The organism is Desulfobulbus elongatus DSM 2908 (genome assembly GCF_000621145.1).
Classification (GTDB): Bacteria; Desulfobacterota; Desulfobulbia; order Desulfobulbales; family Desulfobulbaceae; genus Desulfobulbus; species Desulfobulbus elongatus.
In genome coordinates, this window is sequence record NZ_JHZB01000008.1 from 57,672 (window position 1) to 114,101 (window position 56,430).

Annotated in this window: 56 protein-coding genes (2 of these 56 running past the window's edge); 35 read left to right on the forward strand and 21 right to left on the reverse strand. The window is 62.8% G+C overall.

Annotated features, from left to right (window positions below; translation table 11 throughout):
* Positions 1-640: the 3' portion of a flagellar hook-associated protein FlgL gene (gene flgL / locus Q362_RS0106180; RefSeq protein ID WP_157469923.1), read on the forward strand. The gene continues 239 nt to the left of window position 1, outside the view; only the last 640 of its 879 coding nucleotides appear in the window; its start codon lies beyond the left edge, outside the window; the stop codon is at positions 638-640.
* A gap of 176 nt (positions 641-816) precedes the next feature.
* Here flgL and Q362_RS0106185 read toward each other — a convergent pair whose 3' ends face one another.
* Genes Q362_RS0106185 through purD form a run of 3 tightly spaced genes read right to left on the reverse strand, consistent with a single transcriptional unit; the run spans position 817 to position 3,568 of the window.
* Complete coding sequence (locus Q362_RS0106185) at positions 817-1,143, reverse strand: Hpt domain-containing protein (protein WP_028317981.1); 327 nt, start codon at positions 1,141-1,143, stop codon at positions 817-819.
* Between the two features lie 20 nt (positions 1,144-1,163).
* On the reverse strand, positions 1,164-1,799 hold the full coding sequence (locus Q362_RS0106190) for an L-threonylcarbamoyladenylate synthase (protein WP_028317982.1): 636 nt from the start codon (positions 1,797-1,799) through the stop codon (positions 1,164-1,166).
* Positions 1,796-3,568: a phosphoribosylamine--glycine ligase gene (gene purD / locus Q362_RS0106195; protein WP_028317983.1), complete on the reverse strand. Its 1,773-nt coding sequence runs from the start codon at positions 3,566-3,568 to the stop codon at positions 1,796-1,798. Before purD ends, Q362_RS0106190 begins: the two co-directional genes overlap by 4 nt.
* 219 nt (positions 3,569-3,787) lie before the next feature.
* On the opposite strand from purD, the gene Q362_RS0106200 reads away from it, so the two are divergent.
* The gene (locus Q362_RS0106200; protein ID WP_028317984.1) at positions 3,788-4,378 is read left to right on the forward strand and encodes a TetR/AcrR family transcriptional regulator; all 591 of its coding nucleotides are present in this window, start codon (positions 3,788-3,790) and stop codon (positions 4,376-4,378) included.
* Positions 4,379-4,442: 64 nt separating this feature from the next.
* Here Q362_RS0106200 and greA read toward each other — a convergent pair whose 3' ends face one another.
* The 3 genes from greA to Q362_RS0106215 all read right to left on the reverse strand — a co-directional run bounded on the left by greA (position 4,443) and on the right by Q362_RS0106215 (position 7,317).
* Positions 4,443-4,928: a transcription elongation factor GreA gene (greA, locus tag Q362_RS0106205; RefSeq protein WP_028317985.1), complete on the reverse strand. Its 486-nt coding sequence runs from the start codon at positions 4,926-4,928 to the stop codon at positions 4,443-4,445.
* A gap of 155 nt (positions 4,929-5,083) precedes the next feature.
* A complete protein-coding gene (locus tag Q362_RS0106210) occupies positions 5,084-6,271 on the reverse strand; it encodes a DegT/DnrJ/EryC1/StrS family aminotransferase (RefSeq protein WP_028317986.1) in 1,188 nt (395 codons plus the stop codon).
* A 53-nt stretch (positions 6,272-6,324) separates the two neighbouring features.
* A complete protein-coding gene (locus Q362_RS0106215) occupies positions 6,325-7,317 on the reverse strand; it encodes a sigma-70 family RNA polymerase sigma factor (RefSeq protein WP_028317987.1) in 993 nt (330 codons plus the stop codon).
* A 207-nt stretch (positions 7,318-7,524) separates the two neighbouring features.
* Here Q362_RS0106215 and lepA point away from each other — a divergent pair, with 207 nt between their 5' ends.
* The gene (lepA, locus tag Q362_RS0106220; RefSeq protein ID WP_028317988.1) at positions 7,525-9,318 is read left to right on the forward strand and encodes a translation elongation factor 4; all 1,794 of its coding nucleotides are present in this window, start codon (positions 7,525-7,527) and stop codon (positions 9,316-9,318) included.
* Here the strand turns inward: lepA and yihA are convergent.
* From yihA to hisI, 3 genes are read right to left on the reverse strand one after another with little or no spacing between them, the layout of a single operon-like run.
* Positions 9,302-9,937, reverse strand: coding sequence for a ribosome biogenesis GTP-binding protein YihA/YsxC (gene yihA / locus Q362_RS19395; protein ID WP_051553759.1), 636 nt, complete (start codon positions 9,935-9,937; stop codon positions 9,302-9,304). The genes lepA and yihA overlap by 17 nt on opposite strands.
* A gap of 35 nt (positions 9,938-9,972) precedes the next feature.
* Positions 9,973-10,845 carry an ATP phosphoribosyltransferase gene (gene hisG / locus Q362_RS0106230; RefSeq protein ID WP_028317989.1) on the reverse strand — a complete coding sequence of 291 codons (873 nt, stop codon included), beginning with the start codon at positions 10,843-10,845 and terminating at the stop codon, positions 9,973-9,975.
* Between the two features lie 39 nt (positions 10,846-10,884).
* The gene (hisI, locus tag Q362_RS0106235) at positions 10,885-11,424 is read right to left on the reverse strand and encodes a phosphoribosyl-AMP cyclohydrolase (protein WP_342670228.1); all 540 of its coding nucleotides are present in this window, start codon (positions 11,422-11,424) and stop codon (positions 10,885-10,887) included.
* A gap of 121 nt (positions 11,425-11,545) precedes the next feature.
* On the opposite strand from hisI, the gene Q362_RS0106240 reads away from it, so the two are divergent.
* From Q362_RS0106240 to dusB, 16 genes are all read left to right on the forward strand, one after another.
* Complete coding sequence (locus Q362_RS0106240; protein WP_028317991.1) at positions 11,546-11,986, forward strand: FKBP-type peptidyl-prolyl cis-trans isomerase; 441 nt, start codon at positions 11,546-11,548, stop codon at positions 11,984-11,986.
* 299 nt (positions 11,987-12,285) lie between these two features.
* Positions 12,286-15,174: a hybrid sensor histidine kinase/response regulator gene (locus Q362_RS0106245; RefSeq protein ID WP_028317992.1), complete on the forward strand. Its 2,889-nt coding sequence runs from the start codon at positions 12,286-12,288 to the stop codon at positions 15,172-15,174.
* 41 nt (positions 15,175-15,215) lie between these two features.
* Positions 15,216-16,934, forward strand: coding sequence for a methyl-accepting chemotaxis protein (locus Q362_RS0106250; RefSeq protein ID WP_028317993.1), 1,719 nt, complete (start codon positions 15,216-15,218; stop codon positions 16,932-16,934).
* A gap of 60 nt (positions 16,935-16,994) precedes the next feature.
* Positions 16,995-17,477 carry a chemotaxis protein CheW gene (locus Q362_RS0106255; RefSeq protein WP_028317994.1) on the forward strand — a complete coding sequence of 161 codons (483 nt, stop codon included), beginning with the start codon at positions 16,995-16,997 and terminating at the stop codon, positions 17,475-17,477.
* Positions 17,478-17,524: 47 nt separating this feature from the next.
* Entirely contained in the window at positions 17,525-18,658 is a 1,134-nt protein-coding gene (locus tag Q362_RS0106260) for a protein-glutamate methylesterase/protein-glutamine glutaminase (RefSeq protein WP_028317995.1), read from the forward strand.
* A 25-nt stretch (positions 18,659-18,683) separates the two neighbouring features.
* The gene (locus Q362_RS0106265; protein WP_028317996.1) at positions 18,684-19,520 is read left to right on the forward strand and encodes a CheR family methyltransferase; all 837 of its coding nucleotides are present in this window, start codon (positions 18,684-18,686) and stop codon (positions 19,518-19,520) included.
* A 38-nt stretch (positions 19,521-19,558) separates the two neighbouring features.
* A complete protein-coding gene (locus Q362_RS0106270) occupies positions 19,559-20,128 on the forward strand; it encodes a response regulator (RefSeq protein WP_028317997.1) in 570 nt (189 codons plus the stop codon).
* 5 nt (positions 20,129-20,133) lie between these two features.
* The gene (locus Q362_RS0106275; RefSeq protein WP_028317998.1) at positions 20,134-20,553 is read left to right on the forward strand and encodes a MazG nucleotide pyrophosphohydrolase domain-containing protein; all 420 of its coding nucleotides are present in this window, start codon (positions 20,134-20,136) and stop codon (positions 20,551-20,553) included.
* Between the two features lie 121 nt (positions 20,554-20,674).
* The gene (rpsF, locus tag Q362_RS19400; protein WP_035215808.1) at positions 20,675-21,100 is read left to right on the forward strand and encodes a 30S ribosomal protein S6; all 426 of its coding nucleotides are present in this window, start codon (positions 20,675-20,677) and stop codon (positions 21,098-21,100) included.
* A gap of 42 nt (positions 21,101-21,142) precedes the next feature.
* On the forward strand, positions 21,143-21,382 hold the full coding sequence (rpsR, locus tag Q362_RS0106285; RefSeq protein ID WP_028317999.1) for a 30S ribosomal protein S18: 240 nt from the start codon (positions 21,143-21,145) through the stop codon (positions 21,380-21,382).
* Between the two features lie 15 nt (positions 21,383-21,397).
* The gene (locus Q362_RS0106290; RefSeq protein WP_028318000.1) at positions 21,398-22,360 is read left to right on the forward strand and encodes a DUF2232 domain-containing protein; all 963 of its coding nucleotides are present in this window, start codon (positions 21,398-21,400) and stop codon (positions 22,358-22,360) included.
* An 83-nt stretch (positions 22,361-22,443) separates the two neighbouring features.
* Positions 22,444-22,905: a 50S ribosomal protein L9 gene (gene rplI, locus Q362_RS0106295; RefSeq protein ID WP_028318001.1), complete on the forward strand. Its 462-nt coding sequence runs from the start codon at positions 22,444-22,446 to the stop codon at positions 22,903-22,905.
* Positions 22,906-23,171: 266 nt separating this feature from the next.
* Positions 23,172-24,539 (forward strand): replicative DNA helicase, encoded by a 1,368-nt coding sequence (gene dnaB / locus Q362_RS19405; RefSeq protein WP_245590172.1) that lies wholly within the window; start codon positions 23,172-23,174, stop codon positions 24,537-24,539.
* Positions 24,540-24,554: 15 nt separating this feature from the next.
* Positions 24,555-27,038, forward strand: coding sequence for a leucine--tRNA ligase (gene leuS, locus Q362_RS0106305; protein WP_028318002.1), 2,484 nt, complete (start codon positions 24,555-24,557; stop codon positions 27,036-27,038).
* 56 nt (positions 27,039-27,094) lie between these two features.
* Positions 27,095-27,643 (forward strand): LPS assembly lipoprotein LptE, encoded by a 549-nt coding sequence (gene lptE / locus Q362_RS0106310; protein ID WP_028318003.1) that lies wholly within the window; start codon positions 27,095-27,097, stop codon positions 27,641-27,643.
* A 59-nt stretch (positions 27,644-27,702) separates the two neighbouring features.
* On the forward strand, positions 27,703-28,677 hold the full coding sequence (gene dusB / locus Q362_RS0106315) for a tRNA dihydrouridine synthase DusB (RefSeq protein WP_028318004.1): 975 nt from the start codon (positions 27,703-27,705) through the stop codon (positions 28,675-28,677).
* A gap of 7 nt (positions 28,678-28,684) precedes the next feature.
* Here the strand turns inward: dusB and Q362_RS22090 are convergent, their stop codons facing one another.
* The 3 genes from Q362_RS22090 to Q362_RS0106330 all read right to left on the reverse strand — a co-directional run bounded on the left by Q362_RS22090 (position 28,685) and on the right by Q362_RS0106330 (position 32,723).
* Positions 28,685-29,506 carry a tetratricopeptide repeat protein gene (locus Q362_RS22090; RefSeq protein WP_051553760.1) on the reverse strand — a complete coding sequence of 274 codons (822 nt, stop codon included), beginning with the start codon at positions 29,504-29,506 and terminating at the stop codon, positions 28,685-28,687.
* Between the two features lie 145 nt (positions 29,507-29,651).
* On the reverse strand, positions 29,652-31,904 hold the full coding sequence (locus Q362_RS0106325) for a VWA domain-containing protein (RefSeq protein WP_028318005.1): 2,253 nt from the start codon (positions 31,902-31,904) through the stop codon (positions 29,652-29,654).
* Between the two features lie 6 nt (positions 31,905-31,910).
* Positions 31,911-32,723, reverse strand: a complete 813-nt coding sequence (locus Q362_RS0106330) for a CbbQ/NirQ/NorQ/GpvN family protein (protein WP_028318006.1) — start codon at positions 32,721-32,723, stop codon at positions 31,911-31,913.
* A gap of 182 nt (positions 32,724-32,905) precedes the next feature.
* Between Q362_RS0106330 and Q362_RS24215 the strand changes: the two genes are divergently transcribed.
* Positions 32,906-33,757, forward strand: coding sequence for a PHP domain-containing protein (locus Q362_RS24215; RefSeq protein WP_051553761.1), 852 nt, complete (start codon positions 32,906-32,908; stop codon positions 33,755-33,757).
* 22 nt (positions 33,758-33,779) lie between these two features.
* Positions 33,780-35,168 (forward strand): sigma-54-dependent transcriptional regulator, encoded by a 1,389-nt coding sequence (locus tag Q362_RS0106340; RefSeq protein WP_028318007.1) that lies wholly within the window; start codon positions 33,780-33,782, stop codon positions 35,166-35,168.
* Between the two features lie 60 nt (positions 35,169-35,228).
* Here the strand turns inward: Q362_RS0106340 and Q362_RS0106345 are convergent, their stop codons facing one another.
* The 4 genes from Q362_RS0106345 to lpxK all read right to left on the reverse strand — a co-directional run bounded on the left by Q362_RS0106345 (position 35,229) and on the right by lpxK (position 39,430).
* On the reverse strand, positions 35,229-36,095 hold the full coding sequence (locus tag Q362_RS0106345) for an NAD(+)/NADH kinase (protein WP_028318008.1): 867 nt from the start codon (positions 36,093-36,095) through the stop codon (positions 35,229-35,231).
* Entirely contained in the window at positions 36,092-36,907 is an 816-nt protein-coding gene (gene proC, locus Q362_RS0106350; RefSeq protein ID WP_028318009.1) for a pyrroline-5-carboxylate reductase, read from the reverse strand. The genes Q362_RS0106345 and proC overlap by 4 nt, the downstream gene beginning before the upstream one ends.
* Positions 36,908-37,095: 188 nt before the next feature.
* Positions 37,096-38,094 carry a UDP-3-O-acyl-N-acetylglucosamine deacetylase gene (lpxC, locus tag Q362_RS0106355; protein WP_028318010.1) on the reverse strand — a complete coding sequence of 333 codons (999 nt, stop codon included), beginning with the start codon at positions 38,092-38,094 and terminating at the stop codon, positions 37,096-37,098.
* Between the two features lie 262 nt (positions 38,095-38,356).
* Entirely contained in the window at positions 38,357-39,430 is a 1,074-nt protein-coding gene (gene lpxK, locus Q362_RS0106360; protein WP_028318011.1) for a tetraacyldisaccharide 4'-kinase, read from the reverse strand.
* 149 nt (positions 39,431-39,579) lie between these two features.
* Here lpxK and Q362_RS0106365 point away from each other — a divergent pair, with 149 nt between their 5' ends.
* The 8 genes from Q362_RS0106365 (at position 39,580) to Q362_RS0106400 (ending at position 46,976) form a co-directional block, all read left to right on the forward strand.
* Positions 39,580-40,704, forward strand: a complete 1,125-nt coding sequence (locus Q362_RS0106365) for a branched-chain amino acid ABC transporter substrate-binding protein (protein ID WP_035215811.1) — start codon at positions 39,580-39,582, stop codon at positions 40,702-40,704.
* Between the two features lie 87 nt (positions 40,705-40,791).
* A complete protein-coding gene (locus Q362_RS0106370) occupies positions 40,792-41,694 on the forward strand; it encodes a branched-chain amino acid ABC transporter permease (protein WP_028318013.1) in 903 nt (300 codons plus the stop codon).
* A gap of 23 nt (positions 41,695-41,717) precedes the next feature.
* The gene (locus Q362_RS0106375) at positions 41,718-42,923 is read left to right on the forward strand and encodes an ABC transporter permease subunit (RefSeq protein ID WP_028318014.1); all 1,206 of its coding nucleotides are present in this window, start codon (positions 41,718-41,720) and stop codon (positions 42,921-42,923) included.
* Between the two features lie 23 nt (positions 42,924-42,946).
* Complete coding sequence (locus Q362_RS0106380) at positions 42,947-43,735, forward strand: ABC transporter ATP-binding protein (RefSeq protein ID WP_028318015.1); 789 nt, start codon at positions 42,947-42,949, stop codon at positions 43,733-43,735.
* Complete coding sequence (locus Q362_RS0106385) at positions 43,728-44,435, forward strand: ABC transporter ATP-binding protein (protein WP_028318016.1); 708 nt, start codon at positions 43,728-43,730, stop codon at positions 44,433-44,435. The genes Q362_RS0106380 and Q362_RS0106385 overlap by 8 nt, the downstream gene beginning before the upstream one ends.
* Before the next feature lie 47 nt (positions 44,436-44,482).
* Positions 44,483-45,490 (forward strand): Gfo/Idh/MocA family protein, encoded by a 1,008-nt coding sequence (locus Q362_RS19420; protein WP_035215812.1) that lies wholly within the window; start codon positions 44,483-44,485, stop codon positions 45,488-45,490.
* Between the two features lie 6 nt (positions 45,491-45,496).
* Complete coding sequence (gene lpxB, locus Q362_RS0106395; protein WP_051553763.1) at positions 45,497-46,684, forward strand: lipid-A-disaccharide synthase; 1,188 nt, start codon at positions 45,497-45,499, stop codon at positions 46,682-46,684.
* A complete protein-coding gene (locus Q362_RS0106400; RefSeq protein WP_028318018.1) occupies positions 46,677-46,976 on the forward strand; it encodes a Smr/MutS family protein in 300 nt (99 codons plus the stop codon). Before lpxB ends, Q362_RS0106400 begins: the two co-directional genes overlap by 8 nt.
* On the opposite strand, the gene Q362_RS19425 is transcribed toward Q362_RS0106400, so the two are convergent.
* Positions 46,936-47,448: a hypothetical protein gene (locus tag Q362_RS19425; RefSeq protein WP_035215813.1), complete on the reverse strand. Its 513-nt coding sequence runs from the start codon at positions 47,446-47,448 to the stop codon at positions 46,936-46,938. The two genes, Q362_RS0106400 and Q362_RS19425, sit on opposite strands and share 41 nt — an antisense overlap.
* Complete coding sequence (locus Q362_RS0106410; RefSeq protein ID WP_028318019.1) at positions 47,445-47,711, reverse strand: HP0495 family protein; 267 nt, start codon at positions 47,709-47,711, stop codon at positions 47,445-47,447. Before Q362_RS0106410 ends, Q362_RS19425 begins: the two co-directional genes overlap by 4 nt.
* Positions 47,712-47,842: 131 nt before the next feature.
* On the opposite strand from Q362_RS0106410, the gene Q362_RS22095 reads away from it, so the two are divergent.
* Positions 47,843-48,757, forward strand: coding sequence for a GGDEF domain-containing protein (locus Q362_RS22095; RefSeq protein WP_051553765.1), 915 nt, complete (start codon positions 47,843-47,845; stop codon positions 48,755-48,757).
* A gap of 58 nt (positions 48,758-48,815) precedes the next feature.
* Here the strand turns inward: Q362_RS22095 and Q362_RS0106420 are convergent, their stop codons facing one another.
* Positions 48,816-49,229 carry a TM2 domain-containing protein gene (locus tag Q362_RS0106420; protein WP_028318020.1) on the reverse strand — a complete coding sequence of 138 codons (414 nt, stop codon included), beginning with the start codon at positions 49,227-49,229 and terminating at the stop codon, positions 48,816-48,818.
* A gap of 5 nt (positions 49,230-49,234) precedes the next feature.
* Positions 49,235-50,263: a beta-N-acetylhexosaminidase gene (nagZ, locus tag Q362_RS19435; RefSeq protein ID WP_051553767.1), complete on the reverse strand. Its 1,029-nt coding sequence runs from the start codon at positions 50,261-50,263 to the stop codon at positions 49,235-49,237.
* 278 nt (positions 50,264-50,541) lie between these two features.
* Here nagZ and Q362_RS0106430 point away from each other — a divergent pair, with 278 nt between their 5' ends.
* Positions 50,542-51,546 carry a GGDEF domain-containing protein gene (locus Q362_RS0106430; RefSeq protein ID WP_028318021.1) on the forward strand — a complete coding sequence of 335 codons (1,005 nt, stop codon included), beginning with the start codon at positions 50,542-50,544 and terminating at the stop codon, positions 51,544-51,546.
* A 42-nt stretch (positions 51,547-51,588) separates the two neighbouring features.
* Here Q362_RS0106430 and Q362_RS0106435 read toward each other — a convergent pair whose 3' ends face one another.
* Positions 51,589-51,987 (reverse strand): pancreas/duodenum homeobox protein 1, encoded by a 399-nt coding sequence (locus tag Q362_RS0106435; RefSeq protein WP_245590173.1) that lies wholly within the window; start codon positions 51,985-51,987, stop codon positions 51,589-51,591.
* Positions 51,988-52,231: 244 nt separating this feature from the next.
* On the opposite strand from Q362_RS0106435, the gene Q362_RS0106440 reads away from it, so the two are divergent.
* The 4 genes from Q362_RS0106440 to Q362_RS0106455 all read left to right on the forward strand — a co-directional run.
* On the forward strand, positions 52,232-54,388 hold the full coding sequence (locus tag Q362_RS0106440) for an ATP-dependent helicase (RefSeq protein ID WP_245590174.1): 2,157 nt from the start codon (positions 52,232-52,234) through the stop codon (positions 54,386-54,388).
* 13 nt (positions 54,389-54,401) lie between these two features.
* A complete protein-coding gene (locus Q362_RS0106445; RefSeq protein ID WP_035215816.1) occupies positions 54,402-55,706 on the forward strand; it encodes a bifunctional folylpolyglutamate synthase/dihydrofolate synthase in 1,305 nt (434 codons plus the stop codon).
* Positions 55,703-56,014: an HNH endonuclease gene (locus Q362_RS0106450; protein WP_028318025.1), complete on the forward strand. Its 312-nt coding sequence runs from the start codon at positions 55,703-55,705 to the stop codon at positions 56,012-56,014. Before Q362_RS0106445 ends, Q362_RS0106450 begins: the two co-directional genes overlap by 4 nt.
* Before the next feature lie 200 nt (positions 56,015-56,214).
* A protein-coding gene (locus tag Q362_RS0106455) for a FapA family protein (RefSeq protein ID WP_028318026.1) crosses the window boundary here: on the forward strand, positions 56,215-56,430 show its start. The gene runs 1,752 nt beyond the window's last position; 216 of the gene's 1,968 nt are visible here — the first part of the coding sequence; its start codon is at positions 56,215-56,217; the stop codon falls past the right edge of the window.

A 56,430-nucleotide genomic window follows, 5' to 3' on the forward strand; every position in this document is an offset into this window, starting at 1 on the left:
TATGGACTCCATCGAACGACTGCTGACCAGGGCGAAGGAAATCGCCATCAACGGCGCCAACGACAGCCTCTCCGAGGCGGACAGGGCCACCCTGGCCGACGAGGTGAGCCAGTTGCAGCAGGAACTGCTCGACCTGGCCAATGCCAAATCGGGCAACACCTATCTGTTCGCCGGCTACAACGACCAGACGCAGCCCTTTTCCGGGTCGCCGGTCACCTACAACGGCACCGCCGATCACCAGATGATCGAGATCAGCCCCGGCACCACGGTGGCCAAAAACATCACCGGCGAAGAGCTGTTCATGAGTCCGGTCAACCTGTTCACCACGCTGGAGGATCTGCACACCGCCCTGACCAGCGGCGACAGCGCCACTGTCTCGGCCATGCTGACGCCCCTGGAGGATGCGGCCGAGCAGGTGCGCGGCCAGCTCAGTTCGCTCGGCAACACCAGCGCCCGCATGGACGACATGATCAGCCTGCACGAGAATTCCCTGCTCCTGGTGAAAAGCACGCTGTCGCGCCACCAGGATGCGGACCTGACCGAGGTGCTGTCCGAGATTGCCAAGATGGAAACCTCGCTCCAGGCGACCATGCAGGTCACGGCACGCGTTTCCTCCTTGAGCCTGATGGATTATCTGTAAGGAATGCGCTCCGGCGGGCAGAAAAATGCCGACACGTGGGGCACGATCGTGCCCGCGCTGGTGCCGTTTGCGCAAAGGCCCTGCCGTTCCGGAGCAGAGCGATGAGGTGTGCCGCCGGCAGGCAATTCCCGCATGAAGAAACGGGAGAAGCCGGCGGCGCAGCAGGTGGGCGCGGTCTATGCCAGGTTCCTGAGCTGCTCCAGCAGTTCGCCCATGATCGTCAGTTTTTCCCGGGCCACGGCCACCGAATCCTGCCGGCCGTCGGTCTCCATGTCGAACGCCAACTGCCGGATCCCTTCAATGCCAAGGCTGGCCGCCGCCCCCTTCAGGCTGTGGGCCGCCTGCACCACCGCCGCGGCGTCGCCGGCCGCCACCGCCCGCTGCAACTGGGCATAATCATCAGCCGAGGAATCGCGAAACAGGATCAGCAATTCCTCCAGCAGTTCCTCGTCACCGGCCGTTTGCTCCAGGGCAAACGCTTTGTTCCACTGTATATCGACCATTGCTGCCTCCAGCATCTCGTTCATTGGTTCTGGGAAAAGTCCGCGACGCTCGCGCGCACCGCGGCAAAGGCGATCCTGCCTTCCCGGATGCACAGGAGTTCGCCCCGGTCCAGGCCGACCAGCGTTGAACCGGCGCCGCCGGGCGCGACGCCACCGTCGACGATCAGATCGATCTCGTTCTCGAATATCCTGCTCACCTCGCGGGCGGACACTGCCGCCGGGAACCCGGTGATGTTGGCACTGGTGGCGGTCACCGGGCCGCCGAAAGCGGCGATGAGGGCCGCCGCCGTCTCGTTCGGCGATCGGCGCACGCCGACGGTACGGGTGTTGCCGGTCAACTGCGGCGGCAGGGAAGGCAGGGCCGGGCAGACCAGGGTCAGGGGCCCGGGCCAGAAGCGCTCGATCAGCCGGTGGTAGACAGCCGGAATCTCGCCGGTCAACAACGGCAACTGGTCGCAACCGGCCACAAGGACGAGAATCGGATGGTGGCGCGGCCGCCGTTTGATGGCGAACAACCGGTCCAGGGCCCGGCAATTGAACGGATCGACCGCCAGACCGTAGTACGTCTCGGTGGGAAAGGCGACCACTCCGCCGGCCCGCAGCAGGTTGGCGGCATGGGCAAGCCCTTCCCGGTCGGCTGCGACAGGCCAGTTCACCCGTTCAGCGCCTTGTTTTTCGCCGTGACCTCGTCGGCCATGGTCCGGGCATGCCGGTCCAGTTTTTCCTTGAGGTCGCTGTCGCCGAGCGCCAGGATGCGGGCGGCCAGCACCGCCGCATTCTTGGCGCCGGCCTTGCCGATACCCATGGTGGCGACCGGGATGCCGGGCGGCATCTGCACCGTGGACAGGAGGGCGTCGAGCCCGTTCAACGCGGAAGCATCCAAAGGAACCCCGATCACCGGCAAGGTGGTATGGGCCGCCATGACGCCGGCCAGATGGGCGGCCATGCCCGCGCCGGCGATGATCAGCTTAAGCCCGCGCTGCCGCGCGGTCCTGGCATAATCGCAGGCCTGTTCCGGCGTCCGGTGGGCCGAGGTGATGCGCATCTCGAAGTCGATGCCGATTGATTGCAGAAAATCGGCCGCGGCCTGCATGACCGGCAAATCGGAATCGCTGCCCATCACGATCCCCACCACGGGTTGACGGCTTCTGGTGAGGCGTGCCAGCGCCCGGTGGCCGATGTCGCAGCGGTAGGAGCATCCCTGCCATTGAATTTTTCCGACCGCCGCATAGGCACGGTCAATGGCCTCCCGGATGGTCTCGCCCACAGCGGTCACCCCCAGAACCCGGCCGCCGCTGGTGACAATCCGTCGTCCCTTCATGGCAGTGCCGGCATGGAAGACCTCCACGCCCTCTACCTGCGCCGCTGCCTCCAAGCCGGTGATCGCCCTGCCGGTCTCGTATGTGCCGGGATAGCCCTCCGAGGCGAGGACCACGCAGACCGTGGGACGCGGATCGATCTCCATGCGCACCTGGTCGAGGGTGCCGTCGATGCAGGCTTCGAGGATGTCGACCAGATCGCTCTTCAGGCGCATCAGCAGGGGCTGGCATTCCGGATCGCCGAAGCGGCAGTTGAATTCGAGCACATTGATCCGGTCGCCATCAATCATCAGGCCGGCATACAGCACGCCTTTGTACGGCCGGCCTTCCGCCGCCATGCCACGGACCGTCGGCAGCATCACCTCGGCCATCACCCGCCTGGTCAGCGCCTCGGTCACCACCGGCGCCGGCGAATAGGCGCCCATCCCGCCGGTGTTCGGTCCCTTGTCGCCGTCAAAAATGGCCTTATGGTCCTGCGACGAGGGTAACGGCAGCACGGTGGTGCCGTCGGTGAAGGCGAGAAACGACGCCTCCTCGCCCTTGAGGAACTCCTCGATCACCACCTGGTTGCCGGCGGCGCCAAAGGCCTTTTCCTTCATGATCAGATCGACCGCCTGCTCGGCTTCCTCAAAGGTCTGGGCAATGATGACCCCTTTGCCGGCGGCCAGGCCGTCGGCCTTGACCACGCACGGCACCCCGATGGACCGGATGAATTTCTTCGCCGCGCCCCGTTTGGCAAAGGTTTCGTAGCGGGCGCTCGGTATGTTGTATTTTTTCAGGAAATCCTTGGTGAAAACCTTGCTGCCCTCCAGGATCGAGCCCTTCTCATCGGGACCGAACACGCGGAGGCCGTTTTGCCGGAGCAGGTCGACAATGCCCTTGGTCAGCGGTTCCTCGGGGCCGACCACCGTCAGGTCGATCCGTTCCTTCAGGGCAAAAGCGAGCAGCGCGTCGATATCGCCGGCAGCGATGTCGACGCACCGGGCAAGGGCCCTGATACCGGCATTCCCCGGCGCGCAGAAAATAGCGTCAACCCTGCCGGACTGCTTCAGCTTCCATACCAAGGCATGCTCGCGGCCGCCCCCCCCGATCACCAACACCTTCATGCGCTCCTCCTTGTTGCCTTGATGTGACCAAAAACCTCTTTCCTTCTAATAAACAGCCGCAAGTCTCGTCCAGCAAAATAATGAACCCCTTCCCCTTTCCGCCACCCTGCCCACAGACAAGATCTCGGCATTTTTCTTGACAATTTGCCCGGTAAACTGTTAGTTTCGGAATGAGGATTCATTCATTTTTTTCGGCAATTGTCTGTTTCAACATGTTAAATGAAATCAACGGATAAACATAGGAAGATCATTCGCGCCGCCACCAAGGTTTTCGCCAAGAAAGGCTTTTTCAACGCCAGGATTTCCGATATCGCCAAGGAAGCCAAGGTGGCCGATGGAACTATCTACCTTTATTTCAACAATAAGTTTGACATTCTCCTTTCCGTTTTCGAACAGGAAATCGGCAAGCTGATCGAACACGTCACCCTGCTCCTGGAGAAAGAAGCCAACTCCAAGACCAAACTGGAGATCTTCATCACCAATCATCTCGAGGAGATGAAGAAAAACCGCTACCTCGCCGAGGTCATCCACATCGAGCTGCGCCAGACGACCAAGATCATCAGGGAGTACAGGAAAAACACCTTCAACGAGTACCTGAAGATCGTTGCCGCCATTATCGAGCAGGGGCAGGAGGATGGAACCTTCCGCAAAGATATCCAACCGGACATCGTCCGGCAGGTTGTTTTTGGTGCCTTGGATGAAATTTCCAGCAACTGGCATACGGACAATACCTGCCCTTATACCATAGAAGAGGTGAGCGCCCAAATGACCAGTCTCTTCCAGACCGGTCTGCTGGCGCCGGCCGCCTGAACACCGCCGAAGGGCTTTCCTCGTCCTCCGGCGGCGATGCGGGCATCCTATCCGCGCCTGCGGCTCACCGCATGGTCGAGGAGGCAATCGTGATGATCTCGAATTCGCGTATCCCGCCGGGTGTCTTGGTCATCACCTCATCGCCCACTTCCTTGCCGAGCAGCGCTCGGCCCAGAGGCGAGAAGACCGAGATCGATCCTTTCTTCACGTCAGCCTCCTCGGGCCCCAGAAGCTGGTAGGTGACTTCGATTTCGGTGGTCAGGTCCATCAGGGTGACAACGGTCCCGAAAACGGCCCGATTGGTGGAAACCTTGGAGCAATCGATGAGTTCGGCCCGACTGATCTTGTCCTTGAGTTCGAGGATTCGCCCTTCGACCAGGCTCTGTCGTTCCTTGGCCGCATGATATTCGGCATTCTCGCTGAGGTCGCCGTGCGCCCTCGCCACTTCGATCGCTTTGACAATTTCAGGGCGTTCCACCCGTTCAAGCCGTTCCAGCTCGTCCCGAAGTTGCTGATTTCCAGTCAAGGACATCGGGATACGTTCCACCATTGCTCCTCCTCCTATGGGTTGCTGCCGACGAATTAAAAGAAAGAAGAAAGCGTTGGGATCGCCCAACGCTTTCCGGTACCATTTCCTTATGGTCAATACTTCAGTGACGGTGCATCACGCACCCGCGCCGAATCGGCGGCGGCCTGACCGCCGCCTTATCCGGCACGATAAAACTTCCGAATGGTTTCAACCACGTACACCAGTTGCTCGTCCGTGAGTTCGGGGAAGATCGGCAGTGCCAGCGAGCGGGCGGCCGCCTGCTGCGCCACCGGGAAGGACTGCCGCTTGTACCTTTCCGACCGCAGGCATTCCTGCTGGTGCAGACAGAGGGGATAGTAGATCTCGCATCCCACGGAATGCTCCTGCAGGTACTGCCGCAACCGGTCCCGTTCAGGGACGAGAATGACGAACTGATTGTAGATGTGATGATTGTGCCGCTCGGCCCCCTGAACGCCGGCATGGACCGCCTGCGGCAGGGTGACTTCGTTGCCGGCCAGTCCGGCCTCGCCAAACAGTTGGCGGTAGCGGTCGGCATTGCGCCGGCGGGCCGCATGCCAGCTGTCGAGATGCGCGAGCTTGACCGTCAGCACCGCGGCCTGGATTGGATCGAGTCGAAAATTGCCCCCCACCCGGGAATGGTAATACTTCGGTTCCGCCCCGTGGTTGCGGTTGGACCGCACGATTTCGGCGAACTGCCGGTCGGAGGCGGTCAGCATGCCGCCGTCGCCGATACCGCCCAGATTCTTGCTGGGGAAAAAGGAGAAACAGCCGCACAATCCCATCGATCCGGCCCGGTGCCAAGTCACGGCGCCGTTTTCCTCGTACGGGCACTCGGCACCGATGGCCTGGGCGGCATCCTCAATCACCGGCACGCCGTATTCGGTGGCCAGGGCCATGATCCGCTGCATATCGGCGCATTGTCCGTAGAGGTGCACCGGAATGATCGCCTTGACGCGACTGCCGTTTCTGCGGTCCGCCGCCAAGGCCTCGGCCATCTGCTCGGGGTCGATATTGAAACTCTCCGGTTCGATATCGACGAACAGCGGCTGCGCGCCCACCCGCAGAATGGTACCCATGGTGGCGAAAAAGGTGTAGGGGGTGGTGAGCACGAGATCGTCCGGCCCTATGTCCAGAGACATCAGCGCCACCAGCAGGGCGTCGGTTCCCGAACTGAGCCCCACCCCATGATCCGCGCCACAGTATCGGGCGATGTTCTGCTCCAGGGTGGTGACCTCGGGCCCGAGGATATAGCCGGTGGAATCGATCACCCGGGTGACGGCTTCGAGAATCTGCGGACGCAACGTGGCCAGTTGCGGTTTCAAGTCAAGTAACGGTACATTCATCGGTAAACAACGGACAGATAATGGGTATGGGGGGAAGGAGAAGAGCGAAGCGGTCAGGAATACTGGCCATCCGGTCCGGCAGCGAGAATGACGCCGTCGCCGCTGAGGAAATCCTGGATGTCAGGCATTTCTTTTTCGAACTGTTTCCGCAATTTTTTCAGTAAATTAGCCTCGATTTGCCGGACACGTTCACGGGAGATGTTGAATTCATCGGCAATGGTTTGCAGGGTTTTGGGCTCGTCGCTGAGCAGACGGGTATTGAGGATGACCTGCTCCTTGTCGTTGAGCCGGGTGCTGAGATCGGCAAGAATGACCGCCAGCCGCTCGCGCATCTCCTGGCTGGCAACCATCTCCTCGATACCCGGTCCGTCGTAGGGCAGGAAATTTTTCTGTTCATCCTCGGAATCGCTGCGCACCGGGGCTTCCAGGGAAACGTCCCAGTTGTCCATACGCTGGCCCATCTCGATCACTTCGCTTTCCTTGACGTTCAACCGTTCGGCCAACAGCTTGACCTCGGGTTTGAACCCCTGCGACTCCAGGAATTTTTTCTCCTTGTTCAGGCTGAAAAAGAGCTTGCGCTGGGCCTGGGTGGTGCCGATTTTGACCAGCCGCCAGTTATCCATGATGAATTTGAGGATATAGGCGCGGATCCAATAGGCGGCATAGTAGGAAAACTTCACTCCCCGGTAGGGATCGAATTTCTTGGTCGCCTGGACCAGGCCGACATTGCCTTCCTGGATGAGGTCCATGAAGTTCTGCATCCAGTACTTCTGGAAATCCATGGCCACCTTAACCACCAGGCGCAGATTCGAGGAAACCAGCCGATAGGCGGCGTCGGGGTCGCCGGTCTCCTGGAAGCGCACGGCCAGCTCCTCAGTCTCCTCCCGGCTGAGCAGCTCATACTGGCTGATTTCCTGGAGATAGCGGTGCAGGGCCGGATTGCTGAGCGCGGGCAGGTTGTCGTCCTGGCTGGTCAGCATCAGGGCATGCTGGCGCGGCTCGTCCACTTCCATGTCCAGATTGTCGGTTTCGCTCTGATCGCTCATGCTTCGTGGCCTGTCGTAAGAAAACACAACCCTGCAAGGAGTGAGGGCTCGCATGCAGGGTTTCTCTTCCAGCCTACCCGAAAACCAAAAAAAAAACACTTGAATATGACAGGGATCGGCGGAAGAGTTTTTTTTTGTGGCAATCTATGCTATGGATACCCGCTTCAACGACAGCCCCTCTTCGTTTCACGAGAATTTCGTTTTCCCATGCATACCATACGGAATTTCAGCATCATTGCGCACATCGACCATGGCAAGTCCACCCTTGCCGACCGGATGATCCAGCTCTGCAACATCGTCACCGACCGGGAATTCAAGGACCAGATCCTCGACACCATGGACATCGAACGGGAGCGCGGCATCACCATCAAGTCGCAGACCATCTGCCTCCCTTTTACTGCCGAGGACGGCGAGACCTACACCCTGAACCTGGTCGACACGCCCGGCCACGTCGATTTCAGCTACGAGGTTTCCCGGGCCCTGGCTTCCTGCGAGGGCGCCCTGCTGCTCATCGACGCGGCCCAGGGCATCGAGGCCCAGACCCTGGCCAATCTCTATCTGGCCATGGAGAACGACCTCGAAGTCCTCCCGGTGATCAACAAGATCGACCTGCCGGCCGCGGAGCCGGAAAAGGTGGCGGTGCAGATCGAGGAGGACCTGGGACTCGACGGCGCCACCATCCGGATGTGTTCCGCCAAGACCGGCCAGGGGGTGCGGGAGCTGCTCGATGCCGTGGTCCGGCTGCTGCCGCCGCCCGAGGGCGATCCGGCCGAGCCGCTGGAAGCCCTGATCTTCGATGCCCACTACGATCCCTATCGCGGCACGGTCATTTCGGTGCGGATCGTCAACGGCACGGTCAGGACTGGCGACCAGATCGTGTTCATGTCCAACGGCGCCGAGTACCGGATCGAGGAACTGGGCATCTTCCGCCTGCGCCGCGAGCCGCGCCAGCAGCTCGCGGCCGGCGAGATCGGCTACCTCATCGCCGGGGTGAAGACCGTCTCCGACACCCGGCCCGGCGACACCGTCACCCTCAAGGAGCGCCCCTGCCTGGCGCCCCTGCCCGGCTTCAAGGAGGTGCAGCAGGTCGTTTTCTCCTCGCTCTACCCCATCGCCACCGACGAATACGAGGAATTGGCCACCGCCCTGGAAAAGCTGAAACTCAACGACGCCGCCCTCACCTTCCAGAAGGATTCCTCGGCGGCGCTCGGCTTCGGCTTCCGCTGCGGCTTTCTCGGCCTGCTCCATCTCGAGGTGGTACAGGAACGGCTGGAACGCGAGTTCGACATCAACCTGATTCTGACCGTACCCACGGTCAAGTACAAATTCTACCTGCAGAACAAGACCATGCTCGAGGTCGATAACCCCTCCTATTTCCCTGACCCCGGTTCGATCGTCCGCGTCGAGGAGCCGTACATCAAGGCCACCATCCATATCCCCGAGCGCTACATGGGGGCGGTCATGACGCTCTGCATGGAGCGGCGCGGCGAAAACACCAAATACCACTACCCCATGCCCGGCCGGATCGAATTCACCTGCGAACTGCCGCTGGCCGAGGTGATCTACGATTTCTACGACCGGCTCAAGTCCGTGACCCAGGGCTACGGCTCCTTCGACTACGAGCTGATCGACTACCGGCCCAGCGACCTGGTCAAGCTCGACATCCTGGTGAACGGCGAACAGGTCGACGCCCTCTCCCAGCTCACCCACCGGTCCAAGGCCAGGGAACGGGGCCTGAAGGCCTGCGAACGGCTGAAGGAGGAAATCCCCCGGCAGATGTTCAAGATCGCCATCCAGGCGGCCATCGGCGGCACCATCATTGCCCGGGAAACCATCTCGGCCCTGCGCAAGGACGTCACCGCCAAGTGTTACGGCGGCGACATCACCCGGAAGCGGAAGTTGCTGGAAAAACAGAAGGAAGGCAAGAAGCGAATGAAGACCGTGGGCAATGTCGACATTCCCCAGCGCGCCTTCCTCGCGGTCCTCAAATCGGATCAGTAGGCGGAGAAACTTCGGCGGCCGGGGCGGCGATCCCGGTCGATCCGGCAAAGGCGGCCAGCCGCTGGCGGAGGGCCTCCACGCCCTGGCCGGTCCGGGCGGAAAAGAGAAGACGCTCGCCGGCGGTCAGATTCAGGCCGGCATCGAGGGCGGCCGCGTTTTTTTCCTGCTGGTTGCGGGACAGCTTGTCCGCCTTGGTGTAGACCGGCAGAAACGGCTTGCCCAGAGCGCGCAGCCAGTCTATCAACTCGCGGTCCAGGATTTTCAGTTCATGCCGCAGATCGATGATCACCACCACGCAGGCCAGGGTGACCCTGGTTTCGATATAGCCGGAAATCAACCCCTGCCAGCTCTGGCGGACCTGTTGCGAAACCCTGGCAAACCCGTATCCGGGCAGGTCGACCAGGTAGAGGCCGTCATCCACCAGGAAATAGTTGAGGCTCTGGGTCTTGCCCGGCTTGGCGCTGGTCTTGACCAGATTCGTCCGGCCGACCAGCCGGTTGATCAGGCTCGACTTGCCGACGTTGGAGCGGCCGGCGAAAGCGATTTCCGCATGCGCCGACGGCGGCAGCTGCCGGTCGGCGTAGGCGGACAGGAGAAACCGTACCTTGCCGAAGTCCATTCGTTTCCCCTCCCGGCCCACGGCCGCCGCGTTCTTCAGATGACCTTGTTCAGGGAATACTCGATGATGCCCTCGGCGCCGGCCTTCTTCAGCTTCGGCACCAGATCGCGTACCTGATGCTCGGAGATGACCGTCTCCACCGAAAACCACTCCTGCTTGTATAACTGGGCCACGGTCGGCGCGTTCAGGCTGGGCAGCATGGCGATCACCGCCTCCAGCTGCTCCCTGGCGACGTTCATCTTCAGGCCGACGATCCGGTCGGCGCGCAGCGCGCCCTGCAGGAGCATGGCGATGTTCTCGATCTTCTCGCGCTTCCACGGATCGGCCATGGCGGCCTTGTTGGCGATCAGCTGGGTATTGGACTGCATCATCTCGTGGATGACCCGCAAGCCGTGGGCGCGGATGGTCGACTCGGTCTCGGTGACCTCGACGATGGCGTCGGCCAGGCCGGACACGGCCTTGGCCTCGGTGGCGCCCCAGGAAAAGGTGATGTCCACGGTGAGCCCGCGCTGCTCGAAAAATGTGCGGGTGACGTTGACCAGCTCGGTGGCGATGCGTTTGCCGTCCAGCTGTTCGACCCTGGTGATGTTGGAGTCGCCGGGCACGGCGATCACCCAGCGGGTGGGTTTCCTGCTGACCTTGGAGTAGACCAGGTCGGCGATGACGGCCACGTCGGACTCGTTCTCCATGGTCCAGTCCTTGCCGGTGATGCCGGCGTCGAGCATGCCCGATTCCACGTAGCGCGACATCTCCTGCGGCCGGCAGATGGAGCAGGACAGCTCGGGATCGTCGACTTCGGGGAAATAGTTGCGCGAGGCCAGTTTGATCTGCCAGCCCGATTTCGCGAACAGGGCGATGGTGGCGTCTTCCAGGCTGCCTTTGGGGATACCCAGTTTCAGTACATTCATGGTGATACCTGTTGAATCAATGCGTTCGTCTTGAAAATGTCATTTGCCGCCGTAAACCGCATCCGGATCGAACACCCGCTCCTGCTCGCAGACCACCAGGCGGTCGCCTTCCACCCGGCGGTAAAAACAGCTGCGATAGCCGGTGTGGCAGGCCGCCCCGCCCAACTGCTCGACCTTGTACACCACCGTGTCCTGATCGCAATCGACCAGAATTTCCTTGATGAGCTGCACGTGGCCGGAGGTTTCCCCCTTCAGCCACAGGCTGGCACGGGAGCGGCTCCAGTAGTGGGCCTTGCCGGTGGCCAGGGTTTTCTCCCAGGCCAGGCGGTTGATATAGGCGAGCATGAGCACCTCGCCCGTTTTGAAATCCTGGACAACGGCGGGCAGCAGCCCGTCGGCTGCCTTGGTAAAAGCGAGTTCGATCATGATGTTCCTGTGCAAGCAAGAGGTGCGTCGCGTTCGAGCGCGAGCGTTGGGAAACCAACGGCCCCTCCCCGAACCGAAGCCGGTGGGGAGTCTCCGGCGCGTGACAACCCTCATCTCTCCGGTTTTGGCACGGCATAGGTGGGGTTTGCACATTTATGCCTTCAAGGCCGCTTTGTCAAGTCCTCAGTCGCGCACCGGGGTTCTTGTCAAACGCCGGAGCAATGGCTATAATGGCTCTCGCCTCATCAACGTCTCTAGCCAAGGATCGTTTCCCATGCGCCCTGTCCAGTTGTTCGACGTCGTCTCGGTCAGTTACACCGCCACCTTGCCCTCGGGCGAGGTGATCGAGTCCGCTCCGGCGGAGAAACCACTCACCCTGGCCATAGGCTCGGGCCGGATCCTCAAGGCGGTCGAGGCGTCCCTGCTGGGCATGGAGGCGGGACAAACCAAAACCGTGCATATCCAGCCCGAGGACGCCTTTGGCCCGTATCTCCAGACGCTGGTGCAGGAGGTCCCCCGCACCGCTTTCGCCGGCCGCGTCGATCCCAGGCCCGGCATGCTCCTTTCGCTCGCCATGGAAAAGGACGGAGCCACGCATCAGGTTCCCGCCACGGTCCTCGCCGCCGGCAACGAAACCGTGACCGTCGATTACAACCATCCCCTGGCCGGCAGGGTCATCACCTACACGGTCACCCTGCACGCCATCGGCAACTGACGGGGCCTTTCGCCGTATCGATGACCGCCCCGCCGACGACGGGAGCCGTACCCCTCCGGCTTGTCGACCGTCTTTTTTTCTCCGGTGCATGCGGATCCTTCCGCTGCCGGCCATGAACCGATCATGCGCGAATTCTCTGCCTTTTCCGAGAACAAGCACCCTCCGAAAAATACCTGTACAATCACTTTCGGACACGTACAATATTTATAAGATGTAAAGATTCCCAATGGGTTCGAGAAAAAAACAGCTGCGGATCGTTTCGGGCCGGCACAGCACCACCGTATTGAGGGAGAACCGACATGTCTATCGAAGATGATGAAATATTGCAGGGATTCATAGAAGAATCGCTTGAGCATTTGGCTGACATCGAAAACGATCTGCTCGCCATCGAAGAGGGGGGCGCCGACATCGACGTCGAACTGGTCAACAAGGTCTTCCGGGCCGCCCATTCCATCAAGGGTGGAGCCGGATTCATGGGATTGACCGTGATCCAGGATCTGGCGCATGCCGCGGAAAACGTCCTGGGGCTGATCCGGAGCGGCAAGCTGGTTCCGAACCCCGACATTATCAACGTACTGCTCTTGGCCGCCGATGAATTGCAGCGTTTGATCGAGGATGTCGGCAACAGCAACGCCGTCGATATTTCCAGCCATACCACTGCATTGAACATGATCTTCGAGAACGGGGAAGCGCCGGCCGGAATCTCGAAGAATCCACGACCGGAACGGGCGCCGGTGGCCCCCGAGGCGGGCGCGGCCGAGGCGTCGGCGGAGGAGATGACCGAACCGGAGCCACAGTTCAATGCGGAAATCGTCGAGGTCATCGAGGAAATGCCGATCGATATCGAGGACGAACCGATGGACGAGCACGATTTTGAGACCGAGCACACGGCCGCAGCTGTGGAGGCGGCAGGAACGACGGCGCGCCGTGCCGCGGCCAGCACGCAAAAGACGGATACCAGCATCCGGGTGACGGTCAGCCTGCTCGATCAGTTGATGAACCTGGCCGGCGAACTGGTGCTGTCCCGCAACCAGTTGCTGCAAACCATCACCTCCGGCGACGTGCGCAACGCCGAGGCGGTGGGGCAGCGCATCGATCTGGTGACCTCGGAACTCCAGGAAGCGATCATGCTCACCCGCATGCAGCCCATCGGCAACGTGTTCAACAAATTCCCGCGCGTGGTCCGCGATCTCTCCAAGAAACTCGGCAAGCAGATCGACCTGACCATCGTCGGCAAGGACGTCGAACTCGACAAGACCATCATCGAGGCGATCAACGACCCCCTCACCCACCTGATCCGCAATTCCGTGGACCACGGTATCGAAACACCGGCGGACCGAGCCAAGAAGGGCAAGGATGTCCGGGGGTTGATCGTCCTGAAAGCCTACCATGCCGCCGGCCAGGTGGTGATCGAGATCAGCGACGACGGCAAGGGCCTCGACGGCGACATGATCGCGGAAGCGGCGGTCAAGAAGGGGCTGATCACCGCCGACCAGGCCAAGGTGATGTCGGAGAAGGAACGGATCAACCTCATCCTCCTGCCCGGTTTTTCCACCGCCAGGGAAGTGACCGACGTCTCCGGCCGGGGCGTGGGCATGGATGTGGTCAAGACCAACCTCGACCAACTGGGCGGCTCCATTGAGATGGATTCCGAGGTCGGCAAGGGCACGACCATCAGCATCAAGCTCCCCCTGACCCTGGCCATCATTCCCTGCCAGATCGTCATGACCGGCGGGGAACGCTATGCCATTCCCCAGGTGAATCTGGAGGAGTTGCTCCGCATTCCGGCGGCCAAGGTCAAGGAACGGGTGGAGCGGGTCGGCGATGCCGAGGTGGTCCGCCTGCGTGGCAATCTGCTGCCGCTGATCCGCATGGCCGACGTCTTCGGGATCGATCCCACCTATTACGACCCGGTGCAGGACGAAACCCTGCCCGACCGACGGCGCAACGTCGCCGACCGCAGATCCAAGTCCACGCCGCTCTTCAAGGACGAGGACGCGCCTCCCGCCGAACCGAGGAGCGGCGAACACGACCGGAAGCGCTCGGGAGTCGAACGGCGGCAGAGCGCCTCCAGCGCGCTCAACATCGTCGTGGTCTCGACCGGGGCCATGAAATATGGTCTGATCGTCGACCGGCTGCACGACTCCGAGGAAATCGTCATCAAGCCGCTGGGCCGGCATCTGCAGCAATGCCAGGGATATGCCGGGGCCACCATCATGGGGGACGGTCGCATCGCCCTGATCCTCGATGTGTCCAACATCGCCCGCATGGCCGGTCTCACCTCGCTCGACGGGTCCGAACGGGCGTCCGAACTGGCCGAGGCCGCCAAGGAGGCGATCACCAAATCCCGCGACAAGCAATCCCTGCTCACCTTCTCCAGTTCCGCCCACGAGCACTTCGGCGTGCCGCTCAACCAGGTGGAGCGGGTCGAGAAGATCAAGCGGCAGGATATCGAAGAGGTGGGCGGCCGGCGGGTCATGCAGTACCGGGGCGGCAGCCTGCCCCTGGTCAGCATCGACGAGGTGGCCTCGGTCATGCCCCTGGACGACCGGGACGACCTGTTGGTCATCGTCTTCCGACTCGCCGGCAAGGATGTCGGCCTGCTGGCCATCGGTCCCATCGACGCCATCGAGGTCAGTGCCGACATCGACGACATCACCCTGAAGCAACCGGGGATCATGGGCTCAGCCATCATCGGTAGCCGCACGACCATGCTGGTCAATATCTTCGAAATCATGAAGATTTCCAATCCGCAATGGTTCGAGGACCATGCCGCCTACGCGGAAATCCAGGCCGATGAGACCCAGGCCCCGACCATTCTGATCGTCGAGGATTCCAACTTCTTCCGCAACCAGGTCAAGGGGTACATGGAAGAGGCGGGATTCAACGTGATCGAAGCCGAAGACGGCCGGGTCGCCTGGAATGTTCTCGAACAGCAGGGGAACGACATCACCATGGTGGTCACCGATATCGAAATGCCCAACATGGACGGGTTCACCCTGACCGAAAAGGTGAAGGGCGACAAGCGGTTTCAGCATATGCCGGTCATTGCCCTGACCACTCTGGCGGCGGACGAGGATATCGCCCGCGGCAAGGCAGTGGGCGTGGATGAATACCACATTAAGCTGGACAAGGAACGGCTGATGGAAAGCGTCCACCGCTATACCAAAGCGGCAATGGCCGCTTAAGCAGCATCCTGCATCCATGCAAGGGCGGGAAGGAGAAACGCATGCGGTTGACCAGCGTGAGCATCAAGTGGAAAATTCTGACCCTGGCCCTGCTCGGCCCGCTTGTCGTCGCAGTCTTTCTTGCCTGGCAACGGATCGGCGACATCCGTTCCGGAGCCGAGGAGGCCATCATTTCCAAGAGCCACGGCATCGTGCTCATGGCCGAAGCGGTCCGCGAACAGATGGCGAAAAAGCTGCAAAGCGGGGTGCTGAAGCCCTTTGACCAACTGGACGCCGGCAATATCTTGGAGGCGGTACCGGTGGTCACGGCCATGCGGGTGGCCGCCGCCAAGGCCGAGGAGGCCGGCTACACCTTTCGCGCTCCCAAGGTCAAGCCGCGCAATCCGCTGAACACGCCGACCGATCTCGAGTTGCAGGTACTGGCGGAACTGGAACGCGACAACCTGAGCGAAAAAATCATCATCGAACCCAACCAGATCCGCTATTTCAGACCCGTGCGGCTCTCCGCCGAATGTCTGTACTGCCACGGCGATCCGGCGGGGAGCAAGGATGTGACCGGCGGCACCAAGGAGGGCTGGCATGTCGGCGAAATGCACGGCGCCTTCGAAATCATCAGCTCCCTCGAAGAGGCCAACCGTGCCGTGGCCAGGGCGCGCTGGCACGTGGCGGTGTCGGTGACGGCGACCTTGGCCGTCATTGCCCTGCTGTGCATCTACCTGCTTCAATCGGGTATTATCGGGCCCCTGCGCGAAGTCAACGGCTTTATCGACCAGATCGCCGTCGGCGACCTGAGCGGGCGGATCGTTCCCCGGAGCGGGGATGAAATCGGCAACATGGTCAGCCAGTTGAGCGGCATGACCGTGAAGTTGAACCGCATGATCAAGGAAATTTCCGGTGCCGGCGAAGCGCTCCTGGCGTCGTCGGGCACCCTCGGCGCCTCGGCCGACGAATTTGCCCACGTCGCCGGCGATACCGCCACGCGGACCATGACAGTGGCCGCCGCCGCCGAGGAGATGAGCGCCAACATGTCGACCGTGGCCGCGGCCGCCGAACAGGCGGCGACCAACATCGCCCTGGTCGCCACCACCACCGGAGAAATGACCTCGACCATCAATGAGATCGTCACCTCCACGGAAAAGGCGCAGGAGATCACCAAAGCAGCTGTCCGCGAGGCGGGGTCGGCCTCGGAGAAAATCGATGCCCTGGGCCGGGCGGCGGTGGAAATCGGCAAGGTGACCGAGACGATCACCGAGATTTCCGAGCAGACCAACCTGCTGGCGCTCAACGCCACCATCGAGGCGGCCCGGGCCGGAGAGGCGGGTAAGGGTTTTGCCGTCGTCGCCAACGAAATCAAGGAACTGGCCAAGCAAACGGCCCTCGCCACCGGCGAAATCAAGAATCGGATCGATTCCATCCAGGAATCCACCGATGCGACGGTCGAGCAGATTCAACAGATCACCCGGGTGATCGACGAAATCAACACCATCGTCGGCACGATTGTCACCGCGGTGGAGGAGCAGTCGGCCGCCACCGGTGAAATCGCCGAGAACATCGGCCAAGCCTCCATCGGCATTCAGGAGGTCACTGAAAACGTGGCGCAGGTATCCACGGTATCGGGCACCGTGGCCAGGGATATCGCCGAGGTCAGTCAGGCCGCCGACTCGATTTCCGGGGAAAGCGCCAGGATGCGGACGAACGCGGCCGAACTGACCGCCATGGCGAAACAGTTAAAAAACCTGGTACAGCATTTCAAGGTCTGAGCGAACAGGCAAAAAAGCCGTACCCACGGATACTTCCTTCAAGCACGCTGGAGACAATGCATGGCTGAATCAAACAAGGAGATGAAAAGCACCACCATCGAACTGGCCACCTTCTACGTGGGCCATGCCCTGTGCGGCATGGACATCCTCAAGGTCCAGGAAATCAACAAACTCATGGAAATGACCAAGGTGCCGCAGGCTCCGGACTACATGGTCGGGATTCTCAATCTGCGCGGTCAGATCGTCACCATCATCGATCTGGGCCAGAAACTCGGCCTGGGCAAGGTGGAGATCAGCAACGAATCGCGCAATATCATCATCAACGCCCCCGGCGAGCACGTCGGACTGTTGGTCAGCAAAATCAGCGATGTCGTCATGGCCAATCCGGACCGCATCGAGCCGGCGCCGGCCAACATGAGCGGCATCCAGGGATCGTTCTTCACCGGCGTCTATAAAACCGAAAACAAACTGATCGGCATTCTCGACATCAAGGAAGTGCTCCGTATCGAATCGGATAACCTCGGCCGGGGGCTTGAACGGTAACGTCGCCTCCGATCCCATCAGATCGCTCCTTTCATTCATCCCTGTTCATGTTCGGTAAAAATATCAGAGTATTGGTGGTCGACGACACCATCGTGTACCGCAAGGCGGTCAGCGACATCCTCGCCGAGATGCCCGGAGTCGAGGTGGTGGGCGTCGCCCATAACGGCAAAATCGCGGTCTCGAAAATACAAAGCCTCAAACCCGATCTCCTCACCCTCGATATCGAGATGCCGGAAATGAACGGTATCGAGGTGCTGCACTATTTACAACAACACGCGCCCCAGGTGTCGGCCATCATGGTGTCCACCCTGACCAGCGAAGGTGGCGACATGACCATGCGGGCGCTCGAGTTGGGCGCCTATGACTTCATCCTCAAACCCAGCGCCACGAACATCAACGAGAGCAAGCAGCATCTCCGCACCCTGCTCACCCCGCTGATCAAGGCCTTCCAGACCGGCCGCACCGCCATCGGCTCCATGCAGGCCGGTGGGCGGACGACCGCACCCCGCAGACCTCCGGCCGCGGCGCGGTCGCAGACGGGAGGGACTCCCGCCGCGGGCAAGACTGCGACGCCACCGCTCGTTCCCCTTGCCCGGCGCCAGGGGAAATCGGAGATCGTCACCATCGGCATCTCCACGGGCGGCCCCAACGCCCTGGCCCGGATGATGCCCATGCTGCCCGGCGACCTGGGGGTGCCGATCGTCATTGTCCAGCACATGCCGCCGGTGTTCACCAAATCCCTGGCGAACAGTCTCAACGGCAAATGCGCCCTGACCGTGAAGGAAGCCCAGGACGGCGAGGCGCTGCACGCAAATGTTGCATATATCGCACCCGGTGGTAAACAGATGAAACTGGTCGCCTCCACCGACGGAACCAATCGGTTGATCAAAATCACGGGCGATCCTCCCGAAAACTCGTGCCGTCCGTCCGCCGATTACCTCTTCCGCTCGGTGGCCGACTACTATGTGGGACGAACCACGGCGGTGATCATGACCGGCATGGGATCGGACGGCACCAAGGGGTTGCAGATACTCAAGCAAAAAGGAGCACTCATTATTGGTCAGGACGAGGAAACCTGCGTTGTCTATGGCATGCCCAAGGCCCCGGCCGAATTGGGGTTGACCGACGTGGTTGCGCCGCTGGACAGAATCGCTGCTGAGATTGTGAAGTCGGTGAAATAACGGATTCCTGCAAACAACGGGCCTCATGCTGAAAATAACCTCGGAAGAAATCAAGCTGATCACCAAATATATTTACGACATTTCGGGAATATATCTTGATGAAAGCAAGAAATACCTCCTGGAAACCCGATTGAACACCATCGCCGAGGAGCAGGGATGCGCCAGCTATCATGAGTTTTATGCCAAGGCCAAGGCGGATGCCTCCAAGGTCATCGAGCGAAAAATCATCGATGCCATCTCCACCAACGAAACTCTCTTTTTTCGAGATGCCAGCCCGTTCCAGCTCTTGCAGCACAAAATCTTTCCCGAACTGATCGATGCCCGCACCCCGAAGACGCCGGCCCTCAAAACCACCCTGAAAATCTGGAGCGCCGCCAGTTCCACCGGCCAGGAACTGTACTCGGTGGCGATCGTGCTCCAGGAATTGCTGGGCGATCTGTCCAAATACACCATCAAACTTTTGGGCACCGACATCTCCGACGCGGCCATTGCCCAGGCCAGCAGCGGCAAATTCAATAAATTCGAGATGGAACGCGGCCTGGCCCGCGACAAGCTCACCAGGTATTTCACCCCTGCGGGGCAGACCTGGAAAATCAGCGATCAGATCCGAGCCATGGTCAACTTCCGGAAATTCAACCTGATGCAGCCCTTCACCGGTCTGGGCAAGTTTGATGTCGTCCTCTGCCGGAACGTGGCCATCTATTTCACCCTGGAAGACCGGAAAAAACTCTTCAATAAAATCGCCGACATTCTTGAACCTGACGGGTATCTGCTCATCGGTTCCACCGAATCCCTCACCGGAATCTGCCCCCGGTTCATTCCCAAGCGGCACCTCCGGTCCATATTTTATCAGCTGCACTGAGCCCGGACAGACAGACCGCAAATGATCAAGGTGTACCTATGAACACGATGACTATTCTTGTTGCCGACGACGATCCGGTGATCCGGAAACTTTTTGAACAACGACTGAAAAACGCGGGATACGAGGTCACGACGGCCGCGAACGGCACCGAGGCGGCCCGCCTGCTCGACACCACCGTGTTCGATGTGGTGATCACCGATCTGGTCATGCCCGGAGCAATCGGCGGCATCGAACTGCTGAAAATAGCCAAGGAGAAACGGGTCGATATCGAGGTGATCGTCATCACGGCCCACTCCTCGATCGACACGGCGGTCGACGCCATGAAAAAAGGGGCGGTCGATTATCTCGAAAAACCGGTTAATTTCGATGAACTGTTTCTCCGCCTGGACAAAATCGCCGAGGTCAGGGCCATGCTGAAAAACGCCGGCGACCTCCGGGAGGCGATGAATGTCACCGAACATTCGGCGGCGCAGACCATTCAGGATCTGGAAATCATCAACTGCAGGCAGCGCATGCTTCTCGACCGGTTGGAGGGCGTGCTCAGCGACGCGCGTTCCAATGTAGACCGCCGCATCGACCGGGCGCTGCACCTGCTGGCGACACGCTGATCGGCATGGAACACGCACCGTCCCGGGAACACGATTGCGCCTTTGTCCGCCTGGAACGGCTGGTCGCCACCCTGCGCGGCCCCGGCGGCTGCCCCTGGGACATCAGGCAGACACCGCCTTCCTTGAAGAAATATCTCCTGGAAGAGTGCCGGGAATTGGCCGAGGCCATCGACAGCGGCGATGAGCAGGCCATTTGCGAGGAGATGGGCGATGTCTATTTCATCTTGGCCATGCTGACCGCCATGTTCGTCGAACAGGACCGGTTTACCTCCGAGGAGGTCCTTGCAGGCATCGTCGCCAAGATGACCCGCCGCCATCCCCATGTCTTCGGGGACGCGACCGTCATCGGCGAACAGGCGCTGCGGGAGCAATGGCAGCACATCAAGGCCCAGGAAAAACGGTCGGGCAAACCATCTCATCCCTAACCTGCTTTTCTCTTGACATTTCCCGTCTCTTTCTACTATTTTGTTCGGCTCATCCAAATACCCCTTCTCGCTCTCACCGTCAGGACAGAAGCGAGGGCCACTCAGACCACGAGGAGGAATCATGCGTCACTACGAAACCACGTACATTCTGCGCCCAAACCTGGGCGAGGATCAATGCACCGAAATCATTGATCGCACCAATGCCATCGTCACCAACGATGGCGGCGCGATCATCTGCCTGGAACGATGGGGGATCAAGCGTCTGGCATACGAGATCAACCGGGAGGTCCAAGGCTATTACGTCTATATGAACTATGCCGCTCCCGGAAAGACGGTCGACGAAATCGAGCGTATTTTCAGGATCGATGACCGGGTTCTCCGTTATCTGACGGTCAAGCTGGGCGACAGCATGAATGCCGAGGCGATCGAAGCCGAAAAACAGCGGATCGAGGAAAAAGCCGCTGCCCGCGCCAAGGCGCAATCCGAAAATACGGAAGGCGACGATTTTGACGGCGGCTCTCTGGAAGAAGAAGCCGCCGAAGAATAATCCGCCGATTTCGCGCTCAGTTCAACGTAAGGAGTTCCGCATATGTCTCAGCAAAAAAAAATGTTCTCCCGTCGCCGCGTCTGCCGTTTCTGTACGGACAAGGAAATTGTCATTGACTACAAGGACGCGAAAACCCTGAAAAATTTTGTCACCGAACGGGGCAAGATCGTCCCCCGGCGCATTTACGGCACCTGCGCCAAGCACCAGCGGCAGTTGACCGAGGCTGTCAAGAGGGCCCGGCAGTTGGCCCTGCTGCCCTACATGGGAAACACCCAGTTTTAACGTATTCCCTTCGGGATGGCCGGTTCCGGGTTCGGGTGGAAGTCCCTGCCGTTTCCACCCGGCCAACTCTTTCTGCTGATCGCCCTGTTCTTTCTGCCGGCGGCGGTGCCTTCCGTGCTGGGATGGCTGACGGGTCTTTTGGCGGCACCCGTGTTCATGCCACTGGCCATCCACGGGTACGCGAGGGGACTGAAGCTGGTGGCCGTCGGTTTGGCCGTGGCGGGCGTAGGCGCGCTGCTGATCCGGCAGTTCGAGATGTTCGTCTTTTCGCTGACCTTGGCACCGCTGGGCATCACGCTTTTCACCAGCGCGCTGGCCGGCGATTCGGCGGCGAGGAGCGGCGCAAAGGGCTTGGCCGCGCTCGGTATCTCCTGGATGTTGTTCTGGACGGCGTACGGAATTCTGTCCGGGATGAACCCGTACGACCTCTTGCTCAAGGCGCTCGACCTCGGTCTGGAACAGACCCTGGAGCTGTCCAGGTCCAAGGAGGCCGGACTCTCCCCGGAAATGGTTCTGGGACTGAGTCAGGCGACCGCCGCCATGCGGGAAACCATCCCCCGCATCCTTCCCGGCCTCCTGCTGGCGATGGTGGTCACCACCGTGTGGCTGAACATGGTCCTGATCAACGGCCTGGCCGGCCGGTTGACCGGTGCCGCCCCCTGGGGACGCTATGTTGCCTGGCGCCTGCCGGAGCATCTGGTCTGGCTGCCCATCGGGGCCGTTGTCGTCCTGCTGCTCGGCACGGGTCTGCTGCAGGATGCCGGCGGCTGGCTGATGATGGTTTCAGGCCTGCTCTATTTCTTCCAGGGCTTGGCCGTGCTCATTGCCCTGCTTGAGCGGTGGCGGGTACCACCGTTCGTGCGCATGATTCTGTACCTCGTCTTCTTCCTGCAGACGTACGGACTGATGCTGCTGGCCGTGCTGGGATTGATTGATGTCTGGTGCGACTTCAGAAAAACAAAGGAAACCAATGCATGACAGCTGAGCGATTCCCCCGACACCGTGCTTCGCGAGGCTCGTTTGATCACTGCAATTACGATACAACAAAGAGGGTCTGATCCATGGAAATCATCTTGAAAGAAACGATTGAAACGCTGGGACAAGAAGGGGAAATCGTCAAGGTTAAACCCGGCTACGCCCGCAATTTCCTGATTCCCACGCACAAGGCGGCTCTGGTCACCAAGGCTTCTCTTGCCCGGCTGGAGAAGGAAAAACAGGCGATCGCCGCCCGCCTGGCCGAGCAGAAGAAACAGGCCGAGGGTCTGGCCGCCCAGCTTGCGGGCAAGGTCGTCACGCTTGGCAAACGGGTTGGCGAGGAGAACCGGCTGTTCGGCTCAGTCACCGGCAACGACATCGCCACCGCCCTCCAGGAGGCGGGCATTGCCGTGGACAAAAAGGCCATCATCCTGGCGGAACCGATCAAAGCCGTCGGCGAGTACACCGTCACGATCAAAACCGGTTACCAGACCAGCGCCACCATTCAGGTCCAGGTCGTTCCGGAAACCGCCGGCGAGACGCTGTAAACCGAGGTTCGGTCTCCGCCCGATCGCCGTGCCGTGACGGACGCTTTGCGAAGCGTCCGTCCGTTCGTGTCGCCCCCCCAACCTGTCCGGACATTTTGTCGTAAGTGCCTTTTCTGTTTACAGAAAAGGCACTTGCATTTTCAACGTGCCATTCCCCGGCCAGGCAGGTATAGTTGCGGCGAAACACATCGTCCACCCCCTTGATGCGCGTTGCTTAAAGTCCCATGCACCAGACCATTCCGGCCACCGCCACACTCTCGGACAGAATGCTTCCTCCGCAGAATATCGAGGCGGAACAGGCTGTCCTGGGAACGATTCTGTTGCAGGACAAGGCCCTGTTGCACGTCGTCGAGTTGCTTTCGCCCGAGGATTTCTATCGTGACGCCCACAAGACGATCTATGCGGCCATGCTCGTCCTGTTCGAACGGCGGGAACCCCACGACCTGATCACGGTCACCGGTCTGCTCAGCGACCAGAACAAGCTGGAAGAGATCGGCGGCGCCTCCTACCTCGCCTCGCTGATCGAGATCATCCCCTTCACCGGCACCCTGGTGCACCATGCCCAGATCATCCGCAAGAAATCGGTTCTCCGCCGCCTGATCCAGACCGCCTCCGAGGTGGCGGCCCGATGCTACGACACCCAGGACGATATCGAATCCCTGGTCGATCAGGCGGAAAAGACCATCTTCGAAATCGCCCATTCCAACAGGGGCCAGGGATTTGAGCCGATGTCGGCGGTGGTGCCGCGGGCCTTCGACCGGATCACCAAGCTGTTCGACCGGCAGGAACACATCACCGGCGTGGCCACCGGCTACGACGAACTGGACCGGATGACCGCCGGCCTGCAACCGGCCGAAATGATCATCCTCGCCGCCCGCCCATCCATGGGCAAGACCGCGCTGGCCATGAACATCGTCCAGCACGCCGCTCTGATCGGCAAGGTGCCGGTGGCCGTGTTCAGCCTGGAAATGTCCACCGAATCCCTGGCCTTGCGCATGCTCTGTTCCCTGGGTCGCATCGATTCCCAACGCATCCGCACCGGCAAGCTCCACGAAAACGACTGGCCGAAACTGACCCGGGCCACCGGCATGCTGTCGGATGCGCCCATCTTCATCGACGACACCGCCGGCCTGACCGTTCTGGAAATGCGGGCCAAGGCCAGGCGGCTCAAGGCCGAGCACGATCTCGGCCTGATCGTGGTCGACTACCTCCAGTTAATGCAGGGCAAGAGCAGTTCGGAAAACCGGGCCCAGGAGATCTCCGACATCTCCCGGTCGCTCAAGGCCATGGCCAAGGAGCTGGGCGTGCCGGTGCTGGCCCTCTCCCAGCTCAACCGCAGCCTGGAAAACCGCACCGACAAGCGGCCCCAGCTCTCCGACCTGCGCGAATCGGGAGCCATCGAACAGGATGCCGACGTCATCATGTTCATTTACCGCGACGAGGTGTACAACCGGGCCGAGGACAACCCGAACCGCGGCTTGGCCGAGATCATCATCGGCAAGCAGCGCAACGGTCCGACCGGCATGATCAAGCTGACTTTTCTCGGCGAATACACTACCTTTGAAAACTATACCGGCCGCCTGCCCGCCATGGACTTCGCGCCCGAGCCGGCGGCAGACTTCGATATTCACTGACCGACACGAACCGCTATGCAACCCGCCCCAACAACCAACGACCGCTACGACTTCAAGACCATCGAACAGCGCTGGCAACGGCGCTGGGAAGAGGAAAAGACCTGGAAGGTCAGCCACCGCTCCGATCAACCCAAATACTACGTGCTGGAGATGTTCCCCTACCCCTCCGGCCGCATCCACATGGGCCATGTGCGCAACTACTCCATCGGCGACGTCATTGCCCGCTACAAGCGCATGCAGGGATTCAACGTCCTCCATCCCATGGGTTGGGACGCCTTCGGCCTGCCCGCCGAAAACGCGGCGATGAAACGCGGCATTCATCCCGCCGCCTGGACCTACGACAACATCGACTACATGCGCGGCCAGCTCAAGGCCATGGGCCTGAGCTACGACTGGGACCGTGAACTGGCCACCTGCCGCCCCGACTACTACCGCTGGGAACAGCAGCTCTTCCTCAAGATGCTGGCCAAGGGGCTGATTTACCGCAAGGAGACCACGGTCAACTGGTGCAACGACTGCCAGACCGTGCTCGCCCGCGAGCAGGTGATCGACGGCGCCTGCTGGCGTTGCGACCAGCCGGTGCTGCCCAAGACCATGTATGGCTGGTTTTTCAAGATCACCGGCTATGCCGAGGAACTGCTGGCCGATCTCGACACGCTCACCGGCTGGCCGGAAAAGGTGGTCACCATGCAGCGCAACTGGATCGGCAAGTCCACCGGCCTGGCCTGCGACTTCAGGATCGAGGACAGCGACCAGGCGATTGCCATCTTCACCACCCGGCCGGACACCATCTTCGGCGTCACCTTCATGTCGCTGGCCGTGGAACATCCCCTGATCGACACGCTCGTGCAGGGCAAACCGCAGGAAGAGGCGGTCCGGGCCTTTGTGCGCGACACCGTGCTCGCCAAGCAGCGGGCCAGCCTCGACCAGGAACTCGACAAGCGGGGCGTGTTCACCGGCAGCTACTGCCTTAATCCCTTCACCGGCGAACGGGTGCCGATCTACGTCGCCAACTTCGTGCTCATGGAGTACGGCACCGGCGCGGTGATGGCCGTGCCGGCCCACGACCAGCGGGACTTCGAATTCGCCCGCGCCTACGGCCTGCCCATCCGGGTGGTGGTGCAGCCCGAGGGCGAACCGCTCGATCCGGCCGCCATGACCGAGGCGTCCGAGGGACCCGGCGTGCTGGTCAATTCCGGGCCGTTCACCGGTATGGATTCGACCGAGGCCAAGCAGGCGATCATCGTCGAGGCCGAACGCCAGCGCTTCGGCAGCGCCCATGTGACCTATCGGCTGCGCGACTGGGGCATTTCCCGCCAGCGCTACTGGGGCGCGCCCATTCCGGTGATCCACTGCGACCATTGCGGCATCGTGCCGGTTCCGGAAGCCGACCTGCCCATCCTCCTGCCCGGAGCGGGCGAGCCGACCGGCAGTCACAGCCCCCTGCACCAGCAGCCCGACTTCATCGCCACCACTTGCCCGAGTTGCGGCCGGCCGGCCCGGCGGGAGACCGACACCCTCGACACCTTTGTCGAATCGTCCTGGTACTTTGCCCGCTACACCAGTCCCGGCCTCGACAGCGCCCCCATCGACAGGAAGGCGGCCGCTTACTGGCTGCCGGTCGACCAGTACATCGGCGGGGTCGAGCACGCCATTCTCCATCTGCTCTATGCCCGCTTCTTCACCAAGATGCTGCGCGATCTCGGCTACCTGGAGGTGGACGAGCCCTTCACCAACCTGCTCACCCAGGGCATGGTCATCAAGGACGGGGCCAAGATGTCCAAATCAAAGGGCAACGTGGTCGATCCCAATGAGTTGATCGAGCAGTACGGCGCCGATACCGTGCGGCTGTTTTCCCTCTTCGCCGCGCCGCCGGAACGGGACCTGGAATGGAACGCCCAGGGGGTGGATGGGGCTTTTCGTTTTCTCAACCGGGTCTACCGGATGGTCGTCAGCCAGCGCGCCTGCTTCGACCAACCGGCAACCGTGGACCTGGATGCCCTCAATGCGCCGTCCCGGGCCCTGCATCGCAAGACCCATCAAACCATCCGCCGGGTGACCGAATCCATTGAGAGCAATTTCCACTTCAACACCGCCATCTCCGGCATCATGGAACTGGTCAATCTCGTGGCCGCGCCCGTTGACGAACCCGTTGACGACGCGGTGCTGCGCGAGGCCCTGGAAACCATCCTCACCCTGCTCTTCCCCATGGCGCCCCATTTCTGCGAGGAACTGTGGCAGGTCACCGGGCACGAACGCGCCCTGAACGATGCCGCCTGGCCCGTGTTCAATGCCGAAGCGGCCAAGGAGGACGAGATCACCATCGTGGTCCAGGTGAACGGCAAGGTGCGGACCAAGCTCCAGGTCGCCGCCGATACCGACGAGCACACCCTGCGCCGGCTGGCCGTGGCCGAGGAAAAAGTTGCCAAGATGCTTGCCGGGCAGGAACCGAAAAAAATCATCGTCGTCCCTGGAAAGCTGGTCAACATCGTCGTCTGAGGACCGATTCTTCGACTCTCATCACCGCCGCCATAATGGCGGCCACAAGGAATGTCATGCTGAAACACACTCTTCCGGGATGGGCGCTACTGCTGGTGGGCATGCTCCTGCTGAGCGGCTGCGGCTACACCTTTCCCCACGTGTATGAGGGACCGCACCATTCCATCTACATGCCGACCTGGCAGAACCGGACCAACAAGCTGGGGCTCGACATGAAGATCTACCAATCCCTTTCCCGCTGGTTTCAGAAGTCGGCCTCCGTCGACCTGACCAAGGACAAAGGCGGAGCCGACCTGATCCTGACCGGTGAGATCCTGTCCATCGACCTGCCCAGCGTGAGCTGGAGCACCATCTCCGAAGTCACCGGCACCAAGGTCAATCTCGTCATTCGGTACGCCCTCAAGGACCAGCGGACCGGCAAGGTCCTCTGGGAGGTGCCGGCCAAGCTCTACTCCGCCGACTATACGGTTTCGACGGTCAGCGCGGCCGCGGACGAAGCGGCGCTCACCAAAATCATCGACGATCTGTCCGAGGATATCTATCTCGGTGCCCTCAGGCGGATACGAAAACAGCAGCAACAGCAGCAGCCACAACCCACGCCCTGATGGTCTTTCACGCCCAAGGCACTCCGGCCGCGGCCGGGGTGCCCTTGATTGTTCCCCCCTTGCCTCCGAGTTCTCCGCCTGTCTTTCCGCCGCTCGCCATCGGCACCGTCCGTCTGCCCTCCTCGTTTCTCCTGGCGCCGCTGGCCGGATACACCGATCTGCCCTTCCGGCTGCTCTGCCGGGAGGCCGGTGCTGCGCTCTGCGTCTCCGAGATGATCAGTTGCCACGGCCTGGTCTTCGAGCAGAAGAAGACCCACGAGCTGCTGCACACCGTGCCCGGGGAGCGCCCGTTCGCGGTCCAGCTGTTCGGCAGCGACCCAGAAATCATGGCCCGGGCAGCGGCCATCGTTGCCGCTTTGCCTGTGGATCTGATCGACATCAACATGGGGTGTCCGGTACGCAAGGTGGTAAAAAAGGGATGCGGCGCCGCCCTGCTTAAGGACCCGCAACGGGCCGAGGCCATCATCCGCACGGTGCGCGCCCAAATCTCCCTGCCGGTGACGGTGAAAATCCGGAGCGGCTGGACCGGCGAGCACATCGTTGCGCCCGGGTTCGCCGCCATGGCCGAGGCTGCCGGCGCGGCGGCGGTAACCGTCCATGGCCGCACCTGGGCGCAAGGCTTCGGCGGCAGGGCGGATTGGGGGGTGATCAGGGCCGTGAAGGAGGCGGTGTCGATTCCGGTGATCGGCAACGGCGATATCCTCAGCCGTGCCGACGGTCTGGCCATGATGGCGGCGACCGGGTGCGACGGCGTGATGGTCGGCCGGGGGGCGCTCGGCAATCCGTGGCTGTTCGGAGCGGACGACCGGCCGGATTCGCTGGCCGGACGGATGCCGGTGATCGAGCGGTATCTTGGGTTGGCCCGGCAGTTTCTGCCACTTGCCAAGGTGCTGTTCAAGGTGAAGAATCAGACGGCCAAGCTGCTCGCCGGCCTGAACGGGGCGACCCGCCTGCGTCAGGCGCTCTACGCCTGCGCCAGCATCGAGGCCATGGTGGCGGTGCTGCGTGACTGGCAGGCCGGGGAAGAAGGCTGACTCCTTCTCATTTCTGCGGTTGGGCGGGTGGTTCCGGCGCGATCGGTTTCGGCTGCGCCATGTTCTCCACCCGGCGATAGAGCTCCAGCGACAGGTTCTGCGCCCGGTTCAACTCTTCCCAGGACATGTGCATCATCAGGTTGTTGCGGTTGATCGCGGCGGTGGCGTTGCCGCGGCTGGCCGCCAGGGAATACCAGGCATAGCCTCTGGCCTTGTCGGTATCGGTGCCGGTGCCGGTGGCGTACATCAGGCCGGTATTGGCCTGGGCCATGACATCGCCCTGCAGGGCCGCCTTTTCGTAGAGTTCCAGGGCCCTTGTGTAATCGCGCTCGCCGCCGAGGCCGTTGTAGTAGAGATAGGCGAGATCGTTCTGGGCGGCAAGGTTCCCCTTGTCGGCGGCATCGGTCAGCCACCGCTTGGCCTCGAGAAAATTTTGCGGCACCGCGCTGCCCCGCAGATACATGGCGCCGATGATGGCCAGCGACTCGGGCGTGACCTTGCCCTGCTCCGCCGCCTTGAGCAACCATTTGAAGCCGCCGCGCCTATCCGGATCGGTCCCCTGCCCCTGGTACAGCATGCCGCCGGTGATGAACTGCGCCTCGGCATCGCCCCGTTCCGCCGCCTGCCGGTACAGTTGCAGGGCTAGGGCATGGTTGACCGGCTGCTCCACGCCGTAATAGGCGCGGTAGGCCTGCGCCTTGAGTCGGCGGACCATGTCGGCCGCGTCGGGCTGGGTGCCGCCCGGCCCCGCCAGCAGCAGGCAATAGGCCGCCACTCCCACCAGTTGTATCACGGTCCGGGCGATCGTTCGGCGATTGAAAAAAGACACGCGAACCTCCTGCGTCCTGACGAGAGCGTTCTGCAACCTGTACGGCGTCCGCACGATGCGGGCGAATGCCGCTTCTGTTCGTTTACCCCCAACAAACGCAATATTCAAGGAGAAGAGCGACGCGCCGCCGGGCCGCTTGCTGGTTTCAACTGGTCAAGGTCCGGTAGATCTCCGACATCCGCGCCGGCAGCTGCTTGATCTTGTCGATGAAGATGTAGTTGACCTCGCCGTACATGTGCGCCATGTATTCGTGCGCCTGGCGGTCGATGGTGATGCAGAAGGGATGGATACCTTTGGCCTTGGCCTCCAGGAGGGCATGGCGGGTATCCTCGATGGCGTACTCGCCCTTGTAGTCGTCGTAATCCTCGGGCTTGCCGTCGGAGAGCACGATCAGCAGGCGGATCCTGGCCTCCACCTGGGCAAAGAGCGAGGTCATGTGGCGAATGGCCGGCGCCATGCGGGTGTACTCCCTGGGACCGATGGCGCTGATCCGCTGGCGGACAGTCCTGCTGTAGCGCTCGTCCAGCCGCTTGACCGGAAAAATCTCGCAGCGCAGCCGCCGCATTCCGGAAAAGCCGTAAATGGCGTAGCGATCGTTCAGCACCTCCATGGCCTCGCAGATCAGTACCAGCGCCTCCTTGATCGACTGCCCGACCCAGCCGGAGGTGGAATTGGACATATCCACCAGGAAGGTGACGGCGATATCGCGGTGATCCCGGGCCAGGCGGATGAAGAGCCGGTCCGAGGGCGGCAGGCCGGCAACGTTGTCGGTCACCGATTCCACCAGGGCGTCGAAATCGATGTCGTTACCCTCACGCTGCCGCCGAACGAACCGCTCGCCGGTCTGCAACAGCTCGAACTGATGGCGCAGGCGGCGGATCTGGCCCCGGTACTGCTTGAGGGTCTGCTCGATGAAGGTGTTCTGGACCGGCGGCAGCTCCCTTTCGTTGACCACGCACCACTTTTTCCGAAACCCCTTGCGCCGGTAATCCCATTCATCGTAGACCACGGGCTCGGTCATCTCCTGCCCCTTTTTCCTGCCGGCATGCGGGGTGCGGGCCATAGCCGGACCGGCCGTGCCTCCGGTGGCGCTGGTCGTCTGTCCGGTCACCCTGGTTTGGCCATGGTCCCGGGACGGGTCGGCCGGCGGCTGGGGCATATCGTCGATGCTGATCTGCAGGGCCTGGGACTGCATAAACGGAGTCAGTTGTTCCCAGGCCTGTTCCATCTCCGTGATCAGGGCGGCGTCATGGCCCTGCTGCCCGCCCTCGTTGCCGGACTGCGCGCCGGCGTCGGCCGGCCGGCGCACCACGGGCAGGGACACAGTGGCGGATTGCATCATGCGCAACTCCTTGTCCGCCTGCCTTTTCATGCCCAGGTTGCGCATCTCCTGGAGCCGGAGGGTCCCCTGGAAGATCAGGGGCGCGGTGGCGGCCAAGTGCTCGTCCGGTGCCAGCAGCACCATCAACTCGCGCACCGCTTCCAGGCTGGCCCTGTTGTCCGTGGCCTGCCCAGCGCTACGGCGTAGCAGGGCCGTCGCCCGATCCACCAGGGGCGAGTGGCCATCGGCGGGCCAATCGCCGCGCAGCAGGCCCCGCTGCATCCGGTCGAGCACATTGAGGGCGGCCGCCTCGTCGCCGGACAGCGGCAGACGCGGCAGCAGCGGTGCCGCCGTCCGCATCAGTCCCGGCAGTTCCTGCCGTAAAAAGGCGAGCACCCTGCCGGTTTCCAGCAGATGAAACAGGCGGCGGGCATCGTCCGGTCGGTCGAATTCCGAGAAAAAGCAGTCAAGGGGATGGGCGCTTTTGCGATGCAGTTTGAGCAATGGGGGCGCGGCGAAAACCCCGGCGGCAAGGCTGGCCCACTGGAAGGAGGCCATCAGCTTGTAGAGAAGAAAATTCTCCTCCTGTTCGGTGAACAGGGCGATCTCGCTGGGCAGGAAGATGACCTCTGAGTCGGTGGCCGCCTCGGCGGCGCCGAGCAGGGGCAACTCGCGGCCGGCCAGGCCGTTGACGTAGGGCTGCAACCGGGGACGGACATTGGTCAGGCGCAGACCGCCCTGGCCGCGCAACTGCCGGGCGAACTGCTGCTCGACATCGGCCATGAACAGCTGGGCGCCCCGCAGGCCGCCGGTTTCGTAGCGATCGAGCAGGGTATGCACCCACAGCGACAGCTCGTCCACCGCCAAGCAACAGAGGGCCGGGCCGGCGGCGGAGAGATAGGCGAAGCACAGCGAATGCGACACCGGCCAGATCGCGGGAATCTGCGCGAAAATCTCGTCGAGACAGGTCGAGTCGTTGTCGGCCAGCGGGCTGAGCGCCTCCTCCACATCCCACTCGTTGGGCAGGCTGGGGGCAACCAGCCGGTAGAATTTTTCCTTGAGACTTTCCAGGTCCATGGGGGGCTAGAAGAGCGAACTGACCATCTCGTCCAGGGCGGCCAGCAGTTCCCGGTCGTCGGTGAGCGCCTCGCTGATGGCGGCGCGGCAGGCGGTCTTGACCGGAATGCCCCGGCCGATCAGCTTGCCGGTCTGAATGAGCAGCCGGGTGGACGCCCCCTCGGGCAGGCCGGAATCCTTCAATCCTCGGGTCATCCCGGCCAGCTTGACCAGGGATCTGGCCAGTTCCGGCTCCAGATGCCCCTCGCGGCGGACGATCTCAATCTCCTTGTCCGGGGACGGGTAGTCGAAGGACAGGGCGATGAACCGCTGCCGGGTCGAGGCCTTGAGGTCCTTGAGCACGCTCTGGTAGCCGGGGTTGTAGGAGACCGCCAGCATGAATTCCGGCGGCGCGGTCAGCAGCTCGCCCCGCTTCTCGATGGGGAGCTGCCGCCGGTCGTCGGCCAGCGGGTGGATGACCACGGTGGTGTCCTTGCGCGCCTCGACGATTTCGTCCAGATAGCAGATGGCCCCGGCCCGGACCGCCATGGTCAGCGGCCCGTCGGTCCAGACCGCCTCGCCGGCGCGGATCAGGTAGCGGCCCACCAGGTCGGAGGTGGAGAGGTCGTCGTGGCAAGACACTGTGACCAGCGGCCGTTGCAGCCGCCAGGCCAGATACTGCATGAACCGGGTCTTGCCGCAGCCGGTCGGCCCTTTGAGCAGCAGCGGCGAGCCGTCGCCATAGGCGGCCTCGGCGATGGCCAGCTCGTCGCCGGTGGGCAGATAATAGGGTTCCTCTTCGATCCTGTATTCGTCGATGCGCATCTGTCGTCCTGACATGGGCCGCTTCTCCTTCAAAAGAAAAATTTCTTCCAACAATAAGAACGGTGGCCGGCGTTGACAACCTGCGCTTTATCGGGCGATTTCATTTGGTTATTGCGCAATGGCCGGGGCCTGAGTACATTGGTTCGACAACGTTGCTCCTTTCGGCTCCGCCCCATCCATCCAACCCGGCCGTTGTCATGTGCATCGATCTCCACACCCATTCCATCTATTCCGACGGCAGCTGCACCCCGGCGGAACTGGTCGCCCTGGCGGTGGGCAACGGTCTGCGAGGGCTGTCCCTGACCGACCACGACACCGTCGAGGGAGTGGAAGAGAGCCGGCGTCTGGGCGAGGAAGCCGGTCTTGCCGTCATATCCGGGGTGGAGATCAGCACCAGCCTGCACGAGCGCACCATCCATATCCTCGGCTACGGCATCGACGCCACCGACCCCGACCTGCACCGCTGGCTGGCCCCGCTTCAGGAAGGCCGCGCGCGGCGCAACAGCGTCATCCTCCGGAAATTGCAGAACCTGGGCGTCGACATCACCGCGGAGGAGGTCGAGGCGGTTTCCCGCTGCGGCCAGACCGGCCGGCCCCACATCGCCCGGCTTTTGGTGGCCAAGGGGGTGGTGGCCAGCTTTGACGACGCCTTTCGCCAGTATCTCGGCCGCAACCGGCCGGCCTGGGAAAGCCGGTTCAGCTACTCCGCCGTGGAAACCATCGGGATGATCCACCGGGCGGGCGGCCTGGCCGTCCTGGCCCATCCGGGACAGCTCGATCCGATGCTGACCGTTCAGCCTCCGCTGGTCCGCGAGCTGTGCCTCCGCGGCCTCGACGGCCTGGAACTGTACTATCCGACCCATACCCGGAGAATGAAAAAGCAGTTGAAGGCTCTGGCCGCCGAACTCGGCCTCCTGGCCACCGGGGGCAGCGATTTCCACGGCTCCACCCGGCCCGTACATCGCCTGGCCGGTACCTCGTCGGGCTTCTGCCCGCCCTGCGCCATCCTCGAGCACCTCACCGCCCGCCTCACCGAGCGGCATCATTAACCTTTTTTCGCTGCGAGCCGCCATGCACACCATTCTCATTGTCGATGACGAACCCAACTACCAGATTGTCCTGGCCGAAATCCTGCGGGACGAAGGCTACGAGGTTTTCACCGCCGACAGCGGCCTGGCCGGCCTGCCCATTGTCCACAGCACCGACCTGGACCTGGTGGTGTCGGACATGAAGATGCCCGGCATGGACGGCATCGAGTTCCTGTCGAAAATCAAGGAATTCAACCGCGAGCTGCCGGTCATCCTCATCACCGCCTACGCCGAGGTGGAAAAGGCGGTCGAAGCCATGCGACTCGGGGCCTTCACCTATCTGGCCAAGCCCTTTTCCAACCAGCAGCTCCTGGCCAGCGTCACCAAGGCCATCGAGCATTACGGCCTGATCCGCGAGATCAGGCGGCTGCGGGACGAGGCCACCCCGCGTTCCGGCTTCGGCGGCATGGTCGGCAAGAGCCCGTCCATGCGGGCGGTCTACCAGCTGATCGAAAAGGTGGCGCCCACGCCCTCCTCGGTGCTGATCACCGGCGAATCGGGCACCGGCAAGGAACTGGTCGCCCGGGCCATCCACAACCTGAGCCCACGCAAGGACGAGCCCTTCATCTCGGTCAACTGCGCCGCCCTGTCGGAACACCTGCTGGAAAGCGAACTCTTCGGCCATGAAAAGGGCGCCTTCACCGACGCCGTCGCCATGCGCAAGGGCCGGTTCGAACTGGCCGACGCCGGCACCCTCTTTCTCGACGAGATCGGCGAGATGCCGCCCCAACTCCAGGCCAAGCTTTTGCGGGTGCTCCAGGAAAAATGCTTCGAACGGGTCGGCGGCTCGGTCACCCAGCACGTCGATGTCCGCATCCTGGCCGCCACCAACAAGGACCTCAAGGACGAGGTCGAAAAGGGCCATTTCAGGGAGGATCTCTACTACCGGCTCAACGTCATTCACATCCATCTGGCGCCCCTGCGTGAGCGCGTGGACGACATCCCGGCCCTAGTCACCCATTTCATCGAAAAAAACAGCCGCAACCTGGGCAAACCCCTCGATATTTCGCCGGAGGCCCTGCGTCTTCTGGTCAGTCTGCCCTGGGAGGGCAATGTGCGGGAGTTGGAGAACACCATCGAGCGGGCGGCCATTCTCTGCAACGGCGACCGGATCGAACCCGAGGACGTGCAGCCCGATTCCATGGAACTGGCCAGCGCCCACGAGTGGAGCAACAGCCTGGAGATCAGCCAGTTCATTCCCGAGCATCTCAGCCTGGCCGAGGTCTTGAACGGCATCGAGGAAAAGCTGGTGCGCAAGGCGCTTGAGGACAATTTTTACGTGCAGGCCAGGGCGGCCGAGCAGTTGGGGATTACCAAGAGCCTGTTGCAGTACAAGATGAAAAAATACAACGTGCAGCGGCGCAAACGGTGAGGCGGGACAGCCGCCGGACCGGGCGGGCGGTTTGGACGGTTTGGCAGAAGCGGGAGCAGGTCAGCAGTGCTTGCAGACCTTTTCCGGCAAGGGCACGTCGATGCTTCCCGCGCCGCCCCAGTTGAGCTTGTTGCGCAGGATGTTGAAGTAGCTCTTCCACGGCGAGCTGACGATCAAGAGCGGCTTGGAGGCCCTTTTCACCAGCAGGTAGTCGTTCTCGGTGATAGTCCACTGCAATGCGCCGTCGACGATCACCTTGACCTGGCCGGCCGGCGCCAGCAGCTGGGCGGTGACCTTCTGCCGGGAGCCGAGCAGCACCGGCCGCGATTCCAGCATGAAGGGGCAGATCGGGGTGAGGACGATGGTCTCCAGTTCGGCATGGACCACGGGGCCGCCGGCCGAGAGGTTGTAGGCGGTCGAGCCGGTGGGCGTGGCCATGATCAGCCCGTCGGCCCGATAGGTGGTGACATATTCCCTGCCCGCCCAGCACCGCAGCCGGATCATGGCCTCGGTGCTCTTCTTGACGATGACCACCTCGTTCAAGGCATGCACCGAGGCGCTTTTCTTGCCGGTCGTGCCGTTCACATAGGCGGCGGAAAGCATGATCCGCTTTTCCATGCGGACCTCGTCCTCGGTCAGCAGCGTCTCCAGGGCCTGGTAGCGCTCGTCGGCGGCCACCTCGGTGAGAAAGCCGAGACTGCCCAGATGGACGCCCAGGACGGGCAGCTGGTAGCGGCTGGCCTTTTCCGCCACATGGAGCAGCGTGCCATCGCCGCCGAGCACGATCAGGATGTCCATATCCGGCTCAATGCCGTTCAGAGTGGCCCTGATGCCCCGCTGCTCGAACCAGGCGATCATCTCCCGGCCGATCTGCTCGACCTCCGGACTGTCCGGGCGGGTGACCACCCCTGCATACTCGATCTTCATCCGCCCAGCACCCTGGAGCGCTCGGTTGCCGCGGCAACCGCATCCATGATCAACCCGCGCAGGGCGCCCTTCTCCAGCATGTGCAGCCCGGCAATGGTGGTGCCGCCGGGCGAGGTCACCCTCCCCTTGAGCACCGCCGGATGTTCGCCGCTTTCCTGGGCGAGCCGGGCCGAACCCAGCACGGTCTGCACGGTCAGTTGCTCGGCGATGGGCCGGGGCAGGCCGGCCAGCACGCCGGCATCGATCATCGCCTCGATAAAGGCGAAGACATAGCCCGGACCGCTGCCGCTTAAACCCGTCACCGCATCCAGCAGATGCTCCGCCACCTCGACACAGGTCCCCACGGCGGAAAAAAGCGCGGTGGCGATCTCCCGGTCACGGGCCGTTGCCTGCGCATTCGGACTGAAGGCTATAGCAGCGGCCAGCACCAGGGCCGGGGTGTTGGGCATCACCCGAATCAACCGCACGGGTACGTCAAACGCATCGGCCAGGGTGCGCAGGGTGATGCCGGCCATGATCGAAAGCACCAGATGCCGCTCGCCGACAAGGGAGCGGTAAGGCGCCAGCACAGCGGCGGCCAGTTGCGGTTTGACCGCCAGGACCACGACCTCGCTGGCCCGGCAGAGAGCGGCCGGGTCCTGGGTACAGACAACGCCGTACTGACTGGTGAGGTACTCGCAGCGGGCCGCCACCGGTTCGGCGACGGTGATCTGTTGCGCTGCGGTCAGGCCGGCGGCCAGGATGCCGCGGACCATGGCTTCGGCCATTTGGCCGCCGCCGACAAAACCGATGGTGGTGAGTGTCGCGCCCATGCTTGTCTTCTCGAGAAACTCCGGTTGATGAACTGAAAGGAAAAAAATGCCGCGTCATTATACGCGGCTTGCCGACGCGAGACAACCGTTGTCCGCCGCGGAACCGTTCATGGCAAAAAAAAACCGCCGGCGCAAACCGGCGGTCGGATGGCGGACAATCGTTTTCGCCCGGGTGGTCGCTGCTCGCCTCAGGCGGCGCACACCGGCCGCGAGGCCATGGCCCCTCCCACCGGAGCGAAGAAAGGGGCGAAGCGATGGCCGGAGGTCTGGGTGGACTGGACCACGTGGCGGAGCAGGGATTCCCCCCGCTTTTTAAAGGTCACGTATTCCCAGGACTGGGGATTGTCGATGATGGCCTGCATGAAGGCTCGATGCAGCTCGTGGCCGGAGCGGTCGGCGATCACATGGCCCAGCACCGGGGAACCGAGCAGGGCGATATCGCCGATGAGGTCGAGGACCTTGTGGCGGATGAATTCGTCGTCGAAGCGCAGGCCGTCCTCGTTGAGGATGGAGCGCCGGTTCCAGTGGATGGCGATGACGTTGTCCAAGGTGCCACCCAGGGCCAGGCCGTTCTGCCAGAGCTGTTCCACCTGCTCGACGAAGCCGAAAGTGCGGGCCCGGGCGATCTCCCGGCCGAACCGTTCCGGCGTCACTTCCACCGAATAACGCTGCTCGCTGATCAGATCGTCGTCGAACTGAATGCGGGCGGAAACCCTGTAGCCGTCATAGGGCTCGATCCGGATCGATTTGTCGCCGGCCACGTGGCTGATCGGCCGGGTGATCCGCAGGATTTTGCGCAGGGCTTGCTGCCGGCACAAGCCGGCGGTCTTCAACAGGCGGACAAACGGGCCGGCGCTGCCGTCCATGATCGGCACCTCATGGGAATCGAGGTCGATCACCGCATTATCGATGCCGCACCCCCGCAATGCTGCGAGGAGATGCTCCGTGGTGGCAACGGTATGCGGTCCCTCGCCGATGGTGGTCGCCAAGGTGGTGTTGACCACCCGTTCAACCCGCGCGGGGATGACCGGCCGGCCGGCCACGTCGGAACGGAGGAATTGGATGCCGGTGTTCGCCGGGGCCGGATTGATGGTCAGGTTGACGGTCCGGCCCGTGTGCAGGCCGACGCCGCAGCAACTGACCGGGCGCTGGGTGGTATATTGATACGGCTCTATCTGATGTGCCATGCGTGCGTAAAAAAGGAAAAAAAAATAATGGAACCAACTCAATGCGTGAACAATTACTTAATTGCATGCAACTATCGAACCGCCAAGCGCAAAACATGAGTCCCGCAGCAAAAAGTACAATTTTTTTAATCAAATTATAACATTATCAGGGGCAACTCCGGGCCGGGCTAGTGGCAGCTCTTTGCCTTTTCGTGTGGCAAAAAAAACACAATCTGCCCCGACAGCCGGAAATGTGGTCAATTAGACACAGCAAACATCTTGCTCAATTTGATGAACGCCATGAGTGGAGGACGTCGAGAATGCCGCGGGAAAAGTCGGCATCGGTCGTCACCTGCATCCGCAAGCCGTGCAAAGGGAGGGGCAGGTGGGCCACCTGCCCGGCCAGTTTGACCAAATCCTTTTCCGTGGTCAGCAGCCACTGCGCTCCTGCCTTCAGGGATTCGGCAAGCAGACTGCTGACCAGCGACTCGTTGTAGCGCTGGTGATCGGCCAGGGGGAGAAACCCGGCCAGGGAAAAACCGTGGTCGGCCAGGGTCTGCCGGAACAGTTCGGGATGGGCGATGCCGCAGAAGCCAAAGCATGGCTGCTGGCGGAGTGGCTCGGTGGCCACGGGTGCGATCATGCCGGACGGGGCGAGCCCCACCAGGCCTTCCATGCGCAAACCGGCAAAGGCCACCGGAATGCCCGGAAACTTCGAGCGGAGCAGTTCGGCAAACCGTTCGGCCCGCTCGCGGTTGGCCGCATGCACCCCGGTCATGACAAAACCGGTGGCGCGCCGCAAGGCCGCCACCGGCTCCCGCAGGTCGCCGCCGGGAAAAACCCGGGAATTGCCGGCTAGGCGATCGGTGTTGAACAGCACCAGATCGATGTCGCGGACGATCTGCAAATGCTGGAAGCCGTCATCGAGCACAAGCACGTCGGCGCCCATCTCCAGGGCGCGCCGGGCCGGCAGCCGCCGGACGATGCCGGTCAGCACCGGCACGCCGGGCAGGGTTTCGGCGAGCAGCCGCGGCTCGTCGCCGGCGGTGCGGACATCGAGCAGCAAGGTGGCGCCGTCGGAAACCAGGTTCACCCTATCGTTGGCCGTGCCGCCGTAGCCACGGCTGACAATGGCCGGCCGAAAGCCGTGCTCCTGAAGCAGGCGGGCCAGATACTGCACCATCGGCGTCTTGCCGGTGCCGCCGAGGGTCAGGTTGCCGACGCTGATCACCGGCACCTCGAAGCGGTAGGAACGCAGCGTCCCCCGCCGGTACAACGAGGCGCGCAGGTGCATGGCCAAGCTATACAGGGGGGAAAACGGACGACCGAAAGCGAAATACAACGAATTGGTCTTCATGTCGGCTACAACGGCGCCATGGCTGGGACCTGGGTCCCGCCTGCGCGACCGGTCATTTTTAGTGCAAAAAAAGCAGAATACGGTATGAAAAAGGCACAGTAGAGCATTCCTGTTGCTTTTGCAATTCAATCCGAAAACGAGGCGCCATCGTGTCGCATACTCGCCATTTTCTTCTCGGACTCGCTGCCCTGGCCCTGTCGGTCTGCACGGCGAATCCGGCCCGTGCCGCCGAACCCATAAGAATAGGGGTCGCCGGCGCCCACAGCGGCGATCTGGCCTCCTACGGCCTGCCGACCCTGCAGGCCGTCCGTCTGGTCGTCGAGGAAATCAACGCCAAGGGCGGCATCAACGGCGCACCGGTGGAACTCCTGGTCGAAGACGACGGCTGCAAGCCGGAGATCGCCACCAACAGCGCCACCAAGCTGGTCTCCGGCGGGGCCAAGGCGGTGATCGGCCACATCTGCTCCGGGGCCACCAGGGCGGCCCTGCCGATCTACCGCGCCGCCAAGGTTCTGGTCATTTCCCCTTCGGCAACCACCCCGGCCCTGACGCAGAGCGGCGAATATCCCTATTTTTTCCGGACCATCGCCGCCGACAACACCCAGGCTGCGAACCAGGTCGAATTCGCCCTGCACACCCTTAATGCCGGCAAGATCGCGGTGCTGCACGACAAGGGCGACTACGGCAAGGGCCTGGCCGAATACGCCCAATCCCTGATCGAGCAATCCGGCAAGGCCCAGGTGGTTTTGTTTGAAGGCATCACCCCCGGCGCGGTCGATTATTCGGCCGTAGTCCAGAAGATCAAGCGCTCGGGCGCCGAAGCGGTCCTGTTCGGCGGCTACCATCCCGAAGCCTCGAAGCTCGTCGGCCAGATGCGGCAGAAGCGGCTTGCCATCCCCTTTGTCTCGGACGACGGCGTCAAGGACGACACCTTCATCAAGGTGGCCGGCAAGGACGCCGAGGGCGTCTATGCCACCGGGCCGACCGATGTCTCCACCAATCCGCTCACCAAGGCCTACCGCGAAAAATTCAGGCAGGCCGAGGGTACCGATCCCGGCGCCTTCTTCGACAACGCCGTCGCCGCGGCCCTGGCCCTGACCAACGCCATCGCCAAGGCAGGGTCCGCCGACCCGGAAGCGGTGGCCTATGCCCTGCGCACCGAGGAGGTCGCCACGCCCTTCGGCGCCATCAAGTTCGATACCAGGGGCGAACCGGTGGGCATCGGTTTTTCCATCTACCAGGTCAACAACGGCCAGTTCGTGCAGGTCCGATGAACGTTGCGCCCGCCCAGGCAACAGCCGCGTTCCCTTGCCGGCCCTGCCCCCCTCTCCGCCCAACCCGGCTTTTTTCAGGATGTTTTCGTGGAGTATTTTTTTGAACTGCTGTTCAGCGGCCTGACCAGGGGATCGATCTACGCCCTGATCGCCCTGGGCTATACCATGGTCTACGGCATCATCGGCCTGATCAACTTCGCCCACGGCGAAATGTACATGATCGGCGCCTTCACCGCCCTGATCGTGTCCTCGGTCCTGACCATATACGGCCTGCCCCTGCCCGCCATCCTGGTGCTGACCGCCCTGGCCGCCGCCGTCTGGGCCGGGGCCTACGGTTTCACGGTCGAGCGGCTCGCCTACCGGCCCCTGCGCAACGCCCCCCGGCTGGCCCCGCTGATCTCCGCCATCGGCATGTCCATCTTTCTGCAGAACTACGTCCTGCTGGCGCAGACCCCGGATTTCGTCCCCTTCCCCACCCTCATCCCGGAATTCGCCTTTCTCGAACCCTACGGCGGCATCGTCGGCTCCTCCGACCTGGTGATCCTGGCGGTCTCGACCCTGGTCATGGCGGCGCTCACCCTGCTGATCAAGTACACCCGGATCGGCAAGGCCATGCGGGCCACGGCCCAGGATCAGAAAATGGCGCTTCTGGTCGGCATCAATGTCGACCGGATCATCTCCCTCACCTTTGTCGTCGGCTCGGCTTTGGCGGCCATCGGCGGCCTCTTGATCGCCTCGCACATCGGTCAGATCAACTTCGCCATCGGTTTCCTCGCCGGGATCAAGGCCTTTACCGCCGCGGTCCTGGGCGGCATCGGCTCCATCCCCGGCGCGGTCCTGGGCAGCTTCGTCCTCGGCCTGACCGAGGCCTTTGCCACCGGCTACGTCTCCAGTGATTACGAGGACGTGTTCGCCTTTTCCCTGCTGGTGCTGATCCTCATTTTCCGGCCGGCCGGCCTGCTCGGCAAGGCGGCGGTGGAAAAGGTATGACGCCGGCCCCGGAGAAGACGGCCATGCCGACCGGAAAAGATATCCGCCAGGCGCTGCTCACCGGCTTCTGGTTCATGTTCCTCACCTTTCCTCTGCTGGTGATCAAGGTCCATCCCATTGAACAGACCGTGACCTGGCGCTGGGCCAACATGCTGTGGGTCGGCGGCCTCAGCGCGGCCGTCGCCCTGGCCTGCCGCTTGGTGGCGGCCCACCGCGCCGCCGGCGGGGAACGCCGCCGCCAGGAGCCGGACCGGGCCATAGCGGCACCGAGCCAGGCGTTTTTCCTCACCCCGAGTCGTCTTGTTCCGCTCCTTGCCGCGGTCGGCCTCTTTTTCCTCGTCTTTCCGCTGCTGTTCTCCACCTACCAGGTCAACATCATGACCACTGCCCTGATGTACGTAGTCCTGGGGCTGGGGCTCAACATCGTGGTCGGCTTCGCCGGCCTGCTCGATCTCGGCTACGTCGCCTTTTACGCGGTGGGGGCGTACACCTACGGCCTGCTCCACCTCCATTTCGGCCTGGGCTTCTGGACCGCGCTGCCCATCGGCGGCCTGCTGGGGGCCCTGTTCGGCGTCCTGCTCGGCTTCCCGGTGCTGCGGTTGCGGGGCGACTATCTGGCCATCGTCACCCTGGGGTTCGGCGAGATCATCCGCCTGGTCCTGGAGAATTGGGGGGATTTTTCCCAGGGGCCGAGCGGCATCGCCAATATCGCCCGGCCGGGCCTGTTCGGCATCGAGATGTCCCTGGAAACCTCGCTCGTCTATCAGTACTATCTCACCATTGCCATGGCGCTTCTGACCATCTTCGTGGTCAACCGCCTGCGCAATTCGCGCATCGGCCGGGCCTGGTTCGCCCTGCGCGAGGACGATATCGCCTGCCAGGCCATGGGCATCAACAAGACCGCCATCAAGCTGACCGCCTTCGCCCTGGGGGCGACCTGGGCCGCCATGGCCGGCGTGCTGTTCGCCGCCAAGACAACCTTCATCAACCCGGCCAGCTTCACCTTCCTGGAATCGGCGATCATTCTCTGCATCGTGGTGCTGGGCGGCATGGGCTCGATCGTCGGGGTCGTTGCCGCGGCCCTGATCCTTATGCTCCTGCCCGAGTACCTGCGCGCCGTGGCCGAATACCGCATGCTCGTCTTCGGGGCCGTGCTGGTGCTCATGATGATCGTGCAGCCGCAGGGCCTCATTCCCCGGGTGCGTCGAACCTACACAGGCAGCCATTAACATGTGGCATTATTGACACAGTCATGCAGCCCCTGCTCACCGTCAACGATCTGACCATGGATTTCGGCGGCATCCGCGCCGTGGATCGGGTGGATCTGCGCCTCCGTCCGGGCGAAATCGTGGCCCTGATCGGCCCCAACGGCGCCGGCAAGACCACCTTGTTCAATTGCCTGACCGGACTCCATCGCCCTACTGGCGGCGATCTGGTGCTGGCGCCGCCCGGACGGCCGCAACGGAACCTGAACGGCCTGCCGCCCCACCGGATCACCGCGGCGGGTCTGGCCCGCACCTTCCAGAACATCCGCCTTTTCCCCCACATGACCGTACTGGAAAACGTGATGGTCGGCCGCCACTGCCGCACGACATCAAAGGTGTTCGGAGCGATCTTCAGGCCCGAGGCAACGGTGCGCGAGGAAAGGGAAACCGTTGGCATGAGCCTTGCTTTGCTCGAACGGATCGGACTGGCCGAGCAGGCGGACGAATGGGCCGCAAACCTGCCGTACGGCGCCCAGCGGCGGCTGGAAATCGCCCGAGCCCTGGCCACCGAGCCCCTGCTGCTGCTGCTCGACGAGCCGGCGGCCGGGATGAATCCGCAGGAAACCCAGGAACTGGACGCCCTGATCACCTCACTCAGGGACGATGGCCTGGCCATCCTGCTGATCGAGCACGACATGAAGCTGGTGATGCGCCTCTCGGACCACATCGTTGTCATGGATTACGGCCGTAAGATCGCCGAAGGCACGCCCGAGGAAATTCGACGCCATCCGGCGGTGATCAGGGCCTATCTGGGTGAGGAGGAGTACGGTGCTTGAACTGCGCGCCATCGACGCGGCCTACGGCCACATCCAGGCGCTCCGCCAGGTCAGCCTGCGGGTGGACCGGGGCGAAATCGTCACCCTGATCGGCGCCAACGGCGCCGGCAAGACCACCACCTTGATGGCGATCAGCGGCCTGGTGCCGCCTTGCCGGGGCGAGATCCTGTTCGAGGGCCGGCCCGTTGGCGGCTTGCCGCCGGAGGCACTGGTCCGGCTCGGGATCTGCCAAGTGCCCGAGGGCCGCCATGTCTTTCCCGACCTGACCGTGGCGGAAAACCTCGACATGGGGGCCTTTCTTCGCCGGGACAGACGGCAGGTGGCCGCAGACCGGGAACATCTCTACAACCTGTTTCCGGTCCTGAAACAGCGGCGCCACCAGCCGGGAGGCACCTTGTCCGGCGGCGAGCAGCAGATGCTCGCTATCTCACGGGCCCTGATGACCCGGCCCCGGCTTCTGCTCCTCGATGAGCCCTCCATGGGCCTGGCGCCGCTCATGACCAGGCATCTTTTTGAAATCATAATCAAAATAAATAAAGAACAACAACGAACCATCCTGCTGGTGGAGCAGAACGCCAACCTGGCCCTGCAGGTGGCGGACCGGGGCTATGTCCTCGAAAACGGCCGCATCGTCATGCACGACACGGCCGCGGCCCTCCGCCGCAATCCCGATATACAAAAAGCCTATCTCGGCATCTGATTGCCGAGCCGATTAGGCATGAAAAGACACAAGGATAACAGGAAAACATGAAGGACATTGTGAAAGTAGGCGTGATAGGTGTCGGTTATCTTGGGCGTTTTCATGCCCAGAAATATGCGGCCATGGCCGATGTCGACCTGGTGGGCGTGGTTGACACCGATCCGGAACGGGCCCGGCAGGTGGCCGAGGAATGCGCCACCCGGCCCTTTGCCGAATACCACGACCTGCTCGCCCAGGTCGATGCGGTGTCGGTCGTGGTGCCGACCAGCCTGCATCACGAGGTGGCCAAGGCCTGCCTGCAGCAGCGCGTCGATGTCATGGTGGAAAAGCCCGTTACCACCACCCTGGCCGAGGCCGACGACCTGATCCGGCTGGCCCGCGAACAACAGTGCATCCTCCAGGTGGGGCATCTGGAACGGTTCAACCCGGCCGTGCTCGCCATGCAGCCCCTGCTCACCCATCCCCTGTTCATCGAGGCGCATCGCATCGCGGTATTCAAGGAGAGGGGCACGGACGTGGATGTGGTGCTCGATCTGATGATCCACGACATCGATATCGTCCTGTCCATCGTCAAGTCGCCGATCGTGTCGATCCTCACCGCCGGCGCCCCGGTGATCACCCGGCTGACCGACATCGCCAACGCCCGTCTGATCTTTGCCAACGGCTGCACCGCCAACATCACGGTGAGCCGCATCTCCATGGAAACCATGCGGCGCATGCGCATCTTCCAGCCCGGCCAGTACCTGTCGGTGGATTTCGGCCGCAAGGAGATCATGGCGGTGCGGCTGCAACCGGACAAGGACGGCGGCCATCCCATGCCGGAGATCAGCAAGTCGTCCTTCCAGGACCAGGATGCGCTCGAGCTGGAGCTGCGCGATTTTGTCCGCCATGTCCGCGAGCGCAGCCGACCGGCCGTTGGCGGCGAAGAGGGACGGCGCGCCCTGGACGTGGCCCTGCAGGTGATCGCCCAGATCCACAGCGACCGCGAGCGGATCGAGCAGATCCTCCGGGACGAGGGCCGCACCGACCTGCTGGCCTTCTTGCAGCCCCACTGACGAACGATGAGTGAATTCCGACAGAGCGAACAGCCACGCGAGGTCATGATCGTGGCCGGCGAGGCCTCGGGCGACCTGCACGGCGCCCATCTGGTCCGGTCCATGCTGGCCCGCGACCCGCACCTGCGCTTCTGCGGCATGGGCGGCCGGGAATTGCAGGCCGCCGACGTGGAGTTGCTGGCCGATGCCGCCAAGCTGGCGGTGGTGGGCGCGGTGGAGGTGCTCAGCCATCTGGGCGACATCCTCCGGGCCCGTCGCGCCCTGATCGAACGCATGCGCGACCACCGCCCTGCCCTGCTGATCCTGATCGACTATCCGGACTTCAACCTTTTGCTGGCCAGAAAGGCCAAACAGTTCGGCATCCCGGTCTTCTACTACATTAGCCCCCAGATCTGGGCCTGGCGCAGCGGCCGGGTCCGCACCATCAAACGGCTGGTCGACCGGATGGCGGTGATTCTCCCCTTCGAACCCGACTTTTATGCCCGCCACGGCATGGAGGTCGATTTTGTCGGCCATCCGCTGCTCGACTCGGTCAAACCCGGCCTGTCTCCCTCCGAATTCAGGAGCAGGCACGGTATCGGGGCGGACCGCACCCTGGTCGGGCTCCTGCCCGGCAGCCGGCGCAAGGAGATCGCGGCCCTGCTGCCGGTCTTTCTGGAGGCCGCCGGCCGCCTGGCCCGCGACATGCCCCGTCTCACCTTTCTCCTGCCCCAGGCGCCCACGGTGAGCCGCGCCCTGCTCGACCAACACGGCCTGGCCGCCTGGCAGGAGCGCCTCGACATCCGGGTAATTACGGAAGACCGCTACGCCATGATGGCGGCCTGCGACGCGGCGATGGCCGCCTCGGGCACGGCGGTGCTGGAACTGGGCATCCTGGGGGTCCCGACCGTGGCCGCCTACCGGATGAGCCCGCATACCTACTGGCTGGGCCGGCTGCTGATCCGGGGCCTGCGGTTTTTTTCCCTCATCAACCTGATCGCCGGGCGCGACATCATCCCCGAACTCCTGCAGGATGCGGCCAATCCGGACCAGATCGCGCAGGAAACCCGAAGCATGCTGATCGACCAGGCAAGGCGGCAGGCCATCCTGGCAGGCCTGGACGAAGTGCGGCAGCAACTGGGCGGGCCGGGCGCCTCGGACCGGGCCGCAGCCGTTGCCCTAAGCCTGCTCGCCGAACGGGGTGCCCATGGATGAACTGGAGCCGGTGGCCCTGCCCATCGACGGCACCCTCGACCTGCACGCTTTCAGGCCCGCGGACATCAAGACGCTCGTTCCGGACTATCTGGAGGAATGCCGCCGACACGGCATCTTCCAGGTGCGCATCATTCACGGCAAGGGAACCGGCACCCTGCGGCGGACGGTGCACGCCTTGCTCGGCCGGTTGGACATGGTGGCCGGGTTTCGTCTGGCCGACGAAACCGGCGGTTCCTGGGGGGCTACGCTGGTTACTCTGCGGGAGGAGGAGCGGCGGCCATCGGCTCGATGAGGCCGTGCTCGGCGGCCAGCCGCCGCACCTGGAGCATGAAGGTTGAGGGCAGCGGCAGTTCCTGGTCTTCCTGCAGGATGCCAAGCGCCCTGGCCATGAGCAGGGAGGGGATGGAATGGATGCCCTCCTGGTTGTCGCAGATGGTCTGCATGCGCAGGGCATCGGTGAGCAGAGGCCGCAGCGGCGCGCAGGTGGTGGCCAGCTCCCGCAACTCCTGCTCCACCAGTTCCCGGTTGGCGGCGCCGAAGGCCGCCACCGCCGCATCCGCCGGCCGGGTACCGAAGAGGTTGTTGATCACCGCGCCGGCCAGCTGCGTGTGCGCGGGTTCGCTCCGGTCGACGTACCGGTCGTGGATGCTCTGCCGCAGCATCTTGAACAGCAGCATCTGCACGGTGACGATCGCCTCCCGCATCACCGGGATCACCTTGTTATCGATCAAAGGCTTGTCTTTCCCTGCCGCTGTCTCGCTCATAACACCACCCTGATGGCCGGATCGGCGGCAAACTGCCGGTAGAGGCGCAGCCGTTCGGCTTCGTCGGCCACTGTCAGTTCCACGATGACGCTCAGATACCGGCCGCCGGAGCTGACGTTGCCGTCGGTGATCTCGCAGGCCGACCTGTCCACCACCATGCCGACCGCCGCGATCATGGCGGCCCGTTCCTCCCCGATCAGGCGAAACTGCCACCGGCAGGGAAAGTCGATCTCCGGCTTGCAGCCGCTGTTGCCGTTGTTCATGCCTGTACTCCTTTGCGCGGCCTTATACCGCAGTCCGCCGTGCGTGCCAACGAAAAGAGTGTTTTTTGTTTTCCGGCCGCGGTGCTATGATTTCATAGACCCCTCCAGCAACCGTTCTCCGGAGCACTGTCATGCGTTTTCCTCTTCTCATCGTCAGCCAGCACCTGAAGTTCGAGGCTTTTTTCGCTGAATTCCCGAACTCATTCGAGACAACCGTGGTCACGTGCGGCCAGGATGCCCTCGCCGCTCTGGCCAGGCCGACCGCCTGGAGCGGTCTGCTGGTTGCCGCCCGCCTGCCCGACATGGACGGCCTGGACCTGCTCGAACAGGCGGAGTCGATCTCGCCCGCCATCCCCCTGCTCCTGGTCCCGGATGCGGAAGTCGCCGAATTCCTGCCGCTGGCCAACAGCCGCTCGGTCTTCCGGGTGGTGCCGGAGAGTACGCCCGCCGACATTCTGGCCACCATTCTGCTCGATACCGTGCGGCAGTTCGACCTGGTCCAGCGGGAACACGGCCTCCAGACACGCATTGACCGACTGTCGCACACCGACCCGCTCACCGGCTGTTACAACCGGGTGCACATCCACGCCCTGCTGCACAGGGAGTTGCGCCGTTCCCTTCGCTACCGGCATTCGCTCTCGATCATCCTCTGTGATATCGACGGGCTGGCCGCGATCAACGAGGCCTTTGGCCACCGGGCCGGCGATGCGGTCCTCACCGCTTTCGCGCGTGCGGCCGAACAGGCGATCCGTCAGGATGTCGACACCATCGCGCGCTGGGGCGGCGACGAGTTTCTCTTCGTCCTGCCGGAGACTCCCCTCAGCGGCGCCGGCAGGGTCGCCACCCGACTCAGGGAACAGTGCGTCCGGCTCGGCTGCACCGTGAATGGCCATGCCCTTGCTTGCAACGCCAGTTTCGGCGTGGCCGGTTTCGTCCCCGAAACCGCGGCGCGTACCGCCGAGGCCGGGGATCTGCTGCTGATCGCCGAACGCTGTCTGCTCCAGGCCAAGGCTGCCGGCGGCAATCAGGTGCTCTGCTGCCCCTGAGCCAACCCGCCTTTTTCTTCGGCGCTCCGGGCGTCGTCGCAACAACCGGCCGGAACGATCAGCTCAGCCGCCGGGTGGCGCTGCCGTTGATCAGGGTGATCTGATCGTTAAGCGTCCACATGTCGTAGATATAGCCCAGGCCGCACAGACCGAGGGTAAGCAGATAGAGGAGGCCGGTCCAGATCTTGCCCATATAGAAACGATGGATGCCGAACAGCCCCAGAAAAACCAGCAGAAGCCAGGCGACGTTGTAGTCGATCGGGCCGGGGATGGAGCGGATGGCGGCCTCGCGGTCCATGGCGGGAATGAGGAAGAGGTCGACGATCCAGCCGATGAAGAAGAGCCCCAGGGTAAAAAAGTAAATGGTGCCGGTCACCGGCTTGCCGTAATAGAAACGGTGGGCACCGATGAAGCCGAACAGCCAGGCCGCATAACCGACGACCAGATTGTGGGTGGGATGGGGTATGTCCATGGTTGTTACCCTGAAATCGTTGCCTTGAATCGCGCGATGCGCGCCAGTGAACTGCGGATACGATGGGTTTCGATCCGGCCGCTGTCAAGCAGGGCGCGGATCGACCGGATGCCTTCGGTCACTGCATCTTCGGTCGGCCTGAGATTGTTGCCGACCACTACCACATCCACCCCGGCGAGCACGGCCCGCTGCACGGCTTCGCCATAGGCCCAGCCCGCGCCGATGGCCCGCATCTGCACGTCGTCGCTGAACACCACCCCGGCAAAGCCGAGTTCCCGCCGCAGCAGGCCGGTGATCACCGCCGGCGACAGGGTGGCCGGCAGTCCCGACGGATCGAGACGACGGTTGACCAGGTGCGCTGTCATGATTCCGTCACTGTATCCCGCAGCCAGCAATTTCCGGTAGGGTTCCAACTCGACGGCTTGCCATTTCTCGGTACTATCGACGAAACCGAGGTGGGAATCGCTGCCGGCGCTGCCATGACCGGGAAAATGCTTGAGGCAGCACCCGATGCCGTGGCGGTGGTGGGCCTCGATGAAGGCGCGGGCATGGCCGGCCACCAGTTCCGGGTCGGCGCCGAAGCTTCGCTGGTAGCGGCCGATGATCGGATTGTCCGGGTTGAGATCGAGATCCACCACCGGCGCGAAGTTGAGATTGATGCCGCATTCGGCCAGTTCCGCGGCCATGAGCTCGGCGGCGCGGGCCGTGGCCTCGATGCCTTCTTCGGCCAGTTCCGCGGCGTTGCGCGATGGTCGGAACCCGTCCCGTGGCACCAGCCGGCAAACCCTGCCCCCCTCCTGGTCAACGGCGATGAACGGCGGCATGGCGGCGCAACGCCGCAACCCGGCGACCAGCCGCTTGAGCTGGCCGGGCGAACGGATGTTCTGCACCGAGCCGTCGACGTTGCGGGCAAAGAGAATCACCCCGCCCAGACACTCCTCGGCCAGGGCGCGGGCAAGCCAATGGTCCGCCCCCACCTCGCAGCCGGAAAATCCGACCAGGAACATCTGGCCCAGATTCAGTTCGTTCCCCATCGTCTCGTCACGTCCGATATGTGCACCATATCAGGCTGATCCGCCACATCCGGCCCGCCTGTCCCCATGGTTGGTCGAAAAATTGACAAGCACCTCTCGCCCTTTCTTGTCGGCACGGACATCAGTCAAAAACACCTTGATATTCTTGTATAATATAATTTTTTGTACAACGGGCACAGAAATCGCTTATCCTGGGCAATGGCTCATTGTGTGATGCATTCTGCATGAGGATCTCTGCCAATCAGCACCACAACCTCCAAGCCGACCGCGTGACCGCTATGAACATGAAAGTGCTTGATGACCAGGTCGATATCCAGATCGCCTCCACCGTAGAGAATCTGCTGTCGGAACTCTGCCACTACCGGCAGCAATCGGAAAAGCTCCAGAAAATCAACACCCTCTACCAGAGAATGGCGGGAATCCTCGATCTGCCGGCCATGATCGAGGCCTATTCCATCTGGCTGATGGAATTTGTCGGCCATGAGTTGATCGGCTATCACAACCCGACCCGTCAGCGCATGCACATGTTCTGCTCCTACCACGGCCCCAAGCGGCGGGAAGCCATCCAACTGGCGCAGGAAATCCTCGAGCAACCGGCGAGCCAGGAATCGGACACCGCCCTGGCCATCGGCTTCCGGGTGCACAAATGGGCGTTCACCTCCACTGACTGCCAGGGGCTGCTGGTCATCCTGCGCAAGGGCAAGCCGCTGGTCGAGGACGAATTGCAGTTCATCGACGAGTCGCTCCTCATCCTGGCCGAACCGCTGAAGCGAGCCCTGGAATACGAAGAAATTTTCGCCCAGGCCCGCCGGGACAGCCTGACCGGCCTGCCCAACCGCTTCGTCTTCGAGGAGCGGATCGGCTCCATCGTCGAACAGGCCCGGCGGCATGGCCATCCCCTGACGCTGGCCGCCCTGGATCTGGATCACTTCAAGGCGGTCAACGACACCATGGGGCATCTCATGGGCGATCAGGTGCTGAAACAGGTCGCCGAGACCCTGAAGAAGGAAATCCGCCTCACCGACATGCTGGTCCGCATGGGGGGCGACGAATTTCTCCTGGTCCTGCCCGACACCAGCATGCAGGATGCCAGATTTTTGGCCGAACGGCTCTGCCAGGCGGTGGAACGGCTCAACATCGTCACCAGGGCCGGCAGATTGGCGGTCAGCATCGGCCTGGCCGAATGGCAGCCAAGCATCACCATCGAGAGCTGGCTGGAGCAGGCCGACGATATCCTCTATCAGGCCAAGGCCAACGGCAGAGGGCAGGTCGCCGTCAATTAACCGTCCTCCGCTCCCCCGGCAGCCGCCCCTGCCAGCAAACGCTCACTTGGCGGCCAGCTGCATCCTCAGCGGAATGCAGTGCAACGAGCGCCCCTTCTGTTCGGTATGGCCGAGCTTCCACCCCGTACAGGTCAGACTGCCGCCGAGCTGTTGCTCGATCTCTCCCACCAGTCCCTTGATGTTGATCACCGGATGCCGGCTGAAGACCTCGGGCAGGCCGTAGGTCAGGTTGCAGGCCAGGCAGCGCCCCGGTCGTTCATGCAGGTTCAGGAGGAAATCAAGGGTGTGCCCCTGGGGATCGTACCCCGTGTAGGTCAGGGCGATATCGTAGGCGCCCTCGGCCGCGTCACCGAAAAGGGCGTCGAAAAAGGCATCGGTACGCTCCGGCGGGAACAGCGACCGGAGCACCTCATCCGTGAATATCTGTTCTGGCTGTATCATTGTCGTCCGCATCCTCTGTCAAGGTTTTGTCTTCACACGGCGCCTCACACCATCTTCGCCGGACCGGCGGAACTCCCTCGCTGTTGTGCCGTGTCCGCCCGCAGGCCGTCGCAACGGCCGCCAGCGGCTTGCGACTTTACCCAGTGGCAGCCGCCGGTGTCAACAGGCATTGCACCCCCGGCCCTGCCGTGGTAGAAGACCGGATATGCATCTCCCCTTGTTCCCGACCTCCGCGCAGACCTCCATGATTTCCTCTTCCTCCCTGGCCGAACAGCTCAATCCCGCGCAGTACGCCGCCGTCACCCACAGCGACGGCCCCATCCTGGTGATTGCCGGCGCCGGCTCGGGCAAGACCCGCACCCTGGTCTACCGGATGGCGCATCTCATCGCCCAGGGCGTGCCGCCCGAATCGATCCTGCTGCTCACCTTCACCCGCCGCGCCGCCCAGGAAATGCTCAGCCGCGCCAGCGACCTGACCGCCGGCTCCTGTCGCCGGGTGATGGGCGGGACCTTTCACGCCACCGCCAACATCCTTCTCCGCCGCCACGGCCATCACCTGGACCTGGGCTCCAATTTCACCATCATCGACCGGGGCGACGCCGAGGGCATCATCAACCTGCTCAAATCCTCCCTGGGCATGGCCGGCGCCGGCAAGCGCTTCCCCTCGAAACGGGTGGTGATGAACCTGATCTCCGGCGCGGTCAACAGGGCGACCACCATCGAACAACTCGTGTACGGCGACCACATTCACCTCAGCGAATTCATCAACGATTTCTATACAATCGCCGAGCATTACCGCCAGTTCAAGCTCGATCACGCCCTGATGGACTACGACGACCTGCTCATCAACTGGAAGCGGCTGCTGGCCGAATCGGAAGCGGCCCGGGACGAGCTGTCGACCCGGTTCCGGCACATTCTGGTGGACGAATACCAGGATACCAACCTGCTCCAGGCCGAAATCGTCCGGTTGCTGGCCCATCGCCACAGCAATGTCATGGTGGTCGGCGACGACGCCCAGTCGATCTACAGTTTCAGGGGCGCGGATTTTTCCAACATCATGCGCTTTCCCGAGCAGTTTCCGGGCACCACCATGGTCAAGCTCGAAGAGAACTACCGTTCCACCGAGCCGATTCTGCAACTGACCAACGACATCATCGCCCATGCCGAGAAAAAATTCGCCAAAACGCTCTTCACCGGCAAGGACGGCGGCAGCAGGCCGCAGCTGGTGGTCGCCCCCACCGAGGCGGCCGAGGCCCGTTTCGTGGTCGAGACGATCGAACGGCTCCGTCAGGAAGGAACGCCGCTCCACGATATCGCAGTGCTGTTCCGCTCCGGTTTCCATTCGTTCAAGCTGGAGATCGAACTGGCCGGCCACGGCATCGACTTCGACAAGCGCGGCGGGCTCAAACTCACCGAATCGGCGCACATCAAGGATCTGCTGTCCTTTTTCCGGGTGGTGATCAACCCCTGGGACAACCTGAGCTGGAACCGCATTCTCCTACAATTGGACAAGGTCGGCCCCAAGACCGTGCACAAGATCCTGGCCGCCATCCGGCAATCCGACACCCCCTTCACCGCCCTGGCCGCCTACCGGCCGGCCCCGGCCTGGAAAACCCAGTTCGACCTGCTGGTCGCCACCCTGCAGCGGTTGCAGGAGCCGGGCCAGACACCCTCCGACCAGTTCGATCTGGTCATGGAGTATTACGGCCCGGTGTTCGAGAAGATGTATTACGACGACTACCCCAAAAGGCGCAAGGAACTCGACCAGATCAAGGCCTTGATCGCCGGCTACGGCGACCTGCAATCCTTTGTCGACGACACCGCCCTCGACCCGCCCGACGTTGGCGTGGCGACAGATGTCTTCGCCGACGACAGCCGGCTGATACTCTCCACCATCCACTCGGCCAAGGGGCTGGAGTGGGACACGGTCTTCGTCATCGGGCTGGCCGAGGGCCGCTTTCCCCACATGAACGCCACCCCGGGCGAACAGTGGGAGGAGGAGCGGCGGCTGCTCTATGTGGCCGCGACCCGGGCCAAAAACCAACTGTATCTGACCTATCCGCGCGAGATGGTCACACCGGACCGGCAGCAGATGCGCACCGCCATGTCGCCGTTTCTGCGGGAGATCAACCCTGGCCTGTATCAGGCCATTGACCGGGCCGGCACGGTGACCGCACCGTTGACCAGCCAGTACCAGCCGTCTTCTTCGCTTCCGGCGCCCACGGCCGGGAACAGCGCCTCCCGGACGGTGTTCGCCGAGGGGATGCGGGTCAACCATGCCTTTTTCGGCCCCGGCCGGATCGCCTCGATTCCCGGACCACGCCGGGTGGAGGTCCATTTCGACCGCCACGGCAGCAAGATTCTCCACCTCGACTACGCCAAGCTCGACGTGCTCGAATAAAGGTGGCGCCCCCATGACCGCAACCATGACCACCCGCCAGGCCGAAGCGTGGCTGGAGCAGCGCCAGTTCTTCACCATCAAGCTCGGCCTGGATACCACCCGCGCCCTGCTGGACGAACTGGGCAATCTCCAGGATCGGCTGCGGATCGTCCATATCGCCGGCACCAACGGCAAGGGCTCGGTGGGCGCGACCCTGCAGGCGATCCTCGCGGCCGCCGGCCTGCGCGCCGGTTTTTACTCCTCGCCGCACCTGATCGACGTCCGCGAACGGTTCCGCATCAACGATGCGCTCATGCCCGCAGCCGATTTCGCCAGGCTGACCGCCCGGCTGGCCGCCCTGATCGGTACCCGTTTCGAGCCCACCTATTTCGAATGCACCACTTTGCTCGCCCTCCTGTGGTTCGCGGAGCAGCGGGCCGATGCCGTCATTCTCGAGACCGGCATGGGCGGCCGGCTCGACGCCACCAACGTGGTCTTGCCGCTACTTGCGATCATCACCGATATCAGCCGCGATCACGAACAGTATCTCGGTTCGACCCTGACGGCCATTGCCGGGGAAAAGGCGGGGATCGTCAAGTCCGGTGTTCCGACCGTCTTTTCCGGCAGGGCGGCCGAGGCGCTGCCGGTGATCGAGGCCCGCTGCCAACAACTGGAGAGTCCGCTGTTCGTGTTCGGCCGCGATTTTTCGGCGCAGGCAACAGGCGACAGCACGTTCACCTACCAGGCTGTCACCGGTGCGGTCCACGCCGACCTGCCCCTGCCGCTCCGGGGCGACCATCAGGTGGTCAACACCGCTCTGGCCCTGGCCGCGCTCGACGTGCTGGCGCCGATCTTTCCGGTTGCCGCCGAGGCGGTGGCTACCGGCTTGCGACAGGTTCGCTGGCCCGGCCGCATGGAGCTGATTCCGGTCCGGCACCGGAAAAAAACCGTGCGCGTTCTCCTGGACGGCGCCCACAACGAGGCAGGCGTGGCCGCTTTGGTCCAGACCCTGCGCACCGATTATGCCGATTGCCGGCTCCTGCTCATCTGGGGCAACATGGCGGACAAGCACATGGGCGAGCCCCTGTTCGACCTCCTGACCCTGGCCGCAGCGATTATCCTCACCCGCACCGAATCGCCGCGTTTTGCGGCGCCAGAGACGCTGTTTGCCGGACTGCCGCCCGAATTCCGCGCCAAGACCCGCTGTTGCGAAACCGTTGATCAGGCGCTGGCGATCGTATTGGAGCAGGCCAAACCCGACGATCTCATCTGCGTGGCCGGCTCCCTATACCTGGTCGGCCGGGCGCGCCACCTGCTGTCGGGAGGCTTGGACGGATGAAGAAAGAATATTTTGCCCTCGACGCCATCGACGAGGCCCTGATCCGAGCCGAGCGCGACAAGGCCAGGACCCTGCGCAAGAGCCGTTGGTGGCAGCAGAAGACGGCATCCGGCACCTGCTGGTACTGCGGCCAAAAGGTGGGCTACCACAACCTGACCATGGACCATGTCGTCCCGCTGGCGCGCGGCGGTCGCAGCACCAAAGACAACCTCGTCCCCTGCTGCAAGGAGTGCAACATCAGGAAAAAATCCTCGCTACCGGTGGAATGGGAGGAGTACATGGAAACCCTGCGCCACCGCCGGGAATGACGCCCGCACCCCACCTCTTTTCCGTTTCTCCGACCGGACCCGCATCCTTGGCCGGTGCCTCGACCCGAGCTTCATCCCTGTTCCGGATCGGTCCGCTGCCTCCATCCTGAAATCACAAGAAAATCAGGGATTCTCTTGTTCCGGGGCATTTGTTATGATATGAATTTGATAATACAGACTTTTCACCCAAACATCAGGCCGTGGCCCGCGCACTCTACTCTCTTCATATTCCAGCCGATCACCTCAGCGCCCGCCTGCAGGGTGCTCCCGCAGCCGATGCCGACCTGCGGCTCGCCTCCGGCGAGCAACTCCATCGGCTGCTGCTCCGGCAGGGCATCGTTCACGGTCTTGACGAGGCGGCCATCGCCCGAGCCCAGGAACAAATCGATGCGGGGGAAGCGCTGACCGAACCGATC

Bases quoted from the DNA above. Each gene is read 5' to 3' on its own strand.
- Q362_RS0106185 (WP_028317981.1), bottom strand. From the start codon at position 1,143: ATGGTCGATATACAGTGGAACAAAGCGTTTGCCCTGGAGCAAACGGCC.
- purD (WP_028317983.1), bottom strand. From the start codon at position 3,568: ATGAAGGTGTTGGTGATCGGGGGGGGCGGCCGCGAGCATGCCTTGGTA.
- Q362_RS0106200 (WP_028317984.1), top strand. From the start codon at position 3,788: ATGAAATCAACGGATAAACATAGGAAGATCATTCGCGCCGCCACCAAG.
- greA (WP_028317985.1), bottom strand. From the start codon at position 4,928: ATGGTGGAACGTATCCCGATGTCCTTGACTGGAAATCAGCAACTTCGG.
- Q362_RS0106210 (WP_028317986.1), bottom strand. From the start codon at position 6,271: ATGAATGTACCGTTACTTGACTTGAAACCGCAACTGGCCACGTTGCGT.
- Q362_RS0106215 (WP_028317987.1), bottom strand. From the start codon at position 7,317: ATGAGCGATCAGAGCGAAACCGACAATCTGGACATGGAAGTGGACGAG.
- lepA (WP_028317988.1), top strand. From the start codon at position 7,525: ATGCATACCATACGGAATTTCAGCATCATTGCGCACATCGACCATGGC.
- yihA (WP_051553759.1), bottom strand. From the start codon at position 9,937: ATGGACTTCGGCAAGGTACGGTTTCTCCTGTCCGCCTACGCCGACCGG.
- hisG (WP_028317989.1), bottom strand. From the start codon at position 10,845: ATGAATGTACTGAAACTGGGTATCCCCAAAGGCAGCCTGGAAGACGCC.
- hisI (WP_342670228.1), bottom strand. From the start codon at position 11,424: ATGTGCAAACCCCACCTATGCCGTGCCAAAACCGGAGAGATGAGGGTT.
- Q362_RS0106240 (WP_028317991.1), top strand. From the start codon at position 11,546: ATGCGCCCTGTCCAGTTGTTCGACGTCGTCTCGGTCAGTTACACCGCC.
- Q362_RS0106245 (WP_028317992.1), top strand. From the start codon at position 12,286: ATGTCTATCGAAGATGATGAAATATTGCAGGGATTCATAGAAGAATCG.
- Q362_RS0106250 (WP_028317993.1), top strand. From the start codon at position 15,216: ATGCGGTTGACCAGCGTGAGCATCAAGTGGAAAATTCTGACCCTGGCC.
- Q362_RS0106255 (WP_028317994.1), top strand. From the start codon at position 16,995: ATGGCTGAATCAAACAAGGAGATGAAAAGCACCACCATCGAACTGGCC.
- Q362_RS0106260 (WP_028317995.1), top strand. From the start codon at position 17,525: ATGTTCGGTAAAAATATCAGAGTATTGGTGGTCGACGACACCATCGTG.
- Q362_RS0106265 (WP_028317996.1), top strand. From the start codon at position 18,684: ATGCTGAAAATAACCTCGGAAGAAATCAAGCTGATCACCAAATATATT.
- Q362_RS0106270 (WP_028317997.1), top strand. From the start codon at position 19,559: ATGAACACGATGACTATTCTTGTTGCCGACGACGATCCGGTGATCCGG.
- Q362_RS0106275 (WP_028317998.1), top strand. From the start codon at position 20,134: ATGGAACACGCACCGTCCCGGGAACACGATTGCGCCTTTGTCCGCCTG.
- rpsF (WP_035215808.1), top strand. From the start codon at position 20,675: ATGCGTCACTACGAAACCACGTACATTCTGCGCCCAAACCTGGGCGAG.
- rpsR (WP_028317999.1), top strand. From the start codon at position 21,143: ATGTCTCAGCAAAAAAAAATGTTCTCCCGTCGCCGCGTCTGCCGTTTC.
- Q362_RS0106290 (WP_028318000.1), top strand. From the start codon at position 21,398: ATGGCCGGTTCCGGGTTCGGGTGGAAGTCCCTGCCGTTTCCACCCGGC.
- rplI (WP_028318001.1), top strand. From the start codon at position 22,444: ATGGAAATCATCTTGAAAGAAACGATTGAAACGCTGGGACAAGAAGGG.
- dnaB (WP_245590172.1), top strand. From the start codon at position 23,172: ATGCTTCCTCCGCAGAATATCGAGGCGGAACAGGCTGTCCTGGGAACG.
- leuS (WP_028318002.1), top strand. From the start codon at position 24,555: ATGCAACCCGCCCCAACAACCAACGACCGCTACGACTTCAAGACCATC.
- lptE (WP_028318003.1), top strand. From the start codon at position 27,095: ATGCTGAAACACACTCTTCCGGGATGGGCGCTACTGCTGGTGGGCATG.
- Q362_RS0106325 (WP_028318005.1), bottom strand. From the start codon at position 31,904: ATGGACCTGGAAAGTCTCAAGGAAAAATTCTACCGGCTGGTTGCCCCC.
- Q362_RS0106330 (WP_028318006.1), bottom strand. From the start codon at position 32,723: ATGTCAGGACGACAGATGCGCATCGACGAATACAGGATCGAAGAGGAA.
- Q362_RS24215 (WP_051553761.1), top strand. From the start codon at position 32,906: ATGTGCATCGATCTCCACACCCATTCCATCTATTCCGACGGCAGCTGC.
- Q362_RS0106340 (WP_028318007.1), top strand. From the start codon at position 33,780: ATGCACACCATTCTCATTGTCGATGACGAACCCAACTACCAGATTGTC.
- Q362_RS0106345 (WP_028318008.1), bottom strand. From the start codon at position 36,095: ATGAAGATCGAGTATGCAGGGGTGGTCACCCGCCCGGACAGTCCGGAG.
- proC (WP_028318009.1), bottom strand. From the start codon at position 36,907: ATGGGCGCGACACTCACCACCATCGGTTTTGTCGGCGGCGGCCAAATG.
- lpxC (WP_028318010.1), bottom strand. From the start codon at position 38,094: ATGGCACATCAGATAGAGCCGTATCAATATACCACCCAGCGCCCGGTC.
- lpxK (WP_028318011.1), bottom strand. From the start codon at position 39,430: ATGAAGACCAATTCGTTGTATTTCGCTTTCGGTCGTCCGTTTTCCCCC.
- Q362_RS0106375 (WP_028318014.1), top strand. From the start codon at position 41,718: ATGCCGACCGGAAAAGATATCCGCCAGGCGCTGCTCACCGGCTTCTGG.
- Q362_RS0106380 (WP_028318015.1), top strand. From the start codon at position 42,947: ATGCAGCCCCTGCTCACCGTCAACGATCTGACCATGGATTTCGGCGGC.
- Q362_RS19420 (WP_035215812.1), top strand. From the start codon at position 44,483: ATGAAGGACATTGTGAAAGTAGGCGTGATAGGTGTCGGTTATCTTGGG.
- lpxB (WP_051553763.1), top strand. From the start codon at position 45,497: ATGAGTGAATTCCGACAGAGCGAACAGCCACGCGAGGTCATGATCGTG.
- Q362_RS0106400 (WP_028318018.1), top strand. From the start codon at position 46,677: ATGGATGAACTGGAGCCGGTGGCCCTGCCCATCGACGGCACCCTCGAC.
- Q362_RS19425 (WP_035215813.1), bottom strand. From the start codon at position 47,448: ATGAGCGAGACAGCGGCAGGGAAAGACAAGCCTTTGATCGATAACAAG.
- Q362_RS0106410 (WP_028318019.1), bottom strand. From the start codon at position 47,711: ATGAACAACGGCAACAGCGGCTGCAAGCCGGAGATCGACTTTCCCTGC.
- Q362_RS22095 (WP_051553765.1), top strand. From the start codon at position 47,843: ATGCGTTTTCCTCTTCTCATCGTCAGCCAGCACCTGAAGTTCGAGGCT.
- Q362_RS0106420 (WP_028318020.1), bottom strand. From the start codon at position 49,229: ATGGACATACCCCATCCCACCCACAATCTGGTCGTCGGTTATGCGGCC.
- nagZ (WP_051553767.1), bottom strand. From the start codon at position 50,263: ATGGGGAACGAACTGAATCTGGGCCAGATGTTCCTGGTCGGATTTTCC.
- Q362_RS0106430 (WP_028318021.1), top strand. From the start codon at position 50,542: ATGAACATGAAAGTGCTTGATGACCAGGTCGATATCCAGATCGCCTCC.
- Q362_RS0106435 (WP_245590173.1), bottom strand. From the start codon at position 51,987: ATGATACAGCCAGAACAGATATTCACGGATGAGGTGCTCCGGTCGCTG.
- Q362_RS0106440 (WP_245590174.1), top strand. From the start codon at position 52,232: ATGATTTCCTCTTCCTCCCTGGCCGAACAGCTCAATCCCGCGCAGTAC.
- Q362_RS0106445 (WP_035215816.1), top strand. From the start codon at position 54,402: ATGACCGCAACCATGACCACCCGCCAGGCCGAAGCGTGGCTGGAGCAG.
- Q362_RS0106450 (WP_028318025.1), top strand. From the start codon at position 55,703: ATGAAGAAAGAATATTTTGCCCTCGACGCCATCGACGAGGCCCTGATC.